At 60.1% G+C, this 55,661-nt stretch carries 57 protein-coding genes and 1 pseudogene (2 of these 58 running past the window's edge); 31 read left to right on the forward strand and 27 right to left on the reverse strand.

The genetic code is table 11. The features are described 5' to 3' along the window. Positions 1 to 170, forward strand: the 3' portion of a protein-coding gene (locus tag AACY44_RS01340) for a MarR family winged helix-turn-helix transcriptional regulator (protein ID WP_339414753.1). It extends 310 nt beyond the left edge of the window; 170 of the gene's 480 nt are visible here — the last part of the coding sequence; its start codon lies off the left edge, out of view; the stop codon is at positions 168 to 170. On the opposite strand, the gene AACY44_RS01345 is transcribed toward AACY44_RS01340, so the two are convergent. Further along, entirely contained in the window at positions 124 to 2,433 is a 2,310-nt protein-coding gene (locus tag AACY44_RS01345) for a hybrid sensor histidine kinase/response regulator (protein ID WP_339415039.1), read from the reverse strand. The two genes, AACY44_RS01340 and AACY44_RS01345, sit on opposite strands and share 47 nt — an antisense overlap. Before the next feature lie 164 nt (positions 2,434 to 2,597). On the opposite strand from AACY44_RS01345, the gene AACY44_RS01350 reads away from it, so the two are divergent. Together AACY44_RS01350 and AACY44_RS01355 are read left to right on the forward strand one after the other, a co-directional pair. Next, positions 2,598 to 3,488 (forward strand): ATP-binding protein, encoded by an 891-nt coding sequence (locus tag AACY44_RS01350; protein WP_049709281.1) that lies wholly within the window; start codon positions 2,598 to 2,600, stop codon positions 3,486 to 3,488. Beyond that, positions 3,485 to 3,967 (forward strand): GAF domain-containing protein, encoded by a 483-nt coding sequence (locus AACY44_RS01355; protein WP_339414751.1) that lies wholly within the window; start codon positions 3,485 to 3,487, stop codon positions 3,965 to 3,967. Before AACY44_RS01350 ends, AACY44_RS01355 begins: the two co-directional genes overlap by 4 nt. Here AACY44_RS01355 and AACY44_RS01360 read toward each other — a convergent pair whose 3' ends face one another. From AACY44_RS01360 to AACY44_RS01395, 8 genes are all read right to left on the reverse strand, one after another. Further along, positions 3,968 to 7,624, reverse strand: a complete 3,657-nt coding sequence (locus AACY44_RS01360) for a transporter substrate-binding domain-containing protein (RefSeq protein ID WP_339427787.1) — start codon at positions 7,622 to 7,624, stop codon at positions 3,968 to 3,970. A gap of 8 nt (positions 7,625 to 7,632) precedes the next feature. Further along, complete coding sequence (locus AACY44_RS01365; protein WP_339414738.1) at positions 7,633 to 8,259, reverse strand: response regulator transcription factor; 627 nt, start codon at positions 8,257 to 8,259, stop codon at positions 7,633 to 7,635. A 249-nt stretch (positions 8,260 to 8,508) separates the two neighbouring features. Beyond that, entirely contained in the window at positions 8,509 to 8,910 is a 402-nt protein-coding gene (locus AACY44_RS01370; protein ID WP_339414737.1) for a response regulator, read from the reverse strand. Positions 8,911 to 9,082: 172 nt separating this feature from the next. After that, positions 9,083 to 10,414, reverse strand: coding sequence for a deoxyguanosinetriphosphate triphosphohydrolase (locus AACY44_RS01375; protein ID WP_339427788.1), 1,332 nt, complete (start codon positions 10,412 to 10,414; stop codon positions 9,083 to 9,085). A gap of 71 nt (positions 10,415 to 10,485) precedes the next feature. Then, positions 10,486 to 11,649 (reverse strand): EAL domain-containing protein, encoded by a 1,164-nt coding sequence (locus AACY44_RS01380; RefSeq protein WP_339414735.1) that lies wholly within the window; start codon positions 11,647 to 11,649, stop codon positions 10,486 to 10,488. A 93-nt stretch (positions 11,650 to 11,742) separates the two neighbouring features. Beyond that, a complete protein-coding gene (locus AACY44_RS01385) occupies positions 11,743 to 12,078 on the reverse strand; it encodes a hypothetical protein (RefSeq protein ID WP_339436660.1) in 336 nt (111 codons plus the stop codon). Continuing rightward, positions 12,075 to 12,458, reverse strand: a complete 384-nt coding sequence (locus tag AACY44_RS01390) for a phage holin family protein (RefSeq protein WP_339414733.1) — start codon at positions 12,456 to 12,458, stop codon at positions 12,075 to 12,077. Before AACY44_RS01390 ends, AACY44_RS01385 begins: the two co-directional genes overlap by 4 nt. Before the next feature lie 2 nt (positions 12,459 to 12,460). Next, complete coding sequence (locus tag AACY44_RS01395; RefSeq protein WP_012723021.1) at positions 12,461 to 12,775, reverse strand: DUF883 family protein; 315 nt, start codon at positions 12,773 to 12,775, stop codon at positions 12,461 to 12,463. 360 nt (positions 12,776 to 13,135) lie between these two features. Here AACY44_RS01395 and AACY44_RS01400 point away from each other — a divergent pair, with 360 nt between their 5' ends. Continuing rightward, positions 13,136 to 14,344 carry an ammonium transporter gene (locus tag AACY44_RS01400; RefSeq protein ID WP_339414732.1) on the forward strand — a complete coding sequence of 403 codons (1,209 nt, stop codon included), beginning with the start codon at positions 13,136 to 13,138 and terminating at the stop codon, positions 14,342 to 14,344. On the opposite strand, the gene AACY44_RS01405 is transcribed toward AACY44_RS01400, so the two are convergent. After that, complete coding sequence (locus AACY44_RS01405) at positions 14,331 to 16,067, reverse strand: cation:proton antiporter (protein WP_339438609.1); 1,737 nt, start codon at positions 16,065 to 16,067, stop codon at positions 14,331 to 14,333. The two genes, AACY44_RS01400 and AACY44_RS01405, sit on opposite strands and share 14 nt — an antisense overlap. A gap of 149 nt (positions 16,068 to 16,216) precedes the next feature. Here AACY44_RS01405 and AACY44_RS01410 point away from each other — a divergent pair, with 149 nt between their 5' ends. The 3 genes from AACY44_RS01410 (at position 16,217) to AACY44_RS01420 (ending at position 17,826) form a co-directional block, all read left to right on the forward strand. Further along, positions 16,217 to 16,453: a glutaredoxin family protein gene (locus tag AACY44_RS01410; protein WP_339414729.1), complete on the forward strand. Its 237-nt coding sequence runs from the start codon at positions 16,217 to 16,219 to the stop codon at positions 16,451 to 16,453. Positions 16,454 to 16,527: 74 nt separating this feature from the next. Continuing rightward, on the forward strand, positions 16,528 to 16,863 hold the full coding sequence (locus AACY44_RS01415) for a transcriptional regulator (protein ID WP_339414728.1): 336 nt from the start codon (positions 16,528 to 16,530) through the stop codon (positions 16,861 to 16,863). Positions 16,864 to 16,935: 72 nt separating this feature from the next. Beyond that, entirely contained in the window at positions 16,936 to 17,826 is an 891-nt protein-coding gene (locus AACY44_RS01420) for a pseudouridine synthase (protein WP_339436661.1), read from the forward strand. A 55-nt stretch (positions 17,827 to 17,881) separates the two neighbouring features. On the opposite strand, the gene AACY44_RS01425 is transcribed toward AACY44_RS01420, so the two are convergent. Continuing rightward, positions 17,882 to 18,103 (reverse strand): YgdI/YgdR family lipoprotein, encoded by a 222-nt coding sequence (locus AACY44_RS01425; protein ID WP_339414726.1) that lies wholly within the window; start codon positions 18,101 to 18,103, stop codon positions 17,882 to 17,884. A gap of 79 nt (positions 18,104 to 18,182) precedes the next feature. Continuing rightward, a complete protein-coding gene (gene mobA / locus AACY44_RS01430; RefSeq protein WP_339414725.1) occupies positions 18,183 to 18,785 on the reverse strand; it encodes a molybdenum cofactor guanylyltransferase MobA in 603 nt (200 codons plus the stop codon). Positions 18,786 to 18,861: 76 nt separating this feature from the next. On the opposite strand from mobA, the gene moaB reads away from it, so the two are divergent. From moaB to AACY44_RS01445, 3 genes are all read left to right on the forward strand, one after another. After that, entirely contained in the window at positions 18,862 to 19,401 is a 540-nt protein-coding gene (gene moaB / locus AACY44_RS01435) for a molybdenum cofactor biosynthesis protein B (RefSeq protein WP_339414724.1), read from the forward strand. Continuing rightward, positions 19,385 to 20,611 (forward strand): molybdopterin molybdotransferase MoeA, encoded by a 1,227-nt coding sequence (locus AACY44_RS01440; RefSeq protein ID WP_339529674.1) that lies wholly within the window; start codon positions 19,385 to 19,387, stop codon positions 20,609 to 20,611. The genes moaB and AACY44_RS01440 overlap by 17 nt, the downstream gene beginning before the upstream one ends. Positions 20,612 to 20,714: 103 nt before the next feature. After that, positions 20,715 to 21,971 carry a hypothetical protein gene (locus tag AACY44_RS01445; protein ID WP_339414722.1) on the forward strand — a complete coding sequence of 419 codons (1,257 nt, stop codon included), beginning with the start codon at positions 20,715 to 20,717 and terminating at the stop codon, positions 21,969 to 21,971. Position 21,972: 1 nt separating this feature from the next. On the opposite strand, the gene AACY44_RS01450 is transcribed toward AACY44_RS01445, so the two are convergent. Continuing rightward, positions 21,973 to 22,302, reverse strand: coding sequence for an EscU/YscU/HrcU family type III secretion system export apparatus switch protein (locus AACY44_RS01450; protein WP_269133304.1), 330 nt, complete (start codon positions 22,300 to 22,302; stop codon positions 21,973 to 21,975). Beyond that, complete coding sequence (gene fliK, locus AACY44_RS01455; RefSeq protein ID WP_339436664.1) at positions 22,299 to 23,876, reverse strand: flagellar hook-length control protein FliK; 1,578 nt, start codon at positions 23,874 to 23,876, stop codon at positions 22,299 to 22,301. Before fliK ends, AACY44_RS01450 begins: the two co-directional genes overlap by 4 nt. A gap of 200 nt (positions 23,877 to 24,076) precedes the next feature. Here fliK and ccmA point away from each other — a divergent pair, with 200 nt between their 5' ends. From ccmA to AACY44_RS01505, 10 genes are all read left to right on the forward strand, one after another. Continuing rightward, a complete protein-coding gene (gene ccmA, locus AACY44_RS01460) occupies positions 24,077 to 24,712 on the forward strand; it encodes a cytochrome c biogenesis heme-transporting ATPase CcmA (protein ID WP_339427789.1) in 636 nt (211 codons plus the stop codon). Then, positions 24,709 to 25,377 carry a heme exporter protein CcmB gene (ccmB, locus tag AACY44_RS01465; RefSeq protein WP_339414719.1) on the forward strand — a complete coding sequence of 223 codons (669 nt, stop codon included), beginning with the start codon at positions 24,709 to 24,711 and terminating at the stop codon, positions 25,375 to 25,377. Before ccmA ends, ccmB begins: the two co-directional genes overlap by 4 nt. Positions 25,378 to 25,463: 86 nt before the next feature. Beyond that, positions 25,464 to 26,219 (forward strand): heme ABC transporter permease, encoded by a 756-nt coding sequence (ccmC, locus tag AACY44_RS01470; RefSeq protein WP_339529676.1) that lies wholly within the window; start codon positions 25,464 to 25,466, stop codon positions 26,217 to 26,219. Then, positions 26,216 to 26,392, forward strand: a complete 177-nt coding sequence (gene ccmD, locus AACY44_RS01475; RefSeq protein ID WP_049709263.1) for a heme exporter protein CcmD — start codon at positions 26,216 to 26,218, stop codon at positions 26,390 to 26,392. The genes ccmC and ccmD overlap by 4 nt, the downstream gene beginning before the upstream one ends. Continuing rightward, positions 26,389 to 26,844, forward strand: a complete 456-nt coding sequence (gene ccmE / locus AACY44_RS01480) for a cytochrome c maturation protein CcmE (RefSeq protein ID WP_339414717.1) — start codon at positions 26,389 to 26,391, stop codon at positions 26,842 to 26,844. Before ccmD ends, ccmE begins: the two co-directional genes overlap by 4 nt. A 3-nt stretch (positions 26,845 to 26,847) precedes the next feature. Continuing rightward, entirely contained in the window at positions 26,848 to 28,836 is a 1,989-nt protein-coding gene (locus AACY44_RS01485) for a heme lyase CcmF/NrfE family subunit (protein ID WP_339436665.1), read from the forward strand. Next, on the forward strand, positions 28,833 to 29,369 hold the full coding sequence (locus AACY44_RS01490; protein ID WP_339414715.1) for a DsbE family thiol:disulfide interchange protein: 537 nt from the start codon (positions 28,833 to 28,835) through the stop codon (positions 29,367 to 29,369). Before AACY44_RS01485 ends, AACY44_RS01490 begins: the two co-directional genes overlap by 4 nt. After that, positions 29,366 to 29,839 (forward strand): cytochrome c-type biogenesis protein, encoded by a 474-nt coding sequence (locus AACY44_RS01495; RefSeq protein ID WP_339529678.1) that lies wholly within the window; start codon positions 29,366 to 29,368, stop codon positions 29,837 to 29,839. Before AACY44_RS01490 ends, AACY44_RS01495 begins: the two co-directional genes overlap by 4 nt. Then, positions 29,832 to 31,019 (forward strand): c-type cytochrome biogenesis protein CcmI, encoded by a 1,188-nt coding sequence (ccmI, locus tag AACY44_RS01500; RefSeq protein ID WP_339414713.1) that lies wholly within the window; start codon positions 29,832 to 29,834, stop codon positions 31,017 to 31,019. The genes AACY44_RS01495 and ccmI overlap by 8 nt, the downstream gene beginning before the upstream one ends. A gap of 16 nt (positions 31,020 to 31,035) precedes the next feature. Continuing rightward, positions 31,036 to 31,431 carry a hypothetical protein gene (locus tag AACY44_RS01505; RefSeq protein WP_339414712.1) on the forward strand — a complete coding sequence of 132 codons (396 nt, stop codon included), beginning with the start codon at positions 31,036 to 31,038 and terminating at the stop codon, positions 31,429 to 31,431. Between the two features lie 175 nt (positions 31,432 to 31,606). Here the strand turns inward: AACY44_RS01505 and AACY44_RS01510 are convergent, their stop codons facing one another. After that, entirely contained in the window at positions 31,607 to 31,885 is a 279-nt protein-coding gene (locus AACY44_RS01510; RefSeq protein ID WP_339414711.1) for a DUF6124 family protein, read from the reverse strand. Between the two features lie 265 nt (positions 31,886 to 32,150). Here AACY44_RS01510 and phnN point away from each other — a divergent pair, with 265 nt between their 5' ends. Beyond that, positions 32,151 to 32,723, forward strand: coding sequence for a phosphonate metabolism protein/1,5-bisphosphokinase (PRPP-forming) PhnN (phnN, locus tag AACY44_RS01515; protein WP_339436666.1), 573 nt, complete (start codon positions 32,151 to 32,153; stop codon positions 32,721 to 32,723). A 71-nt stretch (positions 32,724 to 32,794) separates the two neighbouring features. Here the strand turns inward: phnN and AACY44_RS01520 are convergent, their stop codons facing one another. Continuing rightward, on the reverse strand, positions 32,795 to 33,481 hold the full coding sequence (locus tag AACY44_RS01520) for an ArsR/SmtB family transcription factor (protein ID WP_339414709.1): 687 nt from the start codon (positions 33,479 to 33,481) through the stop codon (positions 32,795 to 32,797). A gap of 74 nt (positions 33,482 to 33,555) precedes the next feature. Here AACY44_RS01520 and AACY44_RS01525 point away from each other — a divergent pair, with 74 nt between their 5' ends. From AACY44_RS01525 to AACY44_RS01550, 6 genes and pseudogenes are all read left to right on the forward strand, one after another. Further along, complete coding sequence (locus tag AACY44_RS01525) at positions 33,556 to 34,677, forward strand: cytochrome P450 (RefSeq protein WP_339529680.1); 1,122 nt, start codon at positions 33,556 to 33,558, stop codon at positions 34,675 to 34,677. A 112-nt stretch (positions 34,678 to 34,789) separates the two neighbouring features. Beyond that, positions 34,790 to 34,978, forward strand: a complete 189-nt coding sequence (locus AACY44_RS01530) for a type II toxin-antitoxin system HicA family toxin (protein WP_339414707.1) — start codon at positions 34,790 to 34,792, stop codon at positions 34,976 to 34,978. An 11-nt stretch (positions 34,979 to 34,989) separates the two neighbouring features. Further along, positions 34,990 to 35,394: a type II toxin-antitoxin system HicB family antitoxin gene (locus AACY44_RS01535; RefSeq protein WP_339529682.1), complete on the forward strand. Its 405-nt coding sequence runs from the start codon at positions 34,990 to 34,992 to the stop codon at positions 35,392 to 35,394. Between the two features lie 213 nt (positions 35,395 to 35,607). Then, a complete protein-coding gene (locus AACY44_RS01540) occupies positions 35,608 to 37,332 on the forward strand; it encodes a M10 family metallopeptidase C-terminal domain-containing protein (protein ID WP_339529684.1) in 1,725 nt (574 codons plus the stop codon). Between the two features lie 282 nt (positions 37,333 to 37,614). Continuing rightward, positions 37,615 to 38,096 (forward strand): annotated as a pseudogene (locus AACY44_RS01545) (type II toxin-antitoxin system HicB family antitoxin). A gap of 161 nt (positions 38,097 to 38,257) precedes the next feature. Continuing rightward, on the forward strand, positions 38,258 to 39,814 hold the full coding sequence (locus AACY44_RS01550) for a M10 family metallopeptidase C-terminal domain-containing protein (protein WP_339529686.1): 1,557 nt from the start codon (positions 38,258 to 38,260) through the stop codon (positions 39,812 to 39,814). On the opposite strand, the gene AACY44_RS01555 is transcribed toward AACY44_RS01550, so the two are convergent. Further along, positions 39,777 to 40,973 (reverse strand): MFS transporter, encoded by a 1,197-nt coding sequence (locus AACY44_RS01555; RefSeq protein WP_339414703.1) that lies wholly within the window; start codon positions 40,971 to 40,973, stop codon positions 39,777 to 39,779. The two genes, AACY44_RS01550 and AACY44_RS01555, sit on opposite strands and share 38 nt — an antisense overlap. Positions 40,974 to 41,148: 175 nt before the next feature. Between AACY44_RS01555 and AACY44_RS01560 the strand changes: the two genes are divergently transcribed. Together AACY44_RS01560 and AACY44_RS01565 are read left to right on the forward strand one after the other, a co-directional pair. After that, complete coding sequence (locus AACY44_RS01560) at positions 41,149 to 41,763, forward strand: DUF5666 domain-containing protein (protein WP_339436670.1); 615 nt, start codon at positions 41,149 to 41,151, stop codon at positions 41,761 to 41,763. A 125-nt stretch (positions 41,764 to 41,888) separates the two neighbouring features. Then, entirely contained in the window at positions 41,889 to 43,256 is a 1,368-nt protein-coding gene (locus tag AACY44_RS01565) for a hypothetical protein (protein ID WP_339529688.1), read from the forward strand. 39 nt (positions 43,257 to 43,295) lie between these two features. On the opposite strand, the gene AACY44_RS01570 is transcribed toward AACY44_RS01565, so the two are convergent. From AACY44_RS01570 to gcl, 8 genes are all read right to left on the reverse strand, one after another. Beyond that, positions 43,296 to 44,300: a sulfate ABC transporter substrate-binding protein gene (locus AACY44_RS01570; protein WP_339436671.1), complete on the reverse strand. Its 1,005-nt coding sequence runs from the start codon at positions 44,298 to 44,300 to the stop codon at positions 43,296 to 43,298. A 105-nt stretch (positions 44,301 to 44,405) separates the two neighbouring features. Next, on the reverse strand, positions 44,406 to 45,230 hold the full coding sequence (locus AACY44_RS01575) for an ion transporter (protein ID WP_339414699.1): 825 nt from the start codon (positions 45,228 to 45,230) through the stop codon (positions 44,406 to 44,408). 31 nt (positions 45,231 to 45,261) lie between these two features. Continuing rightward, positions 45,262 to 46,137, reverse strand: a complete 876-nt coding sequence (locus AACY44_RS01580; RefSeq protein ID WP_339529690.1) for an urea transporter — start codon at positions 46,135 to 46,137, stop codon at positions 45,262 to 45,264. A gap of 40 nt (positions 46,138 to 46,177) precedes the next feature. Then, positions 46,178 to 47,593 (reverse strand): pyruvate kinase, encoded by a 1,416-nt coding sequence (pyk, locus tag AACY44_RS01585; protein ID WP_339529692.1) that lies wholly within the window; start codon positions 47,591 to 47,593, stop codon positions 46,178 to 46,180. Next, the gene (locus tag AACY44_RS01590) at positions 47,583 to 48,863 is read right to left on the reverse strand and encodes a glycerate kinase type-2 family protein (protein WP_339436673.1); all 1,281 of its coding nucleotides are present in this window, start codon (positions 48,861 to 48,863) and stop codon (positions 47,583 to 47,585) included. The genes pyk and AACY44_RS01590 overlap by 11 nt, the downstream gene beginning before the upstream one ends. Before the next feature lie 84 nt (positions 48,864 to 48,947). After that, positions 48,948 to 49,838, reverse strand: coding sequence for a 2-hydroxy-3-oxopropionate reductase (locus AACY44_RS01595; protein ID WP_339414695.1), 891 nt, complete (start codon positions 49,836 to 49,838; stop codon positions 48,948 to 48,950). 172 nt (positions 49,839 to 50,010) lie between these two features. After that, the gene (gene hyi / locus AACY44_RS01600) at positions 50,011 to 50,793 is read right to left on the reverse strand and encodes a hydroxypyruvate isomerase (RefSeq protein WP_339414694.1); all 783 of its coding nucleotides are present in this window, start codon (positions 50,791 to 50,793) and stop codon (positions 50,011 to 50,013) included. Between the two features lie 10 nt (positions 50,794 to 50,803). Continuing rightward, on the reverse strand, positions 50,804 to 52,579 hold the full coding sequence (gcl, locus tag AACY44_RS01605) for a glyoxylate carboligase (RefSeq protein ID WP_339436674.1): 1,776 nt from the start codon (positions 52,577 to 52,579) through the stop codon (positions 50,804 to 50,806). Positions 52,580 to 52,846: 267 nt separating this feature from the next. Here gcl and AACY44_RS01610 point away from each other — a divergent pair, with 267 nt between their 5' ends. Next, positions 52,847 to 53,287: a GlcG/HbpS family heme-binding protein gene (locus AACY44_RS01610; RefSeq protein WP_339427792.1), complete on the forward strand. Its 441-nt coding sequence runs from the start codon at positions 52,847 to 52,849 to the stop codon at positions 53,285 to 53,287. Positions 53,288 to 53,416: 129 nt separating this feature from the next. On the opposite strand, the gene AACY44_RS01615 is transcribed toward AACY44_RS01610, so the two are convergent. After that, the gene (locus AACY44_RS01615) at positions 53,417 to 53,875 is read right to left on the reverse strand and encodes an REP-associated tyrosine transposase (protein WP_339414692.1); all 459 of its coding nucleotides are present in this window, start codon (positions 53,873 to 53,875) and stop codon (positions 53,417 to 53,419) included. Between the two features lie 209 nt (positions 53,876 to 54,084). Beyond that, complete coding sequence (locus tag AACY44_RS01620) at positions 54,085 to 54,690, reverse strand: TetR/AcrR family transcriptional regulator (RefSeq protein WP_339414691.1); 606 nt, start codon at positions 54,688 to 54,690, stop codon at positions 54,085 to 54,087. A gap of 134 nt (positions 54,691 to 54,824) precedes the next feature. Here AACY44_RS01620 and AACY44_RS01625 point away from each other — a divergent pair, with 134 nt between their 5' ends. After that, positions 54,825 to 55,661 carry the 5' portion of a DUF808 domain-containing protein gene (locus tag AACY44_RS01625; protein ID WP_339414690.1) on the forward strand. The gene runs 78 nt beyond the window's last position, so the window shows 837 of its 915 coding nt (coding positions 1-837); its start codon is at positions 54,825 to 54,827; the stop codon falls past the right edge of the window.

Below are 55,661 nucleotides of genomic sequence, written 5' to 3' on the forward strand. Positions count from 1 at the left end.
AAAGCGGTGTGCAGTTGCGCGTCCAGACCCATGCGCTCAAGACCCGGCTGCTGTGCGACAGCGGCATCGACCTGAACCAGGCCGATGCCTTGCGCGACGGCTTGGACCAGTTGCTGCTGCAGGTCAGAGACTTGTCGTCTTCGGCACCCACAAGTCCAGCAAACCGCTGAGTTCCTCGCGCCGAAACGGCTTGGCCAGGTAGTCATTCATGCCCGCGGCCCGGCAACGCTCGCGCTCTTCGGACAGGGCGTTGGCGGTCAACGCGACGATCGGCAGGTCCGGCCAGCGGCCGCTGCGACGAATCTGCCGGCTGGCTTCGTAACCGTCCATTACCGGCATATTGCAGTCCATCAACACCATGTCGAAGTGTTGTTCTTCAAGAAACTTGAGCGCCTCTCCACCGTGGGCGGCCACGATCACCTCGCACCCCAGTTTGCTGAGCATGCCTTTGGCGACCAGTTGATTGACCGCGTTGTCCTCCACCAGCAGGATGCGCGCCCGGCGTGCCAGGGGCACGGCTTCCATCTGGATGGGATCAAGGATGAGTGGGTGATCGCTGCGCAAGTTACGTTCCAGTATCTGATACAGCGCATTGCGGCTCAGCGGGCGCGCCTGTTGCTGCAACGGCGCCAGTGCCGCAACTTCTTCGCTGGGCATGAAATTGCCATAGGCGGTCACCAGCAGGATCGGCGCGGTGATGGAAGGCCGCAGGCGGAACAGGCATTCGGGGCAGTCGGTGATCAGCAAGTCCGGCGTTTGCCCGCTTAAATCCTCATCACGCGGGTAGCAGTGGGGTGTCAGCCCCCAGTGGGGCAGGAGGGTGGTCAGCAGTTCCGTCAGGCCGCTGCCGGCACTGGTAATGGCGATCACCTCACCCTTGAGCGGCAACTGTTGAACCGCGGGCAAATGGATCGGCAACGGCAGGTCGGCGCAGAACTGGCTGCCGAAGCCGACCTCCGAACTGATGCTCAGTCGGCCTTTCATCGCTTCGCACAGGTTGTGCGTCAACGCCAAGCCGAGACCCGTGCCGCCAAACTGGCGGGTGATACCGGCTCCGGCCTGGGTGAACGGTTGGAAAATCTTTACCTGGGCTTCCTGCGCAATGCCGATGCCGGTATCACAGACCTCGATACGCACTCGGCCATCCAGCGCGCTGAGGCGCACATCGACCCGGCCGAAGCGCGTGAATTTCAAGGCGTTGGACAGCAGGTTACTGACGATTTGCCGCACACGGGTCGGGTCGCCCAGCACCTGGGCGGGAAACTGCGGGTCGATCAGGCAGGTCAGTTCCACACTCGGCGCCGCGTTTTGTGACAGCAGGTTAGCGGTGTCCTCCACCAGCGAGCCGAGGTCGAAGGGGATGCGTTCCAGCTCCAACTGGCCAGCATCGAACTTGGACAGGTCAAGGATATCGTTGAGCAACTCCACCAGCACTTTGCCCGAGTCATGGGCGATAGACAGTTGCTGACGCTGTTCGGCGTTGAGCGGGCTGTCCAGCGACAGTGCGATCATCCCCAGCAGGCCGTTGAGCGGGGTGCGAATTTCATGGCTCATGTTAGCCAGGAACGCCGCACGGGCCTGCGCCATGCCCAATGCATGCATCTTCGCCGCTTCCAATTCGTCGTTGGACTGGCTCAGCCGCTGGTTGCTGGCCTTGAGCTCCAGGGTGCGCGCGGAGACGATGTCCTCCAATTGCCCCAGGTATTCGGTCAGTCGATCTTCCGCCTGGCGGCGTTGCTGGATCTCCGTCTCCATGCTTTCGAACTGGTGGTTGGCAACGTTCACCAGTACGCCGATTTCGTCGTGTTCATGGCCCGGCGGGCAATCCAGGCGTGCCTGTCTGCGGTTGCTCAGCTCGCGAATAATGCGCACCAGTGGCTGGGTCAACATGACGTAGAACAGACCCAGCAGGATGCCGGTCAGCAGCAGGCTGCGGGCAAACCCGTTGAGCAGGGTGATCTCGGCACGGCGCAGGAAACGGCTGCCAAAGACATAAGTGTCCACGTCCAGACGTAGCACGCCGAGGGACTCGTTGGGCATAGGGTTCAGGAACAGCTGATCTTCAAACTGGCGGTTGGCACCAAACAGAAAGTCGCTGAGGGGGCGGTAGGTGCTTTCTTTACGCGGCCGGTCGACATCGGCCAGTACCACGCCATTATTGTCGATCAACTGGGCATGGATGATGGCGGGGGAGTGCAGCAGGCCCAGGGTCAGTTCCTGGGCCAATTCGGCGTCGATGTTGTAGGCGATGCGTGACGCGGGGTTGTGGCTGATTTCGATCAGCGAGCGAATTTCACGGTTGATGGATGCGTCTTCGCTGGCATAATCAATGCCGATTTGGATCAGGCTCAGTAAGGTTCCCAACACGAAACCGACCAGCACAGTCAATCTGGCTTGTTTATAAGACAAGCGGTGGGCGAACTTGATATCCATCGAGTGTTGAACCACTTTACGTTTCCCTTCGCCCGGCAAGCATAGCTGAACATCCACAGGCTCTGGCTTACCCGGCATGAATCGTTTTTTTACGCAGCCTCGTGCGGTCTGCCGCAGGGTTGCCAATACGCCATCTTTTGCAAGAACTTGCCAGAGGAATAATTGTGGATTCTCGATTGAGCGCCTTTCTTGAGCGGGCCGATGCAGTGCTCGCCCGCCTCGAACCCTTATTGCCCGCACCACGCCAAACCATCGATTGGAACCAGTGCCTGGCTGCCCGCTGGCAGCGCGAAGGCCGCAGTGGTTTCCTGTTGCCGTTGGACGTGAGCCTGGACATGCGCCTGTCGGACCTGATCGGTGTCGACAAGCAACGTGAAACGCTGGCGCGCAACACCCAACAATTCATCGATGGCCTGCCCGCCAATCATGCGCTGCTATGGGGCTCGCGTGGCACGGGTAAATCGTCAATGGTGCGCGCCTTGCTGGCGCAGCACGCCAAGGCCGGTTTGCGCCTGATCGAGATCGAACGCGACCATCTGGCCGACCTGCCGCGTGTGGTCGAGCAACTGCTCAAGCTGCCGCAGCGTTTTATCCTGTTCTGCGACGACCTGTCATTCGAGGCAGGCGAAGGCGATTACCGTGTGCTGAAAAGCGTGCTCGACGGCTCCCTCGAACAGGCCCCGGAAAACGTGCTGCTGTACGCCACTTCCAACCGCCGTCACTTGGTGCCGGAAAACCAGAGCGACAATGACAACTGGAAACGCGTGGATGGTGAGTTGCACCCAAGCGAAGCGGTGGAAGACAAGATCGCCTTGTCCGACCGTTTTGGTTTGTGGCTTTCGTTTTACCCATTTACCCAGGAACACTTCCTGGATGTCGTGGAGCACTGGATCGGCGAACTGGCGAGCAAGGCCGGTTTGCAGTGGCAGCGCGATGAAGCGCTAGACATTCTTGCAGTACGCTGGGCTACCGGACGCGGCAACCGCAACGGTCGTTGCGCGTACCAATTCGCTCGTTACTGGGTCGGTCTCAAATTACTGGAACGTCAACCATGATTGATTTACAAAGCGCCGGTACTGGCCTTGATGGCTATGCCATGCTCTGCGCGCAACTGGAGTCGTTGCTGGCCGATGAGCGAGATTTCATCGCCAACAGTGCGCAGTTTTCTGCCTTCCTGTTCAACCAGCTGGACGATTTGAACTGGGCCGGCTTCTACCTTAATCGTAACGAAGAGCTTGTGCTCGGACCGTTCCAGGGCCAGATCGCCTGTGTGCGCATACCGTTCGGCCGCGGGGTGTGCGGTGCGGCGGCGACGACGCGGCAGACCCAGCGGGTGGAGGATGTGCATGCGTTCCCAGGGCATATCGCCTGTGACAGCGCATCGAACAGCGAGCTGGTGGTACCCCTGGTCAAGGACGGCAAATTGATCGGCGTCCTTGACCTCGATAGCCCTTCGTTGGCGCGTTTTACCCCTCAGGACCAGGCGGGTATTGAACAACTGGCCGCGATTTTCCTGCGTTTGACCGACTGCTGATCACGTAAGGGGCGGCAACCGCCCCTTGCTGGCATCGAGTTCTTGAAGCTGCATTTGCAGTAGCCTCTCCAGTTCCAGCATGAGCTTTTCCAAGGATTTCGCACAGGCTTCAACCAGCGTCCAGTCGTCTCCGCTAGCACAAGCTTGTTCAAGAGTCTCGCACTGCCTGGCCAAGGGGGTCGCCTGAACAATGCGGGCAGCACCTTTGATTTTGTGAGCCTGCTCGATGATTTCCTGGAGCGGGGCATGTGCACTTATCAGCGCAGCCAGTTCCTGACGATCATGTTGACTGCTGCTCAACAGCTCCTCCAGCAAACGCCAGCTCAACTGTGGATCGCCGCCGGTCAGGGCCTCGAAGTTCCCGAGGTCGAGGTGCAGGTCGCTGGGTTGGGGGGCAATCTTGGCCAGTTGGCGCTCCAATGCCCTCAGGCTGATCGGTTTGAACAGGCAATCGTTCATACCGGCTTCGGCGCAGCGGTGCTTCTCTTCAGGCTGGGCATTAGCGGTAAAACCCAGCACCACGCACGGCGCGAGTTGCTCACGCTGTTCGTACTCGCGGATCGAGCGGCTCAGCTCGTAGCCATTCATGATGGGCATGTTGCAGTCCGCGATGACCAGGTCGAAGCGTTCCTGACGCCAGGCCTGGAAACCGGTGGCGCCGTTTTGGGCGGCGGTGAACTGGTGTCCCAGGTAACCCAGTTGCTGGCACATCAGCAAGCGGTTGGCGGGATGATCGTCCACTACCAGCACATTGAGTACTGGCGCGGTCGCAGGCGCTTCGGGTTTTTGTTCGACCGTTGCTTGCTCCGGCTGCAGGCGCGTCATGTTCAGGCTTATATGCACCTGAGTGCCCACCATGGGCACGCTGCTCAGGCTCAGTTGCCCGCCCATCATTTCACACAGGCTGCGGCAGATCACCAGCCCAAGGCCTGCACCGCTCCTGGCGAGCAGCCCGGAATTGTCGGCCTGGGCAAAGGGTTCGAAAAGGCGTAACTGGTCATCCCTGCTGATACCTATGCCGGTATCCTCGACCACCAGTTTCATCTCGACCTGCTGCGCCAGTGCGGTGGGCAGTACCTCTACCTTGATTTTGACCTGGCCGCGCTCAGTGAACTTAATCGCGTTGCTGACCAGGTTCGACAGCACCTGCTTGAACCGAAGCGGGTCGATCAAGACTTCGGTGTCATCCAGGTTGGGTTTGAACTCAAGGGACAAACTGAGGGTTTTCTGGCGGGCCAGGCCGTCGAACACACGCACCACCGACTCGATTACCTCTCGTAGGTTCACGCGCTCCGGCGCCAGGCTGAGACGGCCGGATTCAATGCGCGCGATGTCGAGTATATCGCCGATCAGTTCCAGCAGGTCTTTGGCCGAGTTGTACGCCACTTCGATCGCCGGGCGATCAAGGTGGCCTTGGTCGGCGCGCTTGAGGGTCAGTTCGAGCATCCCGATCACCGCGTTCATCGGTGTGCGGATTTCATGGCTCATGGTGGCGAGGAATGTGCTCTTGGCCCGGTTGGCTTCGTCGGCGCGCTCTTTGGCGGCACGGATTTCGTCGAACAATTGGCGCCGCTCGCTGATGTCAATCCAGCCACCAATGATGCCCTGCACCTCTGCGGTAGAGTCGCGGTATGGCAGGATCCAGTGGTAGATCGTCAGTTTTTTTCCGCGGATATACAGGGTGCGATCAAGGATCAGCGGGTTACCTTCGGCCATCACCCGCTGGTAATCGGCGTGATATTGAGCCGCGTCGGTTTCAAGGGCCTCGCTCATCTGGATGGCGCTTTTGCCGATCACATCCTCGCGCTTGACGCCGAAGACCTGCAGGTAGCTGTCATTGCAGGTCTGCAGCAGGCCTTTACGGTCACGCACGTAGATCGGATGCGGGGTTTCATTGACCAGCGCGCGCATGAACTCGAACTGGTCACTGAGCGCGCGTTCGGCCATCTTGCGGTGGTTGATCTGGCGACGCATGTAGGCGTTCCAGCACAGGGAAACCAACAGCAAAAGGCCGGTACCGATGATGATGCGTGCGATCAGTTGATGATAGTTGCGCCAGTAGCTATCGGAGGCGGAGGTGTAGCCTCGCCAGCGACTGTTGACCCCCAGTTCATCCGGGGCGATGCTTAGCAAGGCCTTGTCGAGAATCGAACTGAGTTCGTTGGCACTGCGCGCTGTGGCCAGGGCAAAGGTGGCTGGAAACGTGCCGATAGTGGTGCTGATCTGCAGTTTGTCCTGGAACACCTGGGACGACAGGAAATAGTTGGCGACCACTAAAGGGTTCACCGCACCTTCCACATGCCCTTGGGCCAGCATTTCGGAGGCCTTGAACGTATCGCTGGCTTGTACCAGTTGGATCTGTGGAAAGTCGCGGCGCAGGACGGATTCCAGAGGGTTGCCCGGGGTGATCGCCAGGCGCTTGCCGGCCATCTGCTCGAGGCTCAAGGGCGCATCGGGCTCTTTACGTGTCAGCAGTACGTAGGAGTTTTCCAGGTAAGGTCGGCTGAAGTTCAATTGCGCTTCTCGTTCAGCGCTGGGCACGATTGCGCCGATGATATCGACCTTGCCGGTGGTCACCTGTTCGATCATCGCATTCACGTCACGCCCGCGCTGAATGTCGAAACGCAGTCCGGTGCGCAGGCGAACCAACTCCAGCAGATCGGCGGTAATGCCACGAAAATTGCCGTCGGCATCGAAGAACGTCAACGGAGCGAAGGTTTCGTTCACCGCCACTTTGACCACCGGGTGGTCCTTCAACCAACGCTCCTCACGTTGAGTCAGTTGCAGCTTCTCATCGGTCAGCAGGATGTCGCTGCCGGCGCTCCAGCGCTTGGCGATCGTTTCGCGTTCAGCGGTAGGCACGGCTGTCATTACCGCATCGACGATACTTAAGAAGGTGCGCTGCTGCTGGGGGATGGCAAAGCTGAACCCATAGGCCTCGTGCTTGCCGAAATTGGCCATGCGAATATTCTTCAGGTAGCCCTTGTTGATCATGTAATGGGTGGAAATGGTATCGCCGAGAAACACGTCCGCTTGGTCGAATGCCACCGCATTCAAGGCATTTTGATAAGAGGGGTAGACGCGGATGTTCGCCTGCGGGTAAAGCTTTTCTACTTCGCCCAGTGGCAGGTAGTGGTAGACCAAAGCCAAGCGCATCCCGGCCAGCCCATCCTTCAGGCTGCGGGTCTCGCCTTCACGGGTGACCAGTACCGGCTGGTCCACTGCATAGGGTTCAGACAGCATGAGATTCGGGTTTGCCGCCTCAAAGCCGTTGGACGATCCCAGTAAGTCGATTTCCCCCGTTTCAAGGGCGCGGATCGCGGCTTCTCGGGAGGGGTAGCGCAAGACTGTCATCGGCAGGGCCAGTGCCTTGGCCAGCAGGCCGGCGTAATCGGCGGTGAGTCCCTCGTAGTCGCGGCCGCTGGACGTGAGGTCGAAGGGTGGATAATCAGGAAACGCGGTGCCCAGCACCAACTCGCGCTTGTTTTCCAGCCATTGGCGTTGGGCCTTGTTCAGGTGGGTTTCCAGTTGAACCGAGCCTGCACGACTCAACAAGGTGAAATGTTCCGGACCCGCTGGGTGGTTCGCGAGCACGACGGTGCTGAAGCACAAGCCGGCACTCAATGTAATCAGGTAGTCCTTTATACGCCTGGGCATCCGCTTTCTCACACTAGCGCGTTTCGTTTTGCCATCTCGATAAGTGCTACCAAGGATTTGGCTTGAAGTTTCTGCATTAGCCGCTTTTTATAAGTGCTTACAGTTTTGTTACTCAGAAACATACCTTTGGCGATTTCCTTGTTGGTGCGGCCTTGTGCAAAAAGTTGCAAGACCATGAGTTCGCGGTCATTGACGGCCTTGAACAATTCGAGTTCCTGGGAGTCCCCGCCGTCTACACCATTGCTGTTCAGTGCCTGGCTCGGGAAATAGTTGTAGCCGGATAACACCGCGCGAATGGCGCTGAGCAACTCACTCAAATCGCCTTCCTTGCACACGTAACCATCGGCGCCCGAGCGCATGCAGCGTGTGGCGAACAGGGTGGGGGACTGGGCTGTCAGGATCAGGGTCTTCATTGACGTGTTCATCGCGTTGAAGCGGCAGAGCACTTCCAGCCCATCCAGCTTGGGAATGCTGATGTCCAGGATAATCAGGTCAGGCAGGCATTCTCGGACCATTTGTATGGCGTCGCAGCCGTTATCCGTTTCACCCACCACTTTGTAACCTTCGTGTTCCAGTAACATTCGGATGGCAAGCCGTATAACTGGGTGGTCATCAATAATAAAAACTGAGTTCATGATCACATTCCATGCAAGTGCAAATAAAGCGGGCACATTAGCTCAGAAGAGGAGGGAGGAGCATAAGCCGAGGGGGAACTGGATATAAAACAAGAAAATTCCTACATTAGAAAAGGTAAATGCCTACCGGCTGCTAAGGCGTTGTGAAGCGATATGTCAGTGCTGTGGAAGTGAGTGAACTAAATGCTGCTGTCATGGATTTAACGGGTGCGGTGTCGACAATTTTCGGCAGTCCATGATGTTTAGTTCCTACATCTGTAACTTGAGTAAAGGGCACAGCAAGTGCGCAAGTTCATGCTTGTTCAGCGGTTTTGATAAATAGCCGAGCAGTGGCAGGCCACGCTCCGCCGCTTGGGATATCAGGCTGGCGAGTTCCGCCACGGGCAATCCGCTCAGCAGGATGGCGGTCGTGGTAAAGCGTCGGCGGCTAGCGATTTCAATCAGTTCGAGGCCGGGCAGGTCAGGCAAGCATTGGTCACAGAGGATGATGTCGAAAGGCTCCTCGGCCCGTGACATCAAACAGATTGCCTGCTCGGCGTTTTCGGCTGGCGTCAGCCGTGCGAAACCGAAGCTTCTGAGCAGGCATTGGGTGGCGAGAAGTTGGAAAGGATGATCCTCCACCAGCAGGATACGAAGTGGGTAATTGGGCATTGGGGGGCCACGCGGTGAGTTAAGCGTCGATGGGGGCGCGTAGGAACAGATCGCCAGGGTCGCCGGGAGCGTGCGTGATTATTCATCGGGCGGTTGTGCGAATTCGATCAGGCCGCTCTGTTCCCTTTGTAGGTAGATTCCTTTCAGGAAACAGGCGACGTGATCGTGCTCGTTATTGAGGGCTGGAGCGTCCTGTCATTTCCCGCGCCATCTCGGTGGCATAGCTGTCGGTCATGCCCGCGATAAAGTCGATCATGCGCAGGAAAGACGCGTGCAACGGCCACTCGGGGTTGGGCGCGTTGTTGCCGAGCAAGTCGAGAATGCGCCGGTTCTTGAACGACGGCGTGCGCCCGCCATGTTGCTCAAGCGCGGCACCGCAGAAGGCGTTCAGGAGAATCTCCAAAGTGGTGTAGGCGCCGATTTCATGCAGGGTCTTGCGCTTGTCCTGAAAGATCTTCTTGCGCGCCATGTCTTTGGCATCCAAGACGCAGCGTTTGGCCGGGCCGTGCATGTGCTCCACCAGATCCCCGTGCAGGGTGCCGGCCAACAAAGCGTCTTGTTGTTCGACGAAGGCCCGTGCCGCCGCGTTGGTCAAATGCTCGATGGCCTTGCCACGCAGGATCGCCAACTTGCGTCGACGGGAGTCCTGGGCGCCGAGTTGGCGATAGGTCTGTGGCAGGTCATCGCCCACCAGGTCCAGCAGCAGCGACTCGACTTCGGTGTACTCCAGCAACTCCATTTCCAGGCCGTCTTCCAAGTCGATCAAGGCGTAGCAAATGTCGTCCGCCGCCTCCATCAGATACACCAGCGGATGCCGGGCCCAGCGCTGATCCTCGAGTTGCGGCAGGCCCAGCTTGTGGGCGATCTGCTCGAGGATCGGCAGCTCGCTCTGGTAGCACCCGAACTTGTGTTTCTTGTAGCCCAGCGAATCCGCGTGCCGGGCGGTCCAGGGGTATTTCAGGTACGTGCCCAGGGTCGCGTAGGTCAGCCGCGTGCCGCCGTCGAACTGGTGGTATTCCAGTTGGGTGAGCACACGAAAGCCCTGCGCGTTGCCTTCGAAGTTGAGGAAGTCATTGCGTTCGGCGCTGCTCATGTCGTCCAGCCAGCCGCGCCCTGCGGCCTGCTGGAACCAGTGGCGGATGGCGTCTTCGCCGGAATGCCCGAATGGCGGGTTGCCGATGTCGTGGGCCAGGCAGGCCGATTGCACCACCATGCCCAGGTCGCTCGGGTCGCACCAGTCGGGCAGGGCGCTGCGCAGGGTTTCTCCGACGCGCATGCCGAGGGAGCGGCCCACACAGCTCACTTCCAGGGAGTGGGTCAGGCGTGTATGGATGTGGTCGTTGCTGGAGACCGGGTGTACCTGGGTCTTGCGGCCCAGGCGGCGAAAGGCGCCGGAGAAGATAATACGGTCGTGGTCTTTGTGAAACGGGCTACGCCCCAGTTCTTCCGGGCTGTGCAGCAGTTTGCCAAGACGTTCGCGAGTCAGCAGGGTGGGCCAATCCAAGGCGGGTACTCTCCGTACGGTGAATGACCCTCCCAGCTTCCCGGTTCAGCGCGGCCTGGGCAAGCGAAAATCTACAGCCCGGCGGCGTCGATATCGATTAACAGCAAGCGCTGACCGTTATCGAAGAATTGTCCGGCAGTGAGGCAATACTGATTGGTGGTCGCGTCGCGGTAGGTCGAAGACAGAGTCAGGCGCCGCTCCTCCCAGCCCTCGGCCAGCAGGTGATAGAAGTACGGGCGCCACGACCAGTTGTGGCCCAGGTAGCGACTGTCGGCCTGCCAGGCATCCTGGCGCCATTCAAAGTTGGGGGTCAGTTGCGTGCCATGCCGGTCGCACTGGTAGAAGCGCAGCAGCCAGGGAAAGGCCGGCAGTTGCGGCAACTGGCTCAGCGGCGCCTGGGCCTGCGCCCAGGTTTGCAGGATGTTCATCAGCTCGGCCAATCGCTGGCGCAATTGCATGATGCGCCCACGCTCTGCGAGCTTTTGTTGGACATACGCTGTGCGCAATTGGGCGAAGCGCGAGACGAAGGCGTCGGCGGCGAACCAGTCCAGCTGCGCCTGGGCGAACAGATAGCCCTGCACATAGCGAGAACCACACTCCAGGGCGAAGCTTAACTGCGCTTCGGTTTCCACGCCTTCGGCGATGATCCAGCAGCCGGTCTTCTCCGCCATTTGCGCCAATGCCCTGACCACTTCGCTGCTCGGGCCGCCGCGGGCGGCGGCCTGGAACAGGCGCATGTCCAGCTTGAGAATATCCGGCTGCAATGCCAGCACCCGGTCGAGCTGCGAATAGCCGGCGCCAAAGTCATCGATGGCAATGCGCGCGCCGGCCTCGCGATAACGCACCACCACGTCGGCCAGGCGCTGGATGTCGCCGCCCAGTTCGGTGATCTCGAACACGATGCGTCGCGGGTCGACGCCATGGCTGTGGATCTGCTTCAGGCTCGGCAAGGCTTGGCCCGGGCGCAGGCGATTGATCCAGCGCGGCGAGATGTTCAAGCTCAGGAACCAATCTTCGGGGGCTTCGTGCAAGCGGCTCAGTGCATTGTCACGGATCTGCCGGTCGAGACGGCGCAAGGTCACGCCCGGCGTGCGTGGGTCGGCGAACAGCGGGCCCACGGACTGCAAGCGGCCGTCAGCCTGGCGCAGACGGCCCAGGGCCTCAACGCCGGCGATGCGGCCGGTGGCGGTGTCGATAAACGGCTGGAAGCAGGCGAGCGGTTGCCCGTCGATCACGGGGCCTCCTTAAGCGAGGTGGCGAAAAAAAGGCCCGGCCCTCGAAAACGAGGGCCGGGCCGATTCTGTTAGCAAGAATGCAGCCAGCGAGGCTCAACCTTTGCGCGATGAACCCTGCATGGCCAGTTTGATCAGCGGGATCAAGCCGGCGCCCAGGCGCACCATGCGCGTCAGGCTGCCGATACCGCCGCCCTTGGCGCCCTTGCCGGTAAAGAAGCCCATCAGCGTCACGGCGGCGACGCCCCACAGCGGCGCGTGCTTGATGCCCAGGCCGTCCTGAACGTTCTGGCCCAGGTTGCGCACCTTGTTCAAGGGCGACATCAATTGCTGGGATTCGTGCCGAATCTCCTGGCGATGCATTTCCATGCGCAGGCGAATCAACGCCTTGCGCATTTCCCGCCGTGAGGTGTTTGTGGGTAGTTGAGTCATGGCAGCAGGCGCTCCCGATCATTGGCCAGCTCTTCGAGGGTGGCGTGGAACGGTGTGGACTCATCGAACACCGCCGCTTTCAAGCGCACCCCGCAGAACACTGCGGCCAGCGTGTAGAACACGCACAGGCAGATGATCCCGGTCAGGCGGTAGCCGGTGTCCCACACCAGGATCATCACCAAGGTCGACAGCCCCACCAGCAACAGCAGCGCAAACACCAGCGCCAGGCCTGCAAATAGCAGCAGGCTGACAGTGCGGGCCTTCTGTTCCTGCAATTCAATGCCAAACAATTCGACGTGGCTGTGCAGCAAGCCCAACACGGCCGCGCCCAAACGTCTTGAGGTAGTGCCCGTGGACGAGCCAGTTTCGCCGATAGACATGATTAGCGCCTTGTGGCCAACAGGCCGATCAGAAAACCCACGCCAGCGGCAATGCCTACCGACTGCCAAGGGTTGGCCTGCACGTAATCTTCAGTGGCGGTGACGGCCGCCTGGCCACGTTCGCGCAAGGAGTCTTCGGTCTGTTTCAGGGTTTCGCGGGCCTGCAGCAGCGTGTCATGAATCTTCGCGCGCAGCTCATCGGCCTGGTCACCCGCAAGCACCTTGGTGTCATCCAGCAACCGTTCGGTGTCAGTCACCAAGGTTTGAAAATCCGCCATCAATATTTCTTGAGCAGTCTTTGCAGTTCTTCTGGCCATGGTTATCTCCGTGATTGGCTGATCTGTACGTCGGTTCGATACGTATTTGTTTCGAGTCACCGGCATCGGTGAAGGTTCAGTGCAATTGTCTGGTACAGCTTTTGCTTTGCGTTGGTGCGCAGGCCCCGGGGCTTGCGCTGAATCCGGGCGGCCTTAGGCAATGCCTTGAAAAACCTTACCCTAAATAACTCAATCCCTCGGAAAAACCCTGTCGGCAACGGCCTGTTGTGTCGATCGCTGCGCTAAAGCGGTTCACATCCTCTGTCGAGGGGTGGGGGCGGTGGTGCCAATTTAGTGCGCGCAACTCTGGCTTGAACCGCTTTGGTGCTTTTTGCCTTTATTACAGGTCTGCCAACGTTCATGGAAAATGTGCAAAGTGCAGTGGACACCCTCGTCCATAGTTCCAATACCCTGTTTATCCTGATCGGTGCGGTCATGGTGCTGGCCATGCACGCCGGCTTCGCGTTCCTGGAAGTGGGCACCGTGCGCCAGAAAAACCAAGTCAACGCCTTGTCGAAGATCCTCAGCGACTTCGCCATTTCCACGTTGGCCTATTTCTTTATAGGCTATTGGATCTCCTACGGTGTGAGCTTCATGCAACCGGCCGCTGTGATCAGTGCCGATCATGGTTATGGGTTGGTGAAGTTCTTTTTCCTGCTGACCTTCGCGGCGGCGATCCCGGCGATTATTTCCGGCGGTATCGCCGAGCGTGCGCGGTTTGCTCCGCAGCTCTGCGCAACGGCGTTGATCGTGGCGTTTATCTACCCGTTTTTCGAAGGCATGGTGTGGAACGGCAATTTCGGCCTGCAGGCATGGCTGCTCGCGACCTTTGGCGCCAGCTTCCACGACTTTGCCGGTTCCGTGGTGGTGCACGCCATGGGCGGATGGCTGGCGCTGGCGGCGGTGTTGTTGCTTGGCCCGCGCAATGGGCGCTACCGGGACGGGCGCCTGGTAGCGTTCGCGCCGTCGAGCATTCCGTTCCTGGCGTTGGGCTCGTGGATTTTGATCGTCGGTTGGTTTGGCTTCAACGTGATGAGCGCGCAAACCCTCAACGACGTCAGTGGCCTGGTGGCAGTCAATTCGCTGATGGCCATGGTCGGCGGCACCGTTGCGGCCCTGATCATCGGGCGCAATGACCCAGGCTTCCTGCATAACGGTCCATTGGCCGGGCTGGTGGCGATCTGCGCGGGCTCCGACCTGATGCACCCGGTGGGCGCGCTGGTCACGGGGGCAGTCGCCGGTGGTGTGTTCGTGTGGTTCTTCATCGCGGCCCAGGATCGCTGGAAGATCGACGACGTGCTGGGTGTGTGGCCGTTGCACGGCCTCTGCGGCGTATGGGGCGGCATCGCTTGTGGCATTTTCGGCCAGACCGCCCTCGGTGGACTGGGGGGTGTCAGCCTGATCAGCCAGTTGATCGGCACCACCCTCGGTGTGCTGGTGGCGCTGGCCGGCGGCCTGTTGGTGTACGGCGTGATCAAGCGCGTGACCGGACTGCGCCTGAGCCAGGAAGAAGAGTACTACGGTGCGGACCTGTCGATCCACAAGATCGGCGCGGTCAGTCAGGATTGATCGGCGCCTCTTCTGCGTTGTTCGGGTGCGAGTAGAAACCGTGCAGCAGGTGATAGCGGTTCTGCCGCACTTCATCGACACGCGCCTGTACCTGTTGGTCCGGCAGGCCTAACAGGATCAAGGCATGGGAGGCGAGCATCAGGCTCGACTCCAACAGCTCGGGCACCACTTCATTGGCGCCCGCGGCTTTCAGTTCAGCCAGTTGGCTGTCATCGCGGGTGCGCACCAGGATCGGCACGTCGGGGTTGATTCGGCGCGCTTCTTTCAACACCACCAAGGCAACGTCGCTGTTGTCCACCGCAATCACCACCAACCGTGCACGCTCCAGGCCGACTGCACTGAGCAGGGCGCCACGCCGGCAATCGCCGTAATGCACGCTGCTGTCTTCGGTGTTGGCTTCCTGGACCCGTTCCGGGTCGTCATCCAGGGCGATAAAGGCCTGTTGCTCATTGCGAAGGAAACGTCCGATGGATTGGCCAACACGCCCATACCCGCAAATCACCGCGTGCCCGCGCAATTCGGCGTTCAGCGCGGTGATTTCCTCCAACTGCACTTGCTGGTTGGGCTTGCGGTGCAGGCGCAGGGCAATGCGTGGTGCGGCGCGCAAGAGCAGCGGCGTCAGCAACATCGAACAGAACGTGGCAGCGAGCAGCAGGCCGTTGAATTCATCCGGGATCAGACGGCTTTGCTGCATCTGTGCCATCAACGCAAAACAGAACTCGCCACCCTGGGCCAGGGCCAGGCCACTGCGCCAGGCAGTTTCACTGTCGCTGCCACGCAGCTTGACCAGCGCGGCGACCACACAGCCTTTGACCACCATCAGTGCCAGGGTCAGGCCGAGGATCAGCAGGCTATGGCTGACGAACAGTTGCAGGTCAATAAGCATGCCGATGCTGACGAAAAACAGCCCCAGCAGGATGTCGCGAAACGGGCGTATATCCGCCTCGATCTGATGGCGGTAGTGGCTTTCCCCTAACAGCATGCCGGCGAGGAACGCACCCAGCGCAGGGGAGAGCCCAAGCAGGTGAGTGAGCCAGGCGGTCAGCAACACAATCACCAGCGCCAGCAGCACAAACAGCTCCGCCGAATGGGACGCGGCGACCTCGCGGAACAAACGCGGCAACAGCCAACGGCTGGCGAGCAGCAGGCCGACAAATAAGAACACGGTTTTGCCGAGTGTCAGCGGCAGCGCCAGGTACCAGGCTTGCTCGCCGGTGCCGGCAAATACCGGCACCAGGGTCAGCAGCAACACCGCCACTACGTCCTGAAACAGCAACACGCCAATCGCGTTCTGGCCGTGGCTGCTGAAGATTTCACCAAGGCTGGTCAGCTCCTTGCTGACGATCGCCGTGGATGACAACGCCAGCCCAGCCCCCAGCAACAGGGCGATCCCCGGCGCCACACCAAAGGCCATCAATAATCCGCCCAGCAGTACTGCGCAACCCAGCACCTGCAAACTGCCCAGGCCAAACACCACGCGGCGCAGGGCGAGCATCCTGGTCAGGGAAAACTCCAGGCCCAGGGAGAACAGCAGGAACACCACACCGAGTTCGGCGAGGTCGGGCAGGTCCTCACTGTCATTCACCCAGTCCAGCGCGGTGGGCCCCACGGCCAGGCCGACGCACAGGTAGCCCAGCACAGGCGGCAATCGCAACCGGCGAAACAGCGCAATCACCACCAGGGATGAGGCCAAAATGATCAGCAGGTTGGCAAACACACGCATCTCCGTTGCTAGGGGGTAGGCAAAAAACCGCCAGAATCGCCGAATCAGTTATACGCCATGGTGACCTGGGTCAGGGTTTTAGTGAAGGTGGGCGAGAGGCCGTAACCGGGCTTAGAATGGTGGCCTGTTTTCTGACCAGGTCCATTGCCATGCTTCCTGAATGCCAGTTATTCGGCACCCTGGGTTGCCATCTTTGTGAAATCGCCGAAGCCATAATCATGCCGCTCGTCGAACACGGGTTGCTGGTGGAACTGGTGGATATCACCGACCCCGAAGACCTGACCGAAGCCTACGGCCTGCGGATCCCGGTGCTTCGCCGGGTAGACACCGGGGCGGAACTGGATTGGCCATTCGACGCACAACAGGTTGTCGCCTTCCTTCGCTGAGTGTTATGCGATGGCAGGTTTCCGATTATTACGTTACTGTATGTTTGTACAGCGATTGAATAGAGGGAACGCCCGTGGTGAATGTTGAACAACTGAAAAGCAGCGTCAATCGCATGTCCGCCGACGTCGTGCGCGACGCGGTGAACGAGCTGCGCCTTGACGGCCTGGTCACGGAAGGCAAGACGCCGTTTAATAAAGTGCATTTCAATACTTGCTTCGCCGAGATCGAGGCGCTGTTCCAGCGCGCCGGTTATCACAAGCAGCTGGATGTGGTGGGTTACCAGGGCTTGTTGTACGCGTTGTACGACCCGGGCCGCTGGGAAGCGGTGGACGTGCTGCGCTGGCTCAAGGAATTCACCGACGCCGCCAGTGCCTCGAAGGTTCTGCGGGCAACGTTGGCCAAGGCCTGAGATTCGCCCTAGGCTCAATCCCGCGCAATGCGGGATAATGCCTGCCGGTTTTCCCAAGGCTTGAGCATCTGCATGTCCACTTCTGTTTTTATCGCCTCCGAGCATCAAGCCAGTACGTTGTACTTGCCACCGGGCCCTTGGGCGACGGTGCTCGATTGCCTCTGCGAACACTTCCCGGCGATCAGCCGTGAACATTGGCTGGACCGCATCGCCCGCGGCCGTGTATTGGATATCAACGGCAGCCCGATCAGCCAGGACCTGGCCTACAAGGAAGGCCTGTGCATCTATTACTTCCGCGAAGTGCCCAACGAGAAAATCATCCCCGTACAGGAAACCATCCTGTATGCCGACGAGCACCTGGTGGTGGCAGACAAACCCCATTTCCTGCCCGTGACCCCGGCCGGTGAATATGTCGAGCAAACCCTGCTGCGGCGCCTGATTCGCCGCCTCGACAACCCGTCGCTGGTGCCCTTGCATCGCATCGATCGACATACAGCGGGGTTGGTGCTGTTCTCGGTCAACCCGGCCAGCCGCTCCGCGTATCAACAACTGTTTCCCACGCGCAAGATCGATAAATTCTACGAGGCCATCGCACCGGCTTTGCCTGACCTGACGTTCCCCAGGGTGCATAAAAGCCGTCTGGTCGATGGCGAACCGTTCTTTCGTATGCAGGAGGGGCCCGGCGCCGCCAACACTGAAACGGCTATGGAAGTGCGCGAAAAGAATGGCGATCTATGGCGCTACGGCCTGTTTCCCGTGACCGGCAAGAAGCACCAGCTGCGCGTGCATATGACGGCGCTTGGCGCGAGTATCTGTAACGACCCGTTCTACCCGGACGTGATCAAGGACGCGGTGGACGACTACGCCAACCCACTCAAGCTGCTGGCACAGGGCGTGCGTTTTATCGACCCGGTCACAGGCGCAGAGCGCCGCTTTCGCAGCCAGATCACCCTCGACTGGTAACCCCTCGGAAACGACAAGGCCCGCGCGAGGCGGGCCTTGTAGCAAACGGTAAGACTTACAGGTCTTTAACGGTGCGAACCTGATCTTTGTTGATGCGGGTGCGCTTGCCGTCAAGTTGTTCGAATTCGTAGAAACCCGAATCGTCATTGTATTTCGGGGTGTCGACGGCCTGGATTTCGCGACCGTCATTCAGGGTGATCACTGTCGGCGAAGCGCAACCGGCGAGGGTGGCGAGGCCCAGTGCAAGCATGAGAGCGGCGATGGTCCGTTGAGTCATGAGATTGTCTCCGAGAGAATACTTTTTAATTGCTGACCTTGTGACGCGTGCGGCGCCGACAAAGTTCCTGATGCGAGGTTCATTCTGACATGCCCGGCCGCGTCTGTAACAGCTCGGGCGTATTAAGGTTGGCCAGTCGCGGGTCATCCGCCGGGCACTCCAGTCCCACGCCACCCAGTTGCAGGAAGATCTTGCGTGGGCTGCGTTCACCCGCACGCCATGCCTCTTCTACCTCGGTTTGCAGGTGGGTAGGGATGATGCAGATCAAGGGTTCCCAGAATTCACCATGGCGCACCATCACCGGCAGCAGCGGGTTGTGCCGCGCTGTCTGCCGCAGGTCGGCGAGCAATCGCGCGTCAATATGCGGTACATCGCACGGCAATATCAGCAGGTGTGCGTGGCGCGCGGCGGCGAGTCCCGCACGGATACCGGCGAGCGGACCGGGAAAGTCCGGGCTGTCGTCATTCACCAGTTGGTCGGCATAGGCGGCGTAGTGTTGCGGGTTGCGGTTGCACGAGATGATCAGGTCATCCGTGAGCGGTCGAACCAGGCTCTGTAGATGCGCGATCAAGGGCTGGCCGCGCCAATCCAACAGGCCTTTGTCCTGGCCGCCCATGCGCTGCCCGCGCCCACCGGATAGCAGCAGGACCGAACATGGCAGGGGGGATGAGTCGATAGGCATGGCGGTTCCGCAGCGGCAGCAAAAGGGGGGGCTGTGATATAACATCGGGCTGTTCCTTCGACAACCGGACCGTGCCATGAACGCCAAGGCAGATGCGCCCTTCGTACCCCTGAATATCGCTGTATTGACCGTCAGTGACACCCGCACCCTGGACACCGACACCTCGGGCCAGGTCTTCGTCGACCGTCTCACCGCCGCTGGCCATCAGCTGGCCGAGCGCGTGCTGCTTAAGGACGACCTTTACAAAATCCGCGCCCAAGTCGCCCACTGGATCGCCGAAGACGTGGTGCAAGTGGTGTTGATCACCGGCGGCACCGGCTTCACCGGCCGTGACAGCACGCCTGAGGCCGTCAGTTGCCTGCTCGATAAACAGGTCGACGGATTTGGCGAACTGTTCCGCCAGATTTCCGTGGCTGATATCGGCACTTCTACCGTGCAGTCCCGCGCATTGGCAGGCTTGGCCAATGGCACCCTGGTGTGCTGCCTGCCGGGTTCCACCAATGCGGTGCGTACCGGTTGGGATGGCATCCTCGCCGAGCAGTTGGACAACCGTCATCGCCCGTGCAACTTCGTGCCGCACCTGAAGCAGGCCGAGCCTTGTGAATCCCGTGGGTAAGCCTGGCAAGACCGGCGCTCTGATGCCGGTGGAAGAGGCATTGCAACAACTGCTGGCGATGGCCGAAGCCGCGCCGATCCGCGAGCAGGAAACGCTGCCCCTGGCTGACTGCGATGGCCGTGTATTGGCCCAAGACCTGATCTCTACGCTCGATCTGCCACCTTGGCCGAACAGCGCCATGGACGGTTACGCCGTGCGCTTGGCGGACTGGACCGGGGAACCGTTGGTCGTGAGCCAGCGCATCTTCGCCGGTCAGGCGCCACAGCCCCTGGCCACCGGTACTTGCGCGCGGATCTTCACCGGCGCGCCGGTTCCCGAAGGTGCTGACTGTGTGGAAATGCAAGAGAACGCTGTGGTCCACGCCGACGAGCGCGTGAGCTTCACCGAAGCCCTGCACATCGATCAGAACATCCGCCCCCAAGGCCAGGAAACCACCGTAGGCGAGCTTGTGTTAACGGCCGGCACGCGCCTGGGCCCGATTGAACTGGGCCTGGCCGCTTCCCTCGGCCGTGATTGCCTGGAAGTCGTACGCCGACCGCGCGTGGCGGTGTTGTCCACCGGCGATGAATTGATCGAGCCGGGCTTGCCGCTCGGGCCGGGGCAGATCTACAACAGCAACCGGCGCGTGCTCTGCTCATGGCTGGCGCGCATGGGGTGCGAAGTGATCGACGCTGGCATCCTGCCCGATGATCTAGACCGGACCCGCACTCGCCTGGCCGATTTGGGCAATGTCGACCTGATCCTGTCGACCGGCGGTGTGTCGGTAGGCGAGGCGGATTTCCTCGGCATTGCCCTGCGTGAAGAGGGTGAGCTGGCGCTGTGGAAACTCGCGATCAAGCCAGGCAAGCCGCTGACCTTCGGCCACTTCCGAGGCGTGCCGGTGATCGGCTTGCCGGGTAACCCGGCCTCGACGTTGGTGACTTTCGCACTGCTGGCGCGCCCTTATTTGCTGCGCCGCCAAGGTGTGGCGGATGTGGAGCCGCTGCGCTTTGAAGTGCCGGTGGGGTTCACCTGGCCCAAACCGGGCAACCGTCGCGAATACCTGCGCGGACGCATCGAGCAGGGCAAGGCAATCATCTACCGTAACCAGAGCTCGGGCGTGCTGCGCAGTGCGGCGTGGGCGCAAGGGTTTGTGGAGGTGTTGGAAGGCACCACGTTGACGATTGGCGACCCGGTCAATTTCATTCCTTTGAGTGAAGTAATGGGCTGACGCGCAGTTCATCGGTGGCAGACTCACACTCAAGAAAAGTCCTATGAGTAAACCTGAGCAGGCAGGCTAATTTGCCGAGTTCTGGTTGACTGGAGGACTGACGATGACTATCCAACGTGCTACATCCGTTAATAGCGTGGAGGCGCCCGTTTACGCCGAGCCCGGCATGCCCACTGCAGCCTCAATCAATTCAACCAATGCGCGTAGTGTCTTGAGCGAATTGATTGGCCGGCCGCCTTCCGAGAACAATTATCGAGAGCGACTTGCCTGCATGATCGCCGATCCGAATATTACTTCCTGGCAGGCGTTGACGCGCAACCCAAGGCAATTGCAACGGCTGCAGGATAACGAGCGGTTGGGCTGGTCCAACCCGGCTGCTGCTGACAGAAGTATGCCAACACTGGCGCAGGCTCTGGGCAAAAGAAACGTCTGGCTGCCTGAGGTGGAAAGCCTCAATGGCAACATCCTGAAAAACCTGACGGCGCAGATGGCAGAGAAGTACCTGACGCAGTTCCAGTCCATCCTCCAAGACCCGGTACCTGCCGTGTCGCAAGATGTCTCGATAGTTCGCGGTGCGCCGTCAGCGGGTAAAACCACCTTTCTGACCGGCCAGTTCGCGCTCAACACCGATGTTGTGAAGAATATGATCCAGAACCGTATGCCCGGTACCAGCATGCTGCAAGTGCATGATCAGGGCGCGGCACTGGTTCAGCAGTTCATGGGGCCTATGGAAAAGCGCTTGGGGCAGCCATTGACGCGGGACGCGTTGTACTTGTGGCCAAATGACTTCAATCAGAAGATCGCCGATGTCGCACGTTTGAGCCAAGAGCCGAAGCTGCATTTCCATGATATCCAGGTGGACCTAGCGACCTTGTGCTGCCGGATTCTCAAACGTGGGACGGATGATGCGGTGATGGACTTCAATGTCCTGAGCCAGTTTTTCAGTGCGGGTCTGGAGCATCGTGGCCCGAGTATCGAGTCGGTCAAGAGCAATCAGGACAGGCTCAAGGAGTATTCACTGTCGGCCTGGGACGGTCAGCAGAACGTGCTCGTCGCCCAGCGCGCACCAGGTACGAAGGCGTTTGTGATCAAGGATCAGGTCCTGTTCGATCATGTTACTGCCCGAGATAGCCGTTCCATAAAGGCGGAGATAGACAATGTTCGCAACACCGTCATTAACGCGCAGTTCATCGAGGCCTTCACTGCTCCGCTTGCGCCGGCTCAGGCCAGCGCGTTCGGTGCAGCATTGCGACGGTACGAGGGGCAGACGTTCGAGCAGGCGTTGAAGCAGCATGCGCAGCGCAAGCCCGTTGCCACGTCGGTCGCGGCTCGCGTATTGGCCGGTGTGATGCCCGGCTGATTCAGTAGTCATCCCCACGTTCGGTCACGTCGCGTTCCACTGGCGCGGCATCCGGGTCATACCCCACCGGAAACTTGCCCTTCAACGTCCATGCAAACGCAATGATCTCGGCAATTGTGCGGTACAACTCCTCGGGAATGCTGTCCCCCAGCTCCATCCGCGCCAGCAGCTTCACCAACTCGGCGTTTTCATAGATGGGCACTTCATTTTCACGCGCCAACTTCAGGATCGCTTCGGCCAGGGCATCATCGCCCTTGGCCGTCAGGGTAGGTGCTTGCTGGCCGTCGTACTTCAGGGCAATCGCTTGGCGCGGTGGCGTAGGGTTTTTCATGCGGTCTCATCCACCCAGCGTTGTTCCAGTCCAGTTTTGGGCCCGCGCGGCGGGGTGCCGAGGTGGCAATCGAGGTCACCGACGTTGAGGCCCGAGGTCACCAGGCGTTCGCGCAGGTTGCTCAAGTGGCTTTCGATCAGGCTGGCGGTGAATGGCCGGGTCGCCCACAGCTGGCTGGACAGTTTGCCCTGGCTCAATTGCGCCTGGACCTGCAACGGCCCCAGTGGCTCCATATCGAAGGCCAACTCGACGCGCCAGAGCATCTGTTTGGCGTCCTTCTTGTCTTTGCGTTCGGGCTGGTCTTTGTCCGGCGCCGGTTCTTCGCGTTGGAACTTGACCTGCAAGGGCACGATGTCCTGCAGGGTGCGCATAGGGATTTCCAACTGCCACGTGGTTTGCAGGCGACCGTCGGCGGTGGTGCCGGTCTGCTCCAGGCTCGACAGCTGATGGCTCTGCAACCGTGAAATCGCCCCGGCGGCCAGGCGCAGCAGGTTTTCCAGGTCGCCTTCGCCTTCCAGCTTGGCCATCAGGCGTTCGGGCAGCGGGAAGCCAGCGGGTAGATGTCGGGCGCTGACCTGGCCGAGGGTGTTCAGCGGGCTGCGTACAAAGTTGGGCAGCACCTGTGCCAGGGTATTGGCGGCGAGGATGGCATTCAGGTTGGTGCTGGCGGGCAGGGCGGGCAACAAGTCCGCGACCAGGCGCAGCAAGGCACCTTTCATGTCCAACGGGGGAATTTGCGGGTTTTGCCCGGCGAGCAGCTTGGCTTCAAGAAACGCCCCGCTGTTCTGGATGACTTGCGCGAGTACCTTGGGATTGCTGACCTGGGCCAAATCCGGCAAGGCGGCCAGCAAACGGTCGGCGGCGGCGCGCAGGTCGGCGGAGGTGCTGTCGCCGCGCGGCAGGTTTTGCAGCGCAGTGAACACCGCATCCAGCGAGCCTTGGCGACTTTGTTGGGTCGACAGTTGCTGCGTGACGGCCAACTGATCCTTGAGCCCGCTCAAGGGCACAAAGCTCAAGGTCTGCGCGTTCTGCACCACGGCACTGAGCAGGCTGCCGACGCGCAGCGGCTGCGGGCTTTCCACGGTCAGGGTGGCGCCCGTCAGTACGCTGTTGAGCACGGTCACCAGTGAGCGGTAAATCGCTGGTTGCGCCGTGCCTTGGGGCAGCATTTGGGTGGTCAGCACCTTGGCCTGCAACAGCGTGCCCACTGGCGTCTGGTGGGTATCGATGCGGGTGAGGGCGGCGACATTCGCGCTCAAGGCCTGCTGCAGGCTGAGGGTCAGGTTGCCAGCGGGCGTCTGGCTCACCGCGACATTGCTGCCCAGCGGCAAGGGCTGGGTGCTGCTGGCTTGCACCAGGGTCTGACGGCCACCTTCCAAGGTCAATTTGAGTAGCAACTGAAAGGCGTCGCCGCCTTGTTTCAAGGCGATCACTTCAGCGTTTGCGGTTTTCCCTGGGGCGATCAGGCCGATCTGCGGCTCCAGCAGTTTCAGCAATTCACCGGTCGCAGGCGCAGGGCTGGGCCCGGCCGCAGTAGCAGGTGGAAGCGTAGGAAGGTTGATCTCACCGGTCATCGCGCGCGTCGTCTCTGGGGAAATTGCCCTCTTTAGAGTCGGGCATCACATGTATAATGCCGCCCGTCTGCAAAGAGAGCGCTAAAAACCTCACAACTATTTGATCCAGCTCTCTAAAATCGGTCGCCGAAGCCGTTATTGTGCATTTCTCTTTAACGGCCGCTGCACCGCCGACTTGAACCGTAAAGGCCCGCGATCTTTTGACCAGCCCTCTTCTTGAAGCCTTAGCGCTCTCCTGTGAACGCGACCTGCGCCTGCTGTTCGAGCACCTCGAACTGCGGCTGGTGGGCGGCGACATGGTGCAGATCAGTGGCCCCAACGGCAGCGGCAAGACCAGTTTGCTGCGCCTGCTGGCCGGGCTGATGCAGCCGACGGCCGGCGAGGTACGCCTCAACGGCAAGCCCCTCAACGAACAACGCACCGAACTGGCACGCAACCTGATCTGGATCGGCCACGCCGCCGGCATCAAGGACGTGCTCACCGCCGAAGAAAACCTCAGTTGGCTCAGCGCCCTGCATCACCCTGCTTCGCGCGATGCCATTTGGCAGGCTCTGGCCGCTGTTGGTCTCAAGGGTTTCGAAGACGTGCCCTGCCACACCCTGTCCGCTGGTCAACAGCGCCGCGTGGCCCTGGCGCGTTTGTACCTGCCCGGCCCGCCGTTGTGGATTCTCGATGAGCCGTTCACCGCCCTCGACAAGCAAGGCGTCGCCCAGTTGGAAGGACACCTGGCCCAGCACTGCGAGCGGGGCGGTCTGGTCATCCTCACCACTCACCATACCCTCACGCGTAAGCCCGCCGGTTACCGTGACCTGGACCTGGGGCGGTGGTCGGCATGAGCGTATTCGCCCTGCTGGTTGCCCGCGAAGCGCGGCTGCTGTGTCGTCGCCCGGCCGAGTTGGCCAACCCGCTGGTATTCTTCGCCATTGTCATCGCGTTGTTCCCGTTGGCGGTCGGCCCCGAGATTAAACTGTTGCAAACCTTGTCCCCTGGGCTGGTGTGGGTCGCCGCACTTTTATCCGTCCTGCTCTCGCTGGACGGACTGTTTCGCAGTGATTTCGAAGACGGTTCCCTGGAACAGTGGGTCCTTTCGTCGCACCCCTTGCCACTTCTGGTACTGGCCAAGGTACTGGCACACTGGGCTTTTTCCGGCCTGGCGCTTGTCTTGCTCTCGCCGCTGCTGGCGATGATGCTGGGCCTGCCCACCGAATGCCTGCCGATCCTGCTCCTGAGCCTGCTGCTCGGTACACCGGTCCTCAGTTTGCTGGGGGCGGTGGGCGCGGCGTTGACCGTGGGTTTGAAGCGCGGCGGCCTGTTGCTGGCCTTGTTGATTCTGCCTTTGTATATCCCGGTACTGATCCTGGGCAGCGGTGCGTTGCAAGCCGCGCTCATGGGCATGCCGGCGACCGGTTACCTCTTGTGGCTGGGTAGCCTGACCGCCCTGGCGGTAACCCTGACACCCTTTGCTATAGCGGCCGGCCTGAAGATTAGCGTTGGCGAATAATGAGGTCTGACTGAACGCTATACGTTCAGTCAGTAAAGACCCTACGCTTCTTGTCACGACAAGAAGCAACCGTGATGGAAACAGCAATGAACTGGACCTGGTTTCATAAGCTCGGCTCGCCCAAATTCTTCTATGGCATCAGCGGCAAGCTGCTGCCGTGGTTGAGCATCGCCGCCGTGTTGCTGATCGGCATCGGCCTGGTCTGGGGCCTGGCCTTCGCGCCGCCGGACTATCAGCAAGGCAACAGCTTTCGCATCATCTATATCCACGTTCCCGCCGCGATGCTGGCCCAGTCCTGCTACGTGATGCTGGCGGTGTGCGGCATCGTCGGCCTGGTGTGGAAGATGAAGCTCGCAGACGTCGCGCTGCAATGCGCTGCCCCCATCGGCGCGTGGATGACCGCCGTGGCGCTGGTCACCGGCGCAATCTGGGGCAAGCCGACCTGGGGTTCTTGGTGGGTGTGGGATGCGCGACTAACGTCCATGCTGATTTTGCTGTTCCTGTACTTCGGTCTGATTGCCCTGGGCAACGCGATCAGCAATCGTGACAGCGCCGCCAAGGCCTGCGCGGTGTTGGCGATTGTTGGTGTGATCAACATCCCGATCATCAAATACTCGGTGGAGTGGTGGAACACCCTGCACCAGGGCGCCACCTTCACCCTCACCGAAAAACCGGCGATGCCTATGGAAATGTGGGCGCCGCTGCTGCTGATGGTGCTGGGGTTCTACTGTTTCTTCGGCTCCGTGCTGCTGATGCGCATGCGCCTAGAAGTGCTCAAGCGTGGAGCCCGCACCCATTGGGTCAAGGCCGAAGTGCAAAGCAGCCTGGGAGCGCGTGGATGAGTTTTGCTTCTTTCAGCGAGTTTATCGCCATGGGCCACCACGGCCTGTATGTCTGGACGGCCTATGGCATCTGCCTGGCAGTGCTGGCCCTCAACGTCGCCGCGCCGATCCTGGCCCGCAAGCGTTACCTGCAACAAGAGGCGCGTCGTCTGCGCCGGGAGACCGAAAAGTGAATCCGCTGCGTAGAAAGCGTCTGTTGATCATCCTTGCCATCCTCGCTGGCGTCGGCATTGCCGTGGCCCTGGCGTTGAGCGCTCTGCAGCAGAACATCAACCTGTTCTACACCCCGACCCAGATCGCCAACGGCGAAGCGCCTGTCGATATGCGCATCCGTGCTGGCGGCATGGTGGAGAAGGGCTCCTTGAAGCGTTCCGGCGATTCCCTGGACGTGACCTTCGTGGTCACCGACTTCAGCAAATCCGTGACCATCACCTACCGCGGCATCCTCCCGGACCTGTTCCGCGAAGGCCAGGGCATTGTCGCCCTGGGCAAGCTCAACGCCGACGGCGTGGTGGTGGCCGATGAAGTGCTGGCCAAACACGACGAAAAATACATGCCGCCAGAAGTCACCAAAGCGTTGAAAGACAGCGGCCAGTCCGCGCCAATGCCTGCCAAGGAGGGTTGAGCCATGACGTCCGCACTGTTTATTCCGGAACTGGGTCAGTTGGCGATGATCCTCGCCCTGTGCTTTGCCATCGTCCAGGCGGTGGTGCCATTGCTTGGCGCCTGGCGCGGTGACCGCCTGTGGATGAGCCTGGCGCAGCCGGCCGCCTGGGGCCAGTTCGCGTTCCTGCTGTTCGCGTTTGGCTGCCTGACCTACGCCTTCATGACCGACGACTTTTCCGTCGCCTATGTCGCCAATAACTCCAACAGCGCGCTGCCGTGGTACTACAAATTCAGCGCCGTGTGGGGCGCCCACGAAGGTTCGTTGCTGCTGTGGGCGTTGATCCTCGGCGGCTGGACCTTCGCCGTGTCGGTGTTCTCGCGCCAACTGCCGCAAGTGATGCTGGCGCGGGTGCTGGCGGTGATGGGCATGATCAGCATCGGTTTCCTGCTGTTCCTGATCATGACCTCCAACCCCTTCACGCGCATCTTGCCGCAGATCCCGGTGGACGGGCATGACCTCAACCCGCTGCTGCAAGACATCGGCCTGATCGTGCACCCGCCAATGCTTTACATGGGTTACGTGGGTTTCTCCGTGGCCTTCGCCTTCGCCATCGCCGCCTTGCTGGGCGGGCGTCTCGATGCAGCCTGGGCGCGCTGGTCGCGGCCGTGGACCATCGTCGCCTGGGCGTTTCTCGGCATCGGCATCACCCTCGGTTCGTGGTGGGCTTACTACGAACTTGGCTGGGGCGGCTGGTGGTTCTGGGACCCGGTGGAAAACGCCTCCTTCATGCCATGGCTGGTCGGCACGGCATTGATTCACTCGCTGGCCGTTACCGAAAAGCGTGGCGTGTTCAAGAGCTGGACCGTGTTGCTGGCCATCGCGGCGTTTTCCCTCAGCCTGCTCGGCACATTCCTTGTGCGTTCGGGCGTGCTGACGTCGGTGCACGCGTTTGCGTCCGACCCGGAGCGCGGCGTGTTCATCCTGATCTTCCTACTGTTTGTGGTGGGCGGCTCACTCACGCTGTTCGCCCTGCGCGCCCCGGTGGTCAAGAGCCAGGTCGGCTTCAACCTGTGGTCGCGGGAAACGCTGCTGCTGGGTAATAACCTGGTGCTGGTGGTGGCCGCGTCGATGATCCTGCTCGGCACTCTGTATCCGCTGGTGCTGGATGCCCTCAGTGGCGCCAAACTGTCGGTCGGCCCGCCGTACTTCAACGCGCTGTTCATCCCTTTGATGGGCCTGTTGATGGTGGTGATGGCGGTAGGCATGCTGGTGCGCTGGAAAGACACACCGGTGAAATGGCTGGCCGGCATGCTGATGCCAGTGTTGCTCGGCAGCGTGGCCTTGGCGGTGATCGCCGGCTTCGCTTATGGCGACTTCAACTGGGCAGTGCTCGCGACCTTCCTGCTCGCTGCCTGGGTATTGCTGGCCGGCGTGCGCGACATCTTCGACAAGACCCGCCACAAGGGCCTGCTCAAAGGCTTGCCGACGCTGACCCGCAGCTACTGGGGCATGCAGATCGCCCACATCGGTATCGCCGTCTGCGCCCTGGGCGTGGTGCTTTCCAGCCAGAACAGCGCCGAGCGCGACCTGCGCCTGGCGCCCGGTGAGTCGATGGACCTGGCCGGTTACCACTTCATCTTCGAAGGCGCCAAGCACTTTGAAGGCCCGAACTTCACGTCAGACAAAGGCACCGTGCGCGTCGTCCGCAACGGCAAGGAAATCGCCGTGCTGCACCCGGAAAAACGCCTGTACACCGTGCAGAGTTCGATGATGACCGAAGCCGGGATCGACGCCGGTTTCACCCGCGACCTCTATGTGGCACTGGGTGAACCGCTGGGCGAGGGTGCCTGGGCGGTGCGCGTGCATGTGAAACCGTTCGTGCGCTGGATCTGGTTCGGCGGTTTGCTCACCGGTTTCGGTGGTTTGCTCGCCGCGCTGGACCGGCGTTATCGGGTCAAGGTCAAGAGCCGGGTGCGTGAAGCGCTCGGCCTGCAAGGAGCGGCGGTATGAAGCGTTGGTTGATGGTTGTGCCGCTGGCTTTGTTTTTGGTGGTGGCGGTGTTCCTTTACCGTGGCTTGTACCTGGACCCGGCCGAGTTGCCCTCGGCAATGATCGGCAAACCGTTCCCCGCGTTCAGCCTGCCGACGGTGCAGGGCGACAAGACCCTGACCCAGGCCGACCTGCTGGGCAAACCGGCATTGGTCAACGTGTGGGGCACCTGGTGCATCTCGTGCCGCGTCGAACACCCGGTGCTGAACACTCTGGCCGAGAAGGGCGTGGTGATCTACGGCATCAACTACAAGGACGACAACGCAGCGGCCTTGAAGTGGCTGGCCGAGTTCCACAACCCGTACCAGTTGGATATCCGTGATGAAGACGGCAACCTCGGCCTGAACCTTGGCGTGTACGGTGCCCCGGAAACCTTCTTCATCGATGCCAAGGGCGTGATCCGCGACAAATACGTGGGTGTGATCGATGAGGTGGTCTGGCGCGAACAATTGGCCGCCAAGTACCAGGCGCTGGTCGATGAGGCCAAGCCATGAAGCGCTTGTTAGCCGCCGCTGTTCTGGCGCTGGGATTGGCTGGCGTGACCCACGCCGCCATCGACACCTACGAATTCGCCAACGACGCCGAGCGTGAGCGTTTCCGCGACCTCACCAAGGAACTGCGCTGCCCCAAATGCCAGAACCAGGACATCGCCGATTCCAACGCGCCCATCGCCACCGACCTGCGCAGAGAGATCTTCCGCATGCTGGGGGAGGGCAAGGACGACCAGCAGATCATCGACTTCATGGTCGACCGCTACGGTGATTTCGTGCGCTACAAACCGGCCCTTACCGGCAAGACCGCGTTGCTCTGGTTCGGCCCCGCCGGGCTGTTGCTGGCCGGCGTGGTGGTGATGGCCGTGATCGTGCGCCGCCGCCGCGCCGCGCCTACCGATGGTTCCGACGCGCTGTCCCCTGAAGAGCGTAAACGTCTCGACCACTTGCTGGACACCAAGACTGATGATTGATTTCTGGCTCGCAGCCGGCTTGCTGCTACTGATTGCCCTGAGTTTCCTGTTGATCCCTGTGTTGCGTGGCCGCCGTGCCCAGCGTGAAGAGGACCGCACCGCGCTGAACGTGGCGCTGTATCAGGAACGCGTCGCCGAGCTGCAAGTGCAGCAGGACGAAGGCGTGCTGAATGCCGCGCAACTCGACAGCGGCCGTGCCGAGGCTGCTCGCGAATTGTTGGCTGACACCGAAGGCGTGGAAAAACCTCGCGAATCGCGTTTGGGCAAACCTCTGCCATTTCTGGCGGCCTTTTTGGTGCCTGTCCTGGGCGTTGCGCTGTACCTGCATTATGGCGCGAGCGACAAGGTCGAGCTGACCCGCGAATTCTCCCAGCCGCCGGTGTCCATGGAAGACATGACCCAGCGCCTGGAGCGCGCCGCGGCCGCGCAGCCTGATTCGGCGCAAGGCCTGTATTTCCTCGGTCGCGCCTACATGGCTCAGGAGCGTTCCGCCGATGCCGCGAAAGTCTTCGAACGCACCGTGGCATTGGCCGGGCGCCAGCCGGAACTGCTCGGGCAGTGGGCTCAGGCCCAGTACTTTGCCGACAATAAACAGTGGTCGCCAAAGGTCCAGGCGCTAACTGACGAAGCGTTGAAGCTTGACCCGAAGGAAGTCACCAGCCTTGGCCTGCTGGGTATCGCGGCGTTTGAAGGCCAGCGTTATCAGGAAGCGATCGATTACTGGAACCGTCTGCTGGCGCAACTGCCGCCGGGAGACAATTCCCGTGCGGCGCTGCAAGGCGGCATTGACCGTGCGGCCGAGAAGCTGAAAGAGAGCGGCGGCACCGTCGCCCCTCAAAAATCCGTGATGAAAGTCCGGGTGGACGTGTCCGCCGAGGTGAAGGCCAAGGCGCTGCCAACCGACAGCGTATTCATCTTCGCCCGCGCCGTGAAAGGTCCGCCGGCACCGTTGGCAGCCAAGCGCGTCACCGTCGCCGAACTGCCGATCACCGTCGAACTGGGCGATGCCGACGCGATGATGCCGCAGTTGAAACTGTCGAACTTCCCTGAAGTCCAACTGGTTGCGCGCATATCCCGGGCAGGTCTTCCGACCGCTGGCGAGTGGATCGGCCGCAGCCAACCCCTGGCCAGCAGCACCACTGCGCTGCAGCAGCTGACCATCGACAGTCCGGATAAGTAAACTTGAGGAAACGCCTATGACCGCACTCGCACGCATCACCCTGCTCAGCCTGGTATTGGGCCTGAGCGCTTGCGCGGTCCACCGGCCACCTCCTGCGCCTACCGGCCCGACCATCCCATCGTCGGGCCCGTCTACCCAGCCAGGCACCAAACCTTCCGGTCCGGTGACCCCGCCGCCGAAGCCAGTGCCAACCCAATCGCCAACCTTCGCACCCCCTCCAGGCGCCGCCAGCCACTGGGACGGCAAGATGCAGGTGTATGTGCTGGAAGAGCAGCCCGACACCTTCTACCGCCAGCGCACGTATTACCGCTGGAGCAACGGCTGGAGCCGCTCCATCAGCCCGAACGGGCCGTGGGAAGAGACCGACGTGCAGGGCGTGCCGCCGGGGTTGAGCAAGCACTACGCGCAATGACAACAGGCGACCTTCGGGTCGCCTTTTTTTGATCGTTCCCACGCTCCGCGTGGTAGCGCATCCCGTGACGCTCTGCGTCACCTCGTGCAAGGCTCAAGCCCTACGCCAATTTAGGGACGCAGAGCATCCCAGGCGGCATTCCCACGCAGAGCATGGGAACAATCATTTCAGGCCGTCAGGCCACGGGACACTCCCGATTCAGCGCCTCATCCACCAACAACTGCGCGATCTCGATCATCTGCACCACCGCCAACACCTGTTTACGGCCCGAGCCATCCAAATGCTCGGCGCAGTCGTACGCACAGACAGTCGCCGATTCAAGCAGCTCGCTGGCATTGCTCAGGGCAGCTTCGGTGCTGAGGCCGGGGCGGACGATGAAGATTACGTTGGTGGCGTGTTTTTTTTGGGGGGCATCCGAAGTGGATGGCGCGGGGTTAGGCGTGACTTTTTTCATGACGAAGCTCCTATGAATGAGCACCTCCATCTCGCTACCACACCCGTTCGCTGATTTTGCAGCGCCCGGCGAAGAGAAGCGGCGAGGTTGATCGGACACAACCCGAAATCTGTGTAGGGCAGGTCCTAACGATGGCTCAGCGCTTCCATCTAGTGCGCTACTGTCATAACAACGAAATACCAGATGGCGAACGGGTCGCACTCGGGTAATGTGGCCCCGCCGGCCCACTGACCTGGGACCGGCGACCAGCAAAGAGGGTGTGTTGATGGCAGGCAGGTTGATCTATCTCATCGGACCATCGGGTTCGGGCAAGGACAGCCTGTTGGATGCCGCACGACCGCGTTTGGTCGAGCGCGGTTGCCGCATCGTGCGCCGCGTCATCACCCGTTCGGCGGAAGCGGTGGGCGAGGCCGCGCAAGGTGTTAGCCCGGCGCAATTTGCAGCGCTGGAAACGGCGGGCGCGTTTGCGTTGAGTTGGCAGGCGAATGGGTTGTGCTATGGCATTCCCAGGGAAATCGACGACTGGCTGGCCGCAGGCGAAGACGTACTGGTCAACGGCTCCCGTGCTCACTTGGCGCAAACCCGTGAGCGCTATCCCACCTTGCTGGTGTTGCTGCTGACGGTTGATCAAGCCATATTGCGCCAGCGGTTGGTCGCGCGGGGGCGTGAAGCTCTGGCAGATATCGAAGCGCGCCTGGCGCGCAATGCGCAATTCACTGCCGAACTGATTGCCGGCAATGGCCCAGGGTTGTTCGTGCTGGATAACTCCGGCCCGTTGGAGCATACGGTCGAGCGCTTGCTGTGCTGCCTGGATCATGGCCATTCGGCATGCGCATGACCGAGCTGGCTTGCCAGCGAAGATGTTGCTGATACATCGCTGGTAGTGACCCGACAGCCCGCTCACTACATTCAGGTTTCTATTCCGAATCGGCTAGCCAGTGCCTTTCGTCCCTTGGGCGTCAAGCCGAGTGCCCGGGTATCCAGGTCCTGTGTCACCCATTCCCGGCGGATCACGCTTTGCAGCAATGCCGCACCCAATGCTCCCGCCAAATGCGGACGGCGCATGCTCCAGTCCAGGCAGGCACAGGCAAAACGCCGGCGCTGTGAACGCAGTGCGGCGACATCCACCCCGAGGTCGATCATGGCTTTTTCACCTGTCAGGCTGAGCTGGTAAGTACCCTCGCCAATCAGCCAGCCCGCTGCGATGAAATGGTCATGCAGCTGCACCGCCAGCGTGCCGGCCATGTGGTCGTAACAGGTACGCGCGAACTGCAAGCGGGTGGGGGTGTTCGGCACAAAGGCGTTGGCACTGTGGCGGCTGATGACCATCAACCCTTCGATGGCCTGGGCGATGTGCGGGCCTGTCAGGCTGTAGTAACGGTGGCGCCCCTGGGTGTGCAACATGATCAGGCCCTGGTCCTTGAGCCTGGCCAAGTGGGCGCTGGCGGTGGAGGTACTCACTTCAGCGATCACCGCCATTTCGGTGCTGGTGCGCGCATGGCCGTCCATCAACGCGCAAAGCATTTTCGTACGCGCAGGTTCTGCAATCGCGCCGGCGATTTGCGAGAGGGCGGCGTCAGGGTCGTGGCCGTTCATATTTCGTTCCTGAGCGAATCGTTACCGTGCGGCGTGGCTGATAGTACCGGTTCTTTTAGAACAGGACCTGCCGAATGACACCGCTGCAAGCTGCGACCCATGCTGACCCTTATGATTACTACGCTCGCTTGCGGCGCAATGCCGGCCTGCTGTTCGATACCGACCTCGGGCTGTGGATAGCCAGTTGCGCGAAGACGGTCGAGGCCGTTTTGGCGCATCCTGACTGCTGCGTACGCCCGCTGCATGAGCCGGTTCCGGCCGCGATTGCACAACGAGTGGCGGGCCAGGTATTTGCTCGGCTGATGCGCATGAATGAAGGCGTGGCCCATCGCTGCCCAAGAGCGGTGATGGAGCCTGCGTTGGCCGCTTTGGATGCGCAACGTATAGCCCTCGACGTGGAGCAGCTCAGTGCCGGCGTGAACAATCTGGATGCGTGGATGTTCACCTTGCCGGTATCGGTGGTTGCACGTCTGCTGGGCTTGCCTGATGAGCAGTTGCAGATCGTTGCCGGCCTGACGCGGGACTTCGTGGCCTGCCTGTCGCCGTTGAGCAACGAAGCCCAACTGCGCAACGCCGATGCCGGGGCATCACAGCTGAGGCAGATGTTCAGCGGGGTGCTTGAGCAAACGGTGTTGTTGTCATCTATCCGCGCGGGCGATTGGAAAGACGCCGAGGTGATGTCTGCCAACCTGATTGGGTTGTTGTCGCAGACCTGTGAAGCAACCGCTGGCCTGATTGGTAATTCGCTGGTGTTACTTGCGCGACGACCTGACTTGGTTGAACGGGTTAAGCGTGAGCCCACAGTGGCGATCGCACTGGTGCAAGAAGTGGCGCGCTTCGACTCGCCCGTGCAGAACACGCGGCGATTCGTGGCACGGCGCTGCACGATTGGCCGTTGGGTACTGGAGGCGGGGGACACTGTTTTAGTCCTGTTGGCGTCCGCCAACCGCGACAGCGATGCACATTCGCAGCCCGATAGCTTTGTGCTTGAACGCCCGCAGCGACGGCTGTTCAGTTTTGGCTTGGGGCGCCACCAGTGCCCAGGCCAGACGCTCGCGCTGACTATTGCCGCGCAGGCCATTGTGCAATTGCTGCGTCGTCAGCCGGCCGTGCTCGAGCACGCTTGCCAGCAAGGCTACTGGCCGTCCCTCAATGGCCGTATCCCCAGGTTCAACGCCGCGCCGGTTCGCTCGTAAAGCTGGCTTTCAACATCCCGCAAAAAAACCGCCAGTCAGCCTTACGTATTTTGTGCTTGAGTAAAGATAACTCTAGGGTTATTTTTATTCGGGCCAAGCCAAGGAGGCTGAGGTGCAAAGCAGGTTATTGATCAAGGAACTGCAAGAGGCAGGTTGGGTGTTGGATCGGGTCACGGGCAGTCATCCTATTTTTACCCATCGCTATAACCCGTACACGATTCCAGTACCTCATCCGAAAAAGGACCTGCCGCTGGGCACCGTCACAAGCATCAGGAAACGCGCAGGCTTGTTTCAGTTTTAAGGAGAGCATTCATGCAATACCCAATCTGTATCGAATGGAACGATGACTTCACCGCCACCGGTATCCAGATCCCCGATATTCCAGGTGCATTCACCGCCGGGGACAGTTTTGAAGAGGCCTACAACGCCGCTGTGGAAGTCGCCCACATCCTGTTGCAGGAGATCGCCGCAGAGGGCGGGCCGATACCGATGCCAACGTCGGTGACCAACTATCACGCGCACGACGACTACGCGGGAATGGGCTGGGGGATGTTGGAGTTGGACATCTCGCCCTATCTGGGCAAGACCGAGAAGGTCAATGTGACCTTGCCCGGATACGTCATTCAACGCATCGATCGTTATGTGCGTGAGCACAAGGTTAAAAGCCGCTCGTCATTTCTGGCGGATGCGGCGTTGGAGAAGTTAGTGCGTTCATAAAACGAAAATATAGTCGAGCTTTATGGTTTAGTGTGAGGGGTTGTTAGTTTTTTTTAGGCCGTACTTTCAGCGTTTCAATTGGTATGAAACCAGTGCTTGTTTGGTGTTTTTTTGTGTGCGATTTTGCTCTGGCATGCACTGCTTACTCAGTCGTAATTCAGGTGCGTAGTGTAAGTAATTATGTCAGGCCTTATAAAAGCTAGAGAGCTGCCCATGAAGACGCCAAGTATTTCCACCGTTCCGTACAATGCCAGCGCTTTAGAATTTCACGCTATTAATCCAGGCGCTAACAAACCTTCCTATGCGACGGATAAAGCGGCGAAACATCTTACACGTGGCGGTTATATATGGAGGGGTCGAAATAAAGACAAGAAAGTAGACCTTTCCTATACCTTGGATCCAAAGTTCACCCCTGATCAGAAGCGACGAATCCGGGAGGACATTCACTCTTGGGCAGAGGTGACCAACGTGAACTTTGTAGAAAATACCAAGGGGCTTGATGGTTCCCTCCATATCTCAGCCATACCTGGATACGCCGGCGGCGTCGCGAGCCTGCCCAATGAGTACATGAGGAGCGGCACGGTCAACGTTGGTACTGGCGGAGCTGATGGAAAGCTGGAACATGGGACCGTGTTTGACAGTGTGGTTGTCCATGAAATTGGTCATGCTATCGGTCTGGAGCATCCTCACGGAGCGGGACCGCGTTATCGGGAGGACTCAACCGCTTATACCGCCATGAGCTACCACGATGCTTCTTTTGGCGATCATCCTTACAAAGGGAAAAAAATCTCGGCCCCCATGATGCATGATATTGCTGCGGTACAAAAATTGTACGGTGCGAATACCAACACTCGAAAAAACAACACTACCTACGGCTTCAATTCCAATGCCGGTCGAGACTTCTACAGCCTCAACAGCGCTAAAGACAAACCTGTTTTCTGTGTATGGGACGCTGGCGGGGTTGATACCCTGGACTTTTCCGCTTTTCACCAGCAACAGAAAATCAATCTGAATGCCGAATCGTTTTCGGATGTGGGAGGCATGAAGAACAACGTCTCCATCGCAAAAGGTGTGAGGCTGGAAAACGCTGTTGGTGGCTCTGGTAATGACACATTGATCGGAAATCAGGTAGGCAATCGCCTCAAGGGTGGGGCCGGAGCGGACAAGCTTGAGGGCGGCGGCGGGGCGGATATCTTTGCCTATGACAGCGTGGCAGATTCCACGGCTGAGTCCTCTGATTGGATTCTGGATTTTGTCAGTGGCACTGACAGAATCGACATATCCAAACCATTGAGGCGTGCTGCTGTGAAGATTCTGTGGATTGTTGACCAATTCAGTGGCCAGGCTGGCGAGGCAGTATTAAGCCACAATGCCAGCACTGGTCAGGGAAGCCTGGCTCTTGATCTGACAGGTAATGGCAAATCCGATTTTCTGGTGAAAAGTAATGGAAAAATTCACTACAAGGACCTGATGGTCAACCCCGAGCCATCCACTTCAATTCAGCATGAACCCGATTTGACGACAGTTCCAGAACCTGATCCAAAGCCAAAGCCAGATCCGCCAAGAACGAGAAGAGATGACAAAACAAAAGACGATAGGGGTGGCAAGACGTTCACGTATGATTCTACTTCTAAATCGAACTGTCAAAAAATCAATCGCTTAAAGAACTTCACAAGTGGCAAGGATAAAATTGATTTAACCAAGGTGGTTGAAAAGTCGGGTGTTTCGCTGACGCAGGTAGATAAGTTTACAGGGAGAGCTGGTGAGACGGTCATCATGAAATCAAACTGTGATGGCCGGTACTGGGTGGACGTTGACTTGGATGGAGATAAATGCAGTGATTTTATTGTCAATAGCCCTCACGTAATACGGGGTGGAGATATTGTAGGTATGAAGTTGAACCGAAAGTATGATCGGCAGTTATCCGAGCGTACTTGATGTTATTGCAACGAAGCGCACTGATTCAATACTCGGTCGATTTCCAGGGACTGATGCCTCATAAAGCCGTCCGCCATTTCTGGCAGACGGGCTTTGACAGGTAGTCAGGCGCGTCAGGCAGTCGCCACCGAGGCCTCCCAAGAAGGACCTGCCGCTGGGCACCTTCAGAAGCATCAGGAAACGCGCCGGCCTGTTTGAGTTTTAAGGAGAATATTCATGCAGTAACCAATCTGTATCGAATGGGGCGATGACTTTACCGCCACCGGTATCCAGATCCCCGATATCTCGGGCGCAGTCACCGCCGGGGACAGTTTTGAAGAGGCCTACAACGCCGCTGTGGAAGTCGCCCACATCCTGTTGCAGGAGATCGCCGCAGAGGGCGGGCCGATACCGATGCCAACGTCGGTGGCCAACTATCACGCGCACGACGACTACGCGGGAATGGGCTGGGGATGCTGGAGTTGGACATCTCGCCCTATCTGGGCAAGACCGAGAAGGTCAATGTGACTTTGCCAGGTTATGTCATCCAGCGCATCGACCGGTATGTGCGTGAGCATAAGGTCAAGAGTCGTTCTTCCTTCCTGGCAGATGCTGCGCTTGAGAAGCTGGTGCGGTCCTGCGGAAGGGTTAATGGATGTGTCCTGAGCGCTGGAAAAACGGCGTACTTGAGCAAGCATTGCTTGTTTAGATTTTGTTTTTCTCTTGCAAAAACAACTCGATATCGCCCGGGCATTTGTGTTGTTGAGTGTTTAATTTGCAAATGAATTCTTGGTTGTTTCGCCCCGTATTTCGAGGCGCGCAAGTGTTGCGATTAGAACCAAATCTGCGTTGGTATCAGATTTTTCAACGTGCGAATTTACCTCTGGAGTGGTTGGCCGACGATCCGTTGGCCGGCCCTATTTATTAAAACCAAAGGCGCCGCACAATGAACAATTATGACCTGCGTAGTGTTATTCCTCTTCACAACCTACCAGTATCGGACCTCGGCCCGTTTGGTGCGAGGGCTGGCAACAAGCCGTCTTACGCCACGGACCAGGCAGCCAAACACATCACACGGGACAACCTGCGATTTCATGACCGTAATGGCGACTCGAAGGTCGACGTGAATTACACGGTGGACAACAGTTTCACTAAACCACAGCAGCAACGCGTCCGCCAGGCGGTGCAGTCCTGGCAGGACGTAGCCAATATCAATTTTCGCGAGCAGTCAGACAACTCGGACGGCACGCTCAATATCCGCAATAACCCTCGCGGTGATCGCGGGGTTGCCACATTTCCCGGTCGCTCCACTTCCAACACATCTGCCACGATCGGCACGCTTAGAGAGAGCGGGTCACCGGCATTGGGCAGTCACTTTTCCGTCACTGCGATCCATGAGGTGGGCCACGCCATCGGCCTGCACCATCCGGGGAACTACAACGGTGGTGGCTCCAATTACCAGAACGGCGCGGTCTACGCCGAGGACACAAAGGCGCGCACGGTGATGAGTTATTGGTCGGAGAAGAATCAGAAGGGGCACGACTTCAAGGGGCAGAACCCCTCTGCGCCGATGATGGACGATATCGCGGCGGCGCAACGCTTGTACGGGGCCAACCACCAAACCCGTAACACCGACACCACCTATGGCTTCAATTCCAATACCGAGCGGGAGGCGATGAGTCTCAATAAGGCCACGGACAAACCCGTGTTCTGTGTCTGGGACGGTGGTGGTGTCGACACGCTGGATTTCTCCGGGTTTTCTCAGGACCAGAACATCAACCTGAATGCCGAATCGTTTTCTGACGTAGGCGGGTTGAAGGGCAATGTGTCCATTGCCAAGGGCTGCACGATTGAACACGCGATTGGCGGCTCTGGCCGGGACACGATATCGGGGAATGAAGCCGGTAATCGGCTCAAGGGGGGTGGGAAGGGCGACACCCTGAGAGGCGGTGCCGGCGCAGACACCTTTGTCTACGACAAGGCCGGCGACTCCACGCCATCCGACCCTGACATGATCGAGGACTTCACCAGCGGCACCGATAAGATCGACGTTTCGGGCGCCATGAAGGACGCGGGTGTGGGGGCCCTGGTTTTTACTGACCGTTTCACCGGGCGAGCGGGTGAGGCGATGCTCAAGCATGACCCCAGTACGGGCCTCTCAAGCCTGGCTATTGACCTGAAAGGCACGGGCAACGCGGACCTGGTAGTCAAGAGCAAAGGGGAGATCAAGTCAGCCGACGTGCAGGGGGGCGGCGAGACACCTAAAGTCCAGCCTACGCCTATGCCTACGCCTGCCCCTGCACCCGCCCCCGCCCCGTTGCAGGATAAGACACTGGAAGGCGCCGCCGGCTTGATCCAAATGTTTGCCATCACCCTGTTAGCGTTTTTCTCGCAGTTGATTAAGCCTGATAACGTCGCCGTCCGGCCAGGCATCCGCGGGGAAAAACCAGCCTTGAACCCGTCACTCAAGCGGTGGCGGCCATGGCCTGACGCGAAGCGCTGAGGAACCGCAACAGCGCCAGCAGCGGAAACGCGCTGCCCACCAGCATCACGCCCAGCCAGCCGCCGTGTTCATACACGCTGCTGGCAATCGCCGAGCCGAAGGCGCCGCCGATGAAGATGCTGGTCATGTACAGCGCGTTCAGTCGGCTGCGGCTGTTGGCGTCGAGGGCGTAGATGGCGCGTTGGCCAAGCACCATGTTCATCTGCACGCAGAAGTCCAGGACCACGCCGGTCACGGCCAGGCCGATGACGCTGTACAACGGATGTACGAAGGCTGGCAGGAAGCTCAGCGCGGCCAATAGCATGGCCAGCAACGAAGCACGGTGGGTATGGCCGGCGTCGGCCAGGCGACCTGCGATAGGCGCGGCGATGGCACCCAGGGCACCGACCAAGGCAAACAGCGCGATTTCACTTTGGCTCAGGCCGTGGTTGCGTGCCAGCTCCAGTGGGGCGGCGGTCCAGAACAGGCTGAAGGTGGCGAACATGCAGCCCTGGTAGAACGCCCGTTGGCGCAGTACCGGTTGCTGACGCAGCAAGGTGCCCAAAGAACCCAGCAATTGGCCATAGCTGGCGGAGTGATCCGGCTGACGTTTAGGAATGGTCAGCATCAGCACCACGCTGATAAATGCCATCAACGCGGCCGCCGCCATGAACATTGCGCGCCAGCCAAAGTGATCCGCGACCACGCTGGACACCGGTCGGGCCAGCAGGATACCCAGCAACAGGCCACCCATGATGCTGCCGACTACACGGCCACGGGACTCGGCGGGCGCCAGGTGCGCGGCCAGCGGGATCAGGATCTGCACCGACACCGAACTGAAGCCGATCAGCAGCGACACCAGCAAAAACAGGTTGGGTTGTTCGGTGTACGCTGCCCCCAGCAGGCTGGCGATAGCGAGCACAGTAGTGGCGATCATCAGCTTGCGGTTTTCCAGCAGGTCGCCCAGGGGCACCAGGAAAAACAAGCCAAGGGCGTAGCCGATTTGCGTCAGCGATACGATCAGGCTGGCCATGGCAGGCGTGAGGCCGATGTCCGGCGCGATCAGTTCGATGATCGGTTGCGCGTAGTAGATGTTGGCGACGATGGCGCCGCAGCAAAACGCAAACAGCATCACCATGCTCCGGGTCATGGTGCTTGTAGCGTGGGAAGTAGCGTTCATGGTGTTCTCATAACAGCGAAGGAAGTGGAGCGAGCCTAAAGACAACACCGTAGCCTGGGTAGGCTGGTGGCAGTGATAACACTCATGCTCGGTAATGATGAGTGAATCGTTAACTTTCTGTGCGAAGGGGAATGATACATTCAGAAACAACCGCCGAAACAGGAAATCCATTGCGATGAAGATCACGTTGAACAAGATGCTCCTGGCTTCCACGCTGGCCGCCGCTATGGCCGTAGGGCTGGCCCAGGCTGCCGAGGCCCCGCGCGTGGGCGTGCGCGGCGCCATCACCGCCATAGACGGCGATACGATGCACGTCAAGGTCAATAGCGGCGAAGACGTCACGGTGCATTTGACACAGGCCACTCAAGTACGCGCAGTCACCCTGGCCAGGATCGACGAGATCAAGCCTGGCAGTTACATCGGTTCGGCGGCCATGCCCAATGCTGATGGCACGTTGACTGCGCTTGAAGTGCATGTGTTCCCACCGGCCATGGCCGGTACGGGCGACGGGCACCGCGCGTTTGATTTGAAAGAAGGCAGCAGCATGACCAACGGCACCGTTGGCGACTTGGTGGTCAGCAACGGCCGTACCCTGACCGTGAAGTACAAAGGCGGCGAGAAGAAGATCGTGGTGCCGGAGGGGGTGCCGATCGTCAACCTGGAAGCCGGCGATCGCAGCTTGCTCAAGGCGGGGGTGAAGGTGGTGTTGTTTGCGGCGCAGGGGGCGGATGGGACGGTCACTGCCCAGGCCATCTCGGCCGGCAAAGATGGCGTAACACCCCCTATGTAGTTGGCTTTTTCATATAGGCTGGTTCCGACGCAGTTACAGGACTTGTCTGGCAAGGCCGCAGGGGCTGCCTGTCGTAGATTCGACGCATGCACGCTCGCAGGCTGAATCAAGACAGGAACCTCACTATGCGGATTATCCAGATGTTGATGCTTTGCCTGCTCATACCGGTCATCACAGTCGCCGCTGAAAAACAGCTCGAAACGATCACTCACACGGTTTACGTCGAGCGGATGGCCGCGGCTACCGCATCCGCCTGGCCGAGGCTGGCGACAATGGAGCGCCTGAAAGGCCAGACCGGATTTTATGCCCAAGCGCAGATTCTGGTGTACGACGGCGTTTCGGCCTGGTTGATCGATGCAAACGGTTATCGGGCGATTGCGGCGGGACCTGTACACGCGCTTGGTTTTTCGTCGGATTACAAATCCTTCAAGGAACTGCTGTGGGAAGGGCAACCCACCGTCTATATGGGCCTGGGTCAAACCTTGCCGGAGGTTGAAGCGCGCAACATACTCAACAACCCCGGCGCAGTACCAGCATTGTTTGCACTGGCAACCCATGAAGCCTTTCATTTCTTTGGTCAGGCCGGTTGGCAATTGATTTCGGGCTCGCGCGCCGGGCGCTATCCTCTTCAGGCCCAGCCCAGGCAGTACCGGCAACACGTGATCAACGCCTTACATGCGTCGCTGCAAGGTGATCCCCAGGCGTTGGGCAAGGCGCGCTATTGGCATAACCGTTGGCAGACCGAGTTTGCCCTGGAGGCTCAGGAAATTCGCTACTACGACATTCTCGAAGGCACCGCCGAATACATAGAAGGGCTTGCTCGGACTTTTGCGAGTGTTGCTGCAGATGAGCCTGAGGCCTGGGCGCAAGGCGTGATGGCACGCTTCCCGAGCGCTGCAGCCTTGTCTCTGGATGGCGAAAGCTACGCGTTGGGCGCATTGGCCATTTATATCCTGGACCGTCTGGACGCCAATGGGTGGCAGTCAATCATCGAGGGGCAAACTCCCGTCCAACGTTTGCTGGCGAACGTGAGGCAGAGCGTCGATGTGCCGGATGCAGCGCTGAATCGACGGATCGCCGAGGAGATCAGCGAGCGCAATCGGCACCTGGCGCAGGTCATTGATCCTGTCATTGCACAGTTGAAGCACCCCGACACGGTACGCCTCATGGTCCCCATGAGCGCTGTGGCCGGGTCTATCAGCATGAGCGGCAGCTATCAGGTTGAAGAGGCGCCCGACGAGATGCTCGTGGATTTCTCGGCACAGTTCTCACCATCAAAAGGTCGTGTCACGTTTGATCGTGCCACGGTAGCACTGGCCGTCAGCGAGGCCTGCGGTGAGAAGAGTGGCTTTGTGGTGGTGCCCATCACCGCGAGTGAGTTCCCAAATGGTCCGGCCGGGCGACTGCGGTTGAAGGGGGCTGGGTTTGAAGTCGATGCGCCGTTTCCCAGGAAGAGTACAGGCAGTGAGGGTGTGTGGTGTATCCCTGCATAAAGCAAAAGCCCCTGAAATCAGGGGCTCTTGAGCCAGGGCTTATTGACCGGAATATATCTGGTCAAACACCCCACCATCATTAAAGTGAGTCTTCTGCACGGTGCGCCAGTCACCAAAGGTCTTCTCCACCGACAGGAAGTCAACTGTCGGGAAGCGGTCGGTGTATTTGGCCAGCACTTTCGGATCACGTGGGCGCAGGTAGTTGTTCGCCGCGATTTCCTGGCCTTCCGGCGACCACAGGTACTTCAAGTAGTCTTCGGCCGCCACGCGGGTGCCTTTCTTCTCGACCACCTTGTCGACCACCGACACCGGCGGCTCAGCTTCGGCAGAGACGCTTGGGTAGATCACTTCGAACTGATCACGGCCGAATTCACGGGCGATCATTTCAGCTTCGTTCTCGAAGGTCACCAGCACGTCGCCGATCTGGTTGGTCATGAAGGTCGTGGTAGCAGCACGGCCCCCGGTGTCCAGCACAGGCGCCTGTTTGAACAGTTTGCCGACGAAGGCCTTGGCCTTCTCTTCATCACCGCCGTTTTTCAGCACATAACTCCAGGCCGACAGATAGGTGTAGCGGCCGTTACCCGAGGTTTTCGGGTTGGGCACGATCACTTGCACGCCGTCCTTGAGCAGGTCCGGCCAGTCTTTCAGGGCTTTTGGGTTGCCTTTGCGCACGATGAATACAGTGGCGGAGGTGAACGGTGCGCTGTTGTTCGGCAGGCGGGTGACCCAGTTGTCCGGCACCCATTTGCCGTTGTCTGCCAGTGCGTTGATGTCGGTGGCCATGTTCATGGTGATTACGTCAGCCGGCAGGCCGTCGATGACCGAGCGCGCTTGTTTGCTGGAACCGCCGAAGGACATCTGCAGGGTCAGCTTGTCGTTTGGGTGCTCGGCTTCCCAATGTTTCTGAAAGGCGGCGTTGTAGTCCTTGTAGAAATCGCGCATCACGTCGTAGGAGACATTGAGCAGTGTGACCGGGGCAGCCTGTGCGGCGCCCGCCAGGACAAGGCCGGCGGCCAGAAGAGAGGCGCTAACGAGTTTTTTCACTGCTCATTCCTTGTTGTTCGAGAAGGTTGCTGTGTGCGTGAGGGCATTTTGCCAGTGACTATAGCTGGCGTCGCATAGACGTTTAAAGATTAAAACGCACTTTGCTTATTCCACTTTACGAAAAAGATGACTCCCACACCGCGAGCAGAACGCGGCGTTGGGCTCATGGCTGTCTTTCTTGCACACCGGGCAGTCGGTCTGCAGCTGTTCGCCGCGCATGGCACTCGCCAGTTCGGCGGTGAAAATACCCGTGGGCACGGCGATGATCGAATAACCGGTGATCATCACCAGCGACGAAATCACCTGGCCCAGCGGCGTCGTCGGCACGATATCGCCAAAGCCCACGGTGGTCAGCGTCACGATGGCCCAGTAGATACCCTTGGGGATGCTGGTAAAGCCGTGTTCCGGACCTTCGATCACATACATCAAGGTGCCGAATACCGTGACCAGCGTGCACACGCTCACCAGGAACACCACGATCTTCTGCTTGCTGCCGCGCAGCGCCGCCATCAAGTAATTGGCCTGCTTGAGGTACGGGCTGAGCTTGAACACGCGGAAAATCCGCAGCATCCGGATGATGCGGATGATCAGCAGGTACTGCGCGTCGCTGTAATAGAGCGCGAGGATGCCGGGCACGATGGCCAGCAGGTCCACCAGCCCATAAAAGCTAAAGGCATAGCGCAAGGGTTTGGGCGAGCAATACAGCCGCAGCCCGTACTCGATCAGGAAGATGAGGGTAAACCCCCACTCGATATAGGCCAGCACGTCAGCGTAGTTCTGGTGGATCTGGTCGATGCTGTCGAGCATCACGATCACCAGGCTGGCGAGTATGACCAGCAGCAGAATGCCGTCAAAAAGCCGCCCGGCCTTGGTGTCACTTTGAAAAATTATGACGTAGAGCCGCTCGCGCCATTCGTTGTTGCTGTCCATAAATCCCGCCTGAAACTGATATTGGGCAAGCCTAGGGTGATTCGAAGGGACTGTCCATGCGGGGTTTGCGCAGCACGCGACCGCCTGCGCGCACCAGCCAGCAAGCAAGGATGAAGGGCGCGGTCAATGTGGGCAGGTGCAGGGCGGCAAAGCCCGGCGTGAGGAGGATCGCCAGCACGATGCCGAGCAGCGGCAGCCAGGGTTGGCGGCGCACTTGGCTCAGCGCCAGCGCTGCCAGCGCAGGGTTGTAGCTGTGCAGGCCGAGGAGGGCGTTGGCGTGTTCGTCCAGCCAAAGCGCAATCAGCACGCCGACACTGGCGCCAATCAAGGCCCACACGGCGGCGCGGCGGTTGGCCAGCCACAGGCCCAGCGCAATCAGGCCCCCGGCGATGGGTTGGTCCAGCAGCACGATTTGGGCGAGCCCGATAAAAGGTGCCGTGAGGATGTTCAAGGTGTCGGGTTCGCTCAGGGTAAACGTACTCTCCTGGACCGTGCCCAGTAGCAGCCAACCCAGTACCACAAAAGGCGCGGTATATGCGGGCAAGTCATCGGGCTGGCTGGCGCGCTTCAACCATTGCCGGGTCAGGATCGCACTCAAGCCACCGCACGCCAGGATCAACGGCGGCAACAAGGCCGACGAGGCGAGGTCATGGCTGATCAACACGCCCAGCAACACGCCGTTGTAGCTATAAAGGCCGGCCTGGCGCTCAGCCTTGGGATAGCCGCGGCGCTGAGCCGTGAGCAATCCCGCCACACCACCCAGCAACGCCCCGCCGAACAAGGCCGGCGCGCCGATCAGGATGGCCAGCAGGCACAGCAGGCCACACAGCGGCTGGCGCAGCAGGAAGATCTGGCTGAAACCGTTGAGCAGGGCTTCGGCCCAGTCTGGGCAGGTTTGGTTGTGCATTTGGTTAAGTCAGTTAGACCGAGTTGCCCCCTTACAGACGCTAAATCAACATCTCTATACGCAACGAGTTCGTCGACCCCGGCTGCCCAAACGGCACCCCCGCCGTAATCACCAAGGTATCTCCGCGCTGCGCCATGCCCTGCGCCTGGGCAATCTCCAGCGCCGTGGAACACACCTCATCCACTTGGCGCAGCCGATCATTCACCACCGAATGCACGCCCCACGCCACGCTCAACCGCCGCGCCGTGGACAGGTTCGGCGTGAGGTTGAGGATCGGCGCCACCGGCCGTTCCCGCGCCGCGCGCAAGCTGGAGCTGCCGGACTCGCTGTAGTTCACCAGCACCGCCACGGGCAGGATGCTGCTGATGCGGCGGATCGCGCAACTGATGGCGTCCGACACCGTGGCATCCGCCTTGGGCCGGCTGACATCCAGTTGGGTTTGGTAGTCCGGGCCGTTTTCCACTTGGCGGATGATCTTGCTCATCATCTGCACGGCTTCCAGCGGGTACTCGCCGGACGCGGTTTCGGCCGACAGCATTACGGCGTCCGCCCCTTCGGCTACGGCATTGGCGACGTCCGTTACCTCGGCACGGGTCGGCGCCGGGGAGAAGCGCATGGATTCAAGCATCTGTGTGGCCACCACCACCGGTTTACCCAGTTGGCGGCAGGTGCTGATGATGTCTTTCTGGATCTGCGGCACGCTTTCTGCCGGCACCTCCACGCCGAGGTCGCCTCTGGCCACCATGATCGCGTCGCTGAGTTCGGCGATCTCCCGCAAGCGTTGCACGGCGGACGGCTTCTCGATCTTCGCCATCAGAAAGGCCTTGTCGCCGATCAACTCGCGGGCTTCGCGGATGTCTTCCGGGCGTTGCACGAATGACAGCGCCACCCAGTCCACACCCAGCTCCAGGCCGAAGCTCAAATCGCACCGATCCTTGGCGGTCAGTGGGCTGAGCTCCAACAAGGCTTGTGGGACGTTGACGCCTTTACGATCAGACAATTCGCCGCCATTGAGCACCGTGGTGTCGATGGCGTCGGTATGTTTGGTGATCACCCGCAGACGCAGCTTGCCGTCGTCCAGCAGCAGGTCCATGCCCGGTTCCAGCGCCGCGATGATTTCCGGGTGGGGCAGGTTGACCCGGCACTGATCACCCGGCGTCGGGTCCAGGTCCAGGCGCAAGGCCTGGCCGCGCAATAGTTGCACCTTGCCCTCGGCAAAACGTCCGACCCGCAGCTTCGGCCCTTGCAGGTCCATGAGGATGCCCAGCGGGTAATTCAACTGGCGTTCGACTTGGCGAATCCACTGGAAGCGCTGGGCGTGGTCGGCGTGATCGCCGTGGCTGAAATTGAGCCGGAAGATATTCACCCCGGCTTCCACCAGCTCGCGGATGTCATCGATACCGTCGGTGGCCGGGCCCAGGGTGGCGAGGATTTTGACCTTCTTGTCAGGCGTCATGGTTGGCAGTCTCAAGAATCAGGATGGCGCGCAAGTCGTTGACGTTGGTGCGCGTCGGCTCAGTGATGATTAAACCGTCGAGGGCGGCGAAGTAGCCGTAGCCATTGTTGTTGTCCAGCTCGTCGCTGGCTGACAGGCCGAGGGCTTCGGCGCGGGCATAGCTGCACGGGGTCATGAGGGCGCCGGCGTTGTCTTCAGAACCGTCAATGCCATCGGTGTCACCCGCCAAGGCGTACACACCGGGCAGGCCTTTGAGGTTGTCGGTAAGACTCAACAGGAATTCCGCGTTGCGCCCGCCACGGCCATTGCCGCGCACGGTGACGGTGGTTTCGCCGCCGGACAGGATCACGCACGGCGCTGCCAGTGGCTGGCCGTGCTGCACGATCTGCCGGGCGATACCGGCGTGCACCTTGGCCACGTCCCGCGCTTCGCCTTCGAGGTCGCCGAGGATCAACGGGCTGAAACCGGCTTGGCGGACTTTCACCGCGACCGCTTCGAGTGATTGCTGCGGGCGTGCGATCAACTGGAAATGGCTGCGGGCGAGTACCGGGTCACCGGGCTTGACGGTTTCCGAGGCTGGGTTCTGCAACCAACTGCGCACCGAGGCCGTGGCGTCGATGTTGTAGCGCTTGAGGATTGCCAGGGCTTGCTGCGACGTGCTGGGGTCACCGACCGTGGGGCCGGAGGCGATCACCGTGGCCTGGTCACCCGGCACATCGGAAATCGCGTAGGTGTAGACCGTCGCGGGCCATGCCGCTTTCGCCAGTCGGCCGCCCTTGATGGCCGAGAGGTGCTTGCGCACGCAGTTCATCTCGCCAATGGTCGCGCCGGATTTGAGCAGGGCTTTGTTGATGGCCTGCTTGTCGGCCAGGGTGATGCCTTCGGCGGGCAGGGCCAGCAACGCCGAGCCGCCGCCGGACAGCAGGAAGATCACGCGGTCGTCTTCGGACAGGTTGCTGATCAATTCAAGCACGCGCTTGGCTACCGCCAGACCGGCCGCATCGGGCACAGGGTGGGCGGCTTCGACCACTTCGATGGTCTTGCACGGCGCGCCGTGACCGTAGCGGGTGACCACCAGGCCGGTGACTTCGCCCTGCCAGCAGTTCTCGACCACGAGGGCCATGGCGGCGGCAGCCTTGCCGGCGCCGATCACGATCACACGGCCGCTGCGGTCGGTGGGCAGGTAGGGTTCAAGGACGTGCCGGGGGTGGGCGGCGTCGATAGCTGTGGCGAACAGCTGGCGAAGCAGGTGTTGCGGATCGACCGACATAAGCGGGCTCCCGGGGGATTCTTGTTATTAGAGTTTCAGCAAATTCGAGCATTGGAACGCGATCAAATGTGGGAGCGATGTGGGTTATTTATCGCGAATCGAAAAATTCGCCATATGCTCCAGGCCCTTGACCAGCGCCGAATGGTCCCAGTTACCGCCGCCAATCGCAGCGCAGGTACTGAACACCTGCTGCGTGCCAGCCGTGTTCGGCAGGTTAATCCCCAACTCCTTGGCACCGGCCAGCGCCAGGTTGAGGTCCTTCTGGTGCAGATTGATGCGGAAGCCCGGATCAAAGGTGCCCTTGATCATGCGTTCGCCATGCACTTCAAGGATCTTCGATGACGCAAAGCCACCCATCAGCGCTTCACGCACTTTGGCCGGGTCGGCGCCGTTCTTGGCGGCGAACAGCAGCGCTTCGGCCACCGCCTGGATGTTCAGCGCGACGATGATCTGGTTGGCGACCTTGGCGGTCTGTCCATCGCCATTGCCACCCACCAGGGTGATGTTCTTGCCCATGGCCTGGAACAACGGCAAGGCGCGTTCGAAGGTCTGTGGCTCGCCACCGATCATGATGCTCAGGGTGCCGGCCTTGGCGCCGACTTCACCACCGGACACCGGCGCGTCGAGGTACTGCGCGCCAGTTGCGTTGATCTTGGACGCGAAAGCCTTGGTCGCCGTGGGAGAGATCGAACTCATGTCGATCACCACCTTGTTGGGCGACAGGCCTGCGGCCACGCCGTCGGCGCGGAACAGCACGTCGTCGACCTGCGGGGTATCGGGCACCATCACGATGATGAACTCGGCTTCCTGCGCCACTTGCTGCGGGTTGGCCAGGGCCACGGCGCCGGCGTCGACGAGTGCTTGCGCAGCCTTGCCGTGGTGCTCGGACAGGAACAGTTGGTGACCTGCTTTTTGCAGGTTGGCGGCCATGGGTTGGCCCATGATGCCGGTGCCGATAAATCCGATTTTAGCCATGAGAAAATCCTCTTGTTATTCGATAGGCAGGCCCAGCTCGGTCTGCCAAGCACCAAAGATCTACTGTGGGAGCTGGCTTGCCTGCGATGGCGATCGTTCAGTTACAGACTGATTGCCTGATACGCCGCTATCGCAGGCAAGCCAGCTCCCACATTGTTTAGTTTTGTGTCTGTTAGATGGCGTTGTGGGTCTTCAGCCAACCCAAGCCCGCCTCGGTGGTGGTCAACGGCTTGTACTCACAGCCAACCCACCCCTGGTACCCAATCCTATCCAAATGTTCGAACAGAAATCGGTAGTTGATCTCCCCAGTCCCCGGCTCATTGCGCCCAGGGTTGTCCGCCAGCTGGATGTGGTTGATCTCACCCAGGTACGCGGCCATGGTGCGGGCCAGGTCGCCTTCCATGATTTGCATGTGGTAGATGTCGTATTGCAGGAACAGGTTGGCGCTGCCCACTTGCTCGCGAATCGACAGGGCCTGCGCCGTGTTGTTCAGGTAGAAACCCGGTATGTCGCGGGTGTTGATCGCTTCCATCACCAGCTTGATGCCCACCGCTTGCAGCTTGTCGGCGGCGTACTTGAGGTTGGCGACAAAGGTTTTTTCCAGGGTTTCATCATCCACGCCTTGTGGCCGAATGCCCGCCAGGCAGTTGATCTGGGTATTGCCCAGCACCTCGGCATAGGCGATGGCCAGCTTGACCCCCGCACGGAACTCCTCGACCCGGTCCGGGTGGCACGCCAGGCCGCGTTCGCCCTTGGCCCAGTCGCCGGCCGGCAGGTTGAACAGCACTTGGGTCAGGTCATGGGCGTCGAGTTGCGCCTTGATTTCAGCGGAGCTGAATTCGTAGGGGAACAGGTACTCGACACCTTCGAAGCCAGCATCGGCGGCCGCTTTGAAGCGAGCAAGGAAGTCCTGTTCGGTAAACAGCATGGACAGGTTGGCGGCGAAACGCGGCATAAGGTTCTCCTTAATCGAGCAGGGAAATGGCAGTCGGCGCATCGTTGCCGACCAGTGCCAGATCTTCGAATTCGTTAACGGCGTTGATCTCGGTGCCCATGGAAATATTGGTCACGCGCTCCAGAATAATCTCAACGATGACCGGGACCTTGAATTCTTCGATCATTTGCTCGGCGCGGCGCAAAGCAGGCGCGATCTGGCTTGGCTCGAACACACGCAGTGCCTTGCAACCCAGGCCTTCGGCGACGGCCACGTGATCCACGCCATAACCGTTGAGCTGCGGCGCGTTGAGGTTGTCGAAGGACAACTGCACGCAGTAGTCCATTTCAAACCCGCGCTGGGCCTGGCGGATCAGGCCCAGGTAGGAGTTGTTCACTACCACGTGGATGTACGGCAGCTTGAACTGCGCGCCCACGGCTAGTTCTTCGATCATGAACTGGAAGTCGTAGTCGCCGGACAGCGCCACCACTTTGCGCGTCGGGTCAGCCTTGACCACGCCGAGCGCCGCCGGAATGGTCCAGCCCAACGGGCCGGCCTGGCCGCAGTTGATCCAGTGGCGTGGCTTGTACACATGCAGGAATTGCGCGCCGGCAATCTGCGACAGGCCGATGGTGCTCACGTAGCACGTGTCTTTGCCGAACACCTGGTTCATCTCTTCGTACACCCGTTGCGGCTTGACCGGCACGTTGTCGAAGTGGGTCTTTCGGTGCAGGGTGGCTTTGCGCTGCTGGCAGTCATTCAACCAGGCGCTGCGATCCTTGAGCTTGCCGGCGGCTTTCCACTCGCGGGCCACTTCAATGAACATCGTCAGTGCCGAGCCGGCGTCGGAAACGATGCCCAGGTCTGGGGTGAATACGCGGCCAATCTGCGTCGGCTCGATGTCGACGTGAATGAACTTGCGACCCTCGGTGTAGACCTCCACCGAACCGGTGTGGCGGTTGGCCCAACGGTTACCGATGCCCAGCACCACGTCCGACTTGAGCAGCGTCGCGTTGCCATAGCGGTGGGAGGTTTGCAGGCCGACCATGCCGACCATCAGCGGGTGATCGTCCGGGAGGGTGCCCCAGCCCATCAGCGTCGGGATCACAGGGATACCCGTCAACTCAGCAAATTCAACAAGCAGTTCGCTGGCGTCGGCATTGATCACGCCGCCACCGCTGACCAGCAGTGGGCGTTCGGCCTGGTCCAGCAAGGCCAGGGCTTTTTCGACCTGGATGCGGGTTGCCCGTGGCTTGGCCAGTGGCAACGGTTGGTAGGCATCGATATCGAATTCGATCTCGGCCATCTGCACGTCGAACGGCAGGTCGATCAGCACCGGGCCTGGGCGGCCGGAGCGCATTTCGTAGAAGGCTTTCTGGAACGCGTAGGGCACTTGGCCGGGCTCCATCACCATGGTCGCCCATTTGGTCACAGGCTTGACGATGCTGGTGATGTCGACGGCCTGGAAATCTTCCTTGTGCATACGGGCGCGGGGTGCTTGGCCGGTGATGCACAGGATCGGGATCGAGTCAGCCCAGGCGCTGTAGAGGCCGGTGACCATGTCGGTGCCCGCCGGGCCCGAGGTGCCGATGCACACGCCGATATTGCCGGCCTTGGTGCGGGTGTACCCCTCCGCCATGTGCGAGGCGCCTTCAACGTGGCGAGCAAGGACGTGATCGATGCCACCCACCTTCTGCAAGGCCGAGTACAGCGGATTGATCGCGGCGCCTGGGATGCCGAAGGCGGTGTCCACGCCTTCACGGCGCATCACCAGGACGGCGGCTTCGATTGCTCTCATTTTGCTCATGGTTTTGGTGCCTCTTGCTTTTTGTAATTGTATACAAGTGGTTTCTGCTTGAAGTGTATTCACGGCCGCCTGCGCAGGTCAATGCATTTTATTTTCTGGCCTGCCTGTGCGTCGGATAGCCTTAAGAGCGAGTTTTATCGACGAATGGCGAATTTGTTTGAAAATATTGTATACAGAAATTCATGTCATTGTGTTCTATTTGTTTGATCGAGCATCTGATCTCTCAGACCTCCACCGCTTTCCCAATAACAAAAGAAGGACGGCACCATGAGCGCTTTAACCTTGAAACTCGCCACCCAACTGGCCAGCCAGGCCCTCAGCGCAGGGCGCACGATTGTGGCGGCGCCCCTGACCATCGCAGTACTCGACAGCGGCGGCCATCTGGTCACTTTGCAACGCGAAGACGGCGCCAGCCTGCTGCGCCCGCAGATCGCCATCGGCAAAGCCTGGGGCGCGATTGCCCTGGGCAAGGGCTCACGGCTGCTGGCGCTGGATGCGCAACAACGGCCAGCGTTTATCGCGGCATTGAACAGCCTGGGGCAAGGCAGCGTGGTGCCGGCGCCGGGGGGGGTGTTGATTCGAAGTCAGGAAGGCATAGTGCTGGGGGCGATCGGGATCAGCGGGGATACATCGGATATTGATGAGCAGTGTGCGATTACGGCGATTGAGGGGGTGGGTTTGATGGCGGATGCGGGGGTGTCGGCTTGATTTGAGGTGAATGAAAGGTCCCCTTCGCGAGCAAGCCCGCTCCCACATTTCGACCGTTTTTCAGCATGAGAATGCGGTCGAAATGTGGGAGCGGGCTTGCTCGCGAAGGGCAGCACCTCGGTCTCTGCTCTAAACCCAAATCGCATCCCACAACGGATAGTCGCCAATCCGCGTCACCAGCCCGGCTCGCAATGGATTGGCCACCACATACCTGGCCATTTTCACCAAGTCATCTTCCTTGCGCAGCGCGCGATCATGAAAGCTGGTTTGCCAAAGCCGACCTTTGCGCCCGGTAGCCCCGTTTACGCTTCGAGTGCTTTTGGATTTCACTTGGCACATCAGATCCCCCAGTGAGCCTTTTTGTAGTTCGAGCAGCCAGTGGAAATGGTCGGGCATCACCACCCAGGCTAGTGAGTTTGCTAATCCTTGATACTGGGCAAGCCTGAATTGCCAGACCACCAAACGGCCCAGATGAAAGTCACTGAATATCGGCACACGTTCGTGGGTATTGGTGGTAATCAGGTAGATGCGGTTGGGTTCGCTGAAGCGCCCAATGCGCAGGCGGTGTGATGTGGCTAGATCAGGCATTCCTTGGCCTCTCTTCAGTGGGGTTCTGAGAGGCTAGATCTAGGTGGCTGATGCTGAATGGTAGGCTTTTGGCAGGATGTGTCTGGGAGGGCGCTTTCGCGAGCAAGCCCGCTCCCACATTGGATCTTGGGTGTTTATACAACTTGTGTCTGACGCTAAATCCAAGTGGGAGCGGGCTTGCTCGCGAATGGCACAGGCACCCCGGTCTCTCAGTCCAACTCACACCCCTTCAGCACCAACCGAATAATCGTCAACGCCGCCGCCTCATAATCGGCCTCATCCAACTTGGCCTTCCCGGTCACCGCCGAGATCTGCCAGTCAAAATCCGCATACGTCTGCGTCGCCGCCCAGATGCTGAACATCAAGTGATGGGGGTCGATCGCCGCGATCAGGCCACGATCCACCCAGCTCTGGAGGCACGCGATATTGTGCTTGGCCTGGGCGTTGAGCTGTTCGACCTGATCAGCGCTCAAGTGCGGCGCGCCGTGCATGATTTCGCTGGCGAAGACCTTCGAGGCAAATGGCAGGTCGCGGGAAATGCGGATCTTCGAACGGATGTAGTTGCTCAGCACCACCGAAGGCTCGCCTTCCGGATTGAACGGCGTGGAAGCCGCCAGGATCGGCTCGATAATGCTTTCGAGCACCTCGCGGTAGAGGTTGTCCTTGGACTTGAAGTAGTAATACACGTTGGGCTTGGGCAGCCCGGCCTTGGCGGCGATGTCGCTGGTTTTGGTCGCGGCGAAGCCTTTGTCGGCAAACTCCTCGCTGGCCGCCCGCAGGATCTTTTCTTTGTTGCGCTCGCGAATGGTGCTCATAAACCAGAGGTTTCCTTGCCAGTACAGGCGGTTGCGCATGGTAGCACCGGCCATCCGCGAGCCTCAACAATGTGCCTGCAACGCTTTGCGCCGCGTTATGCTTGCGCCATCTCACTCTTACGGAAGTCCGATTCATGGCAGGAAGCAGCTTGTTGGTGTTGATCGACGATATCGCCGCCGTGCTCGATGACGTTGCCCTGATGACAAAAATGGCGGCGAAGAAGACTGCAGGCGTGCTGGGTGACGACCTGGCACTCAACGCCCAGCAGGTCTCCGGGGTGCGGGCCGAGCGGGAAATCCCCGTGGTGTGGGCGGTGGCCAAGGGCTCGTTTATCAATAAATTGATCCTGGTGCCCACCGCACTGTTGATCAGCGCATTTGCGCCTTGGGCGGTGACGCCTTTGTTGATGCTTGGCGGTGCCTACCTGTGTTTCGAAGGCTTTGAGAAGCTCGCGCACAAGTTCCTGCACAGCAAGGATGAAGATCAAGCTGAACACGCCCAGTTGGTCGAAGCTGTTGGCGACCCGGCGACCGACCTGGTGGCCTTTGAAAAGGACAAGATCAAGGGCGCAATCCGCACCGACTTCATCCTCTCCGCCGAAATCATCGCCATCACCCTTGGCACCGTGGCAGACGCCCCACTGATGCAGCAGGTGGTTGTGATGTCGGGCATTGCCATCGTCATGACGGTGGGTGTCTACGGGCTGGTGGCCGGCATCGTCAAGCTGGATGACCTGGGCCTGTGGCTCACCCAGAAACCTGGCCAGGTGGCGCGCAGTATCGGTGGTGCCATCCTGCGCGCAGCGCCTTACATGATGAAGAGCCTGTCGGTTATCGGCACGGCAGCAATGTTCCTGGTCGGCGGTGGGATTCTCACCCATGGTGTACCCGTGGTGCATCACTGGATCGAGACGGTCAGCCAGGGGACAGGTAGCGTGGCATGGTGGGTGCCGACGCTGCTGAATGGCGTG

This window comes from Pseudomonas sp. RA_15y_Pfl1_P11, from assembly GCF_963970975.1.
GTDB classification, from domain to species: domain Bacteria; phylum Pseudomonadota; class Gammaproteobacteria; order Pseudomonadales; family Pseudomonadaceae; genus Aquipseudomonas; species Aquipseudomonas tritici.

Excerpts from the sequence above, each read along its gene's own strand:
- AACY44_RS01360 (WP_339427787.1), bottom strand. The coding sequence starts at position 7,624 with ATGCCCAGGCGTATAAAGGACTACCTGATTACATTGAGTGCCGGCTTG.
- AACY44_RS01520 (WP_339414709.1), bottom strand. The coding sequence starts at position 33,481 with ATGAACGGCCACGACCCTGACGCCGCCCTCTCGCAAATCGCCGGCGCG.
- AACY44_RS01580 (WP_339529690.1), bottom strand. The coding sequence starts at position 46,137 with ATGCACAACCAAACCTGCCCAGACTGGGCCGAAGCCCTGCTCAACGGT.
- AACY44_RS01385 (WP_339436660.1), bottom strand. The coding sequence starts at position 12,078 with ATGACTCAACTACCCACAAACACCTCACGGCGGGAAATGCGCAAGGCG.
- AACY44_RS01400 (WP_339414732.1), top strand. The coding sequence starts at position 13,136 with ATGGAAAATGTGCAAAGTGCAGTGGACACCCTCGTCCATAGTTCCAAT.
- AACY44_RS01560 (WP_339436670.1), top strand. The coding sequence starts at position 41,149 with ATGAAGATCACGTTGAACAAGATGCTCCTGGCTTCCACGCTGGCCGCC.
- AACY44_RS01550 (WP_339529686.1), top strand. The coding sequence starts at position 38,258 with ATGAACAATTATGACCTGCGTAGTGTTATTCCTCTTCACAACCTACCA.
- AACY44_RS01355 (WP_339414751.1), top strand. The coding sequence starts at position 3,485 with ATGATTGATTTACAAAGCGCCGGTACTGGCCTTGATGGCTATGCCATG.
- AACY44_RS01510 (WP_339414711.1), bottom strand. The coding sequence starts at position 31,885 with ATGAAAAAAGTCACGCCTAACCCCGCGCCATCCACTTCGGATGCCCCC.
- phnN (WP_339436666.1), top strand. The coding sequence starts at position 32,151 with ATGGCAGGCAGGTTGATCTATCTCATCGGACCATCGGGTTCGGGCAAG.
- mobA (WP_339414725.1), bottom strand. The coding sequence starts at position 18,785 with ATGCCTATCGACTCATCCCCCCTGCCATGTTCGGTCCTGCTGCTATCC.
- AACY44_RS01425 (WP_339414726.1), bottom strand. The coding sequence starts at position 18,103 with ATGACTCAACGGACCATCGCCGCTCTCATGCTTGCACTGGGCCTCGCC.
- AACY44_RS01365 (WP_339414738.1), bottom strand. The coding sequence starts at position 8,259 with ATGAACTCAGTTTTTATTATTGATGACCACCCAGTTATACGGCTTGCC.
- AACY44_RS01615 (WP_339414692.1), bottom strand. The coding sequence starts at position 53,875 with ATGCCTGATCTAGCCACATCACACCGCCTGCGCATTGGGCGCTTCAGC.
- gcl (WP_339436674.1), bottom strand. The coding sequence starts at position 52,579 with ATGAGCAAAATGAGAGCAATCGAAGCCGCCGTCCTGGTGATGCGCCGT.
- AACY44_RS01390 (WP_339414733.1), bottom strand. The coding sequence starts at position 12,458 with ATGTCTATCGGCGAAACTGGCTCGTCCACGGGCACTACCTCAAGACGT.
- AACY44_RS01555 (WP_339414703.1), bottom strand. The coding sequence starts at position 40,973 with ATGAACGCTACTTCCCACGCTACAAGCACCATGACCCGGAGCATGGTG.
- fliK (WP_339436664.1), bottom strand. The coding sequence starts at position 23,876 with ATGACCGGTGAGATCAACCTTCCTACGCTTCCACCTGCTACTGCGGCC.
- AACY44_RS01405 (WP_339438609.1), bottom strand. The coding sequence starts at position 16,067 with ATGCGTGTGTTTGCCAACCTGCTGATCATTTTGGCCTCATCCCTGGTG.
- AACY44_RS01370 (WP_339414737.1), bottom strand. The coding sequence starts at position 8,910 with ATGCCCAATTACCCACTTCGTATCCTGCTGGTGGAGGATCATCCTTTC.
- hyi (WP_339414694.1), bottom strand. The coding sequence starts at position 50,793 with ATGCCGCGTTTCGCCGCCAACCTGTCCATGCTGTTTACCGAACAGGAC.
- AACY44_RS01590 (WP_339436673.1), bottom strand. The coding sequence starts at position 48,863 with ATGTCGGTCGATCCGCAACACCTGCTTCGCCAGCTGTTCGCCACAGCT.
- ccmB (WP_339414719.1), top strand. The coding sequence starts at position 24,709 with ATGAGCGTATTCGCCCTGCTGGTTGCCCGCGAAGCGCGGCTGCTGTGT.
- AACY44_RS01565 (WP_339529688.1), top strand. The coding sequence starts at position 41,889 with ATGCGGATTATCCAGATGTTGATGCTTTGCCTGCTCATACCGGTCATC.
- AACY44_RS01495 (WP_339529678.1), top strand. The coding sequence starts at position 29,366 with ATGAAGCGCTTGTTAGCCGCCGCTGTTCTGGCGCTGGGATTGGCTGGC.
- pyk (WP_339529692.1), bottom strand. The coding sequence starts at position 47,593 with ATGACGCCTGACAAGAAGGTCAAAATCCTCGCCACCCTGGGCCCGGCC.
- AACY44_RS01445 (WP_339414722.1), top strand. The coding sequence starts at position 20,715 with ATGACTATCCAACGTGCTACATCCGTTAATAGCGTGGAGGCGCCCGTT.
- AACY44_RS01420 (WP_339436661.1), top strand. The coding sequence starts at position 16,936 with ATGTCCACTTCTGTTTTTATCGCCTCCGAGCATCAAGCCAGTACGTTG.
- AACY44_RS01505 (WP_339414712.1), top strand. The coding sequence starts at position 31,036 with ATGACCGCACTCGCACGCATCACCCTGCTCAGCCTGGTATTGGGCCTG.
- AACY44_RS01595 (WP_339414695.1), bottom strand. The coding sequence starts at position 49,838 with ATGGCTAAAATCGGATTTATCGGCACCGGCATCATGGGCCAACCCATG.
- AACY44_RS01620 (WP_339414691.1), bottom strand. The coding sequence starts at position 54,690 with ATGAGCACCATTCGCGAGCGCAACAAAGAAAAGATCCTGCGGGCGGCC.
- ccmI (WP_339414713.1), top strand. The coding sequence starts at position 29,832 with ATGATTGATTTCTGGCTCGCAGCCGGCTTGCTGCTACTGATTGCCCTG.
- ccmD (WP_049709263.1), top strand. The coding sequence starts at position 26,216 with ATGAGTTTTGCTTCTTTCAGCGAGTTTATCGCCATGGGCCACCACGGC.
- AACY44_RS01395 (WP_012723021.1), bottom strand. The coding sequence starts at position 12,775 with ATGGCCAGAAGAACTGCAAAGACTGCTCAAGAAATATTGATGGCGGAT.
- AACY44_RS01410 (WP_339414729.1), top strand. The coding sequence starts at position 16,217 with ATGCTTCCTGAATGCCAGTTATTCGGCACCCTGGGTTGCCATCTTTGT.
- AACY44_RS01450 (WP_269133304.1), bottom strand. The coding sequence starts at position 22,302 with ATGAAAAACCCTACGCCACCGCGCCAAGCGATTGCCCTGAAGTACGAC.
- ccmC (WP_339529676.1), top strand. The coding sequence starts at position 25,464 with ATGAACTGGACCTGGTTTCATAAGCTCGGCTCGCCCAAATTCTTCTAT.
- AACY44_RS01535 (WP_339529682.1), top strand. The coding sequence starts at position 34,990 with ATGCAATACCCAATCTGTATCGAATGGAACGATGACTTCACCGCCACC.
- moaB (WP_339414724.1), top strand. The coding sequence starts at position 18,862 with ATGAACGCCAAGGCAGATGCGCCCTTCGTACCCCTGAATATCGCTGTA.
- AACY44_RS01610 (WP_339427792.1), top strand. The coding sequence starts at position 52,847 with ATGAGCGCTTTAACCTTGAAACTCGCCACCCAACTGGCCAGCCAGGCC.
- AACY44_RS01485 (WP_339436665.1), top strand. The coding sequence starts at position 26,848 with ATGACGTCCGCACTGTTTATTCCGGAACTGGGTCAGTTGGCGATGATC.
- AACY44_RS01540 (WP_339529684.1), top strand. The coding sequence starts at position 35,608 with ATGAAGACGCCAAGTATTTCCACCGTTCCGTACAATGCCAGCGCTTTA.
- AACY44_RS01525 (WP_339529680.1), top strand. The coding sequence starts at position 33,556 with ATGACACCGCTGCAAGCTGCGACCCATGCTGACCCTTATGATTACTAC.
- AACY44_RS01345 (WP_339415039.1), bottom strand. The coding sequence starts at position 2,433 with ATGGATATCAAGTTCGCCCACCGCTTGTCTTATAAACAAGCCAGATTG.
- AACY44_RS01490 (WP_339414715.1), top strand. The coding sequence starts at position 28,833 with ATGAAGCGTTGGTTGATGGTTGTGCCGCTGGCTTTGTTTTTGGTGGTG.
- AACY44_RS01575 (WP_339414699.1), bottom strand. The coding sequence starts at position 45,230 with ATGGACAGCAACAACGAATGGCGCGAGCGGCTCTACGTCATAATTTTT.